Source organism: Corynebacterium crudilactis, from assembly GCF_001643015.1.
In the GTDB taxonomy this organism is placed as follows: Bacteria; Actinomycetota; Actinomycetes; order Mycobacteriales; family Mycobacteriaceae; genus Corynebacterium; species Corynebacterium crudilactis.
Window position 1 is genome coordinate 461373 of the sequence record NZ_CP015622.1, and the last position, 57671, is coordinate 519043.

Annotated in this window: 57 protein-coding genes (1 of these 57 only partly in view); 36 read left to right on the forward strand and 21 right to left on the reverse strand. The window is 51.8% G+C overall.

All coding sequences use genetic code 11. From position 1 onward, the window contains the following. Positions 1-242: 242 nt before the first annotated feature. On the reverse strand, positions 243-1328 hold the full coding sequence (locus ccrud_RS02165; RefSeq protein ID WP_066569410.1) for an HAD-IB family hydrolase: 1086 nt from the start codon (positions 1326-1328) through the stop codon (positions 243-245). 146 nt (positions 1329-1474) lie between these two features. Between ccrud_RS02165 and ccrud_RS02170 the strand changes: the two genes are divergently transcribed. From ccrud_RS02170 to ccrud_RS02185, 4 genes are all read left to right on the forward strand, one after another. Continuing rightward, positions 1475-1711 (forward strand): glutaredoxin family protein, encoded by a 237-nt coding sequence (locus ccrud_RS02170; RefSeq protein WP_066564230.1) that lies wholly within the window; start codon positions 1475-1477, stop codon positions 1709-1711. Between the two features lie 88 nt (positions 1712-1799). Continuing rightward, positions 1800-3191, forward strand: coding sequence for a glutamyl-tRNA reductase (locus ccrud_RS02175; RefSeq protein WP_245670399.1), 1392 nt, complete (start codon positions 1800-1802; stop codon positions 3189-3191). 1 nt (position 3192) lies between these two features. Next, entirely contained in the window at positions 3193-4101 is a 909-nt protein-coding gene (gene hemC / locus ccrud_RS02180) for a hydroxymethylbilane synthase (RefSeq protein WP_066564235.1), read from the forward strand. Between the two features lie 375 nt (positions 4102-4476). Continuing rightward, the gene (locus tag ccrud_RS02185) at positions 4477-4812 is read left to right on the forward strand and encodes a hypothetical protein (RefSeq protein ID WP_245670351.1); all 336 of its coding nucleotides are present in this window, start codon (positions 4477-4479) and stop codon (positions 4810-4812) included. Here the strand turns inward: ccrud_RS02185 and ccrud_RS02190 are convergent. Beyond that, positions 4809-5693: a LysR family transcriptional regulator gene (locus ccrud_RS02190; RefSeq protein WP_066564239.1), complete on the reverse strand. Its 885-nt coding sequence runs from the start codon at positions 5691-5693 to the stop codon at positions 4809-4811. The two genes, ccrud_RS02185 and ccrud_RS02190, sit on opposite strands and share 4 nt — an antisense overlap. Before the next feature lie 267 nt (positions 5694-5960). Between ccrud_RS02190 and ccrud_RS02195 the strand changes: the two genes are divergently transcribed. The 4 genes from ccrud_RS02195 to ccrud_RS02210 are packed head-to-tail and all read left to right on the forward strand — an operon-like array spanning position 5961 to position 10562. After that, positions 5961-7346, forward strand: coding sequence for an MFS transporter (locus ccrud_RS02195; RefSeq protein ID WP_066564242.1), 1386 nt, complete (start codon positions 5961-5963; stop codon positions 7344-7346). Between the two features lie 20 nt (positions 7347-7366). Beyond that, positions 7367-9235: a bifunctional sugar phosphate isomerase/epimerase/4-hydroxyphenylpyruvate dioxygenase family protein gene (locus tag ccrud_RS02200; protein ID WP_066564244.1), complete on the forward strand. Its 1869-nt coding sequence runs from the start codon at positions 7367-7369 to the stop codon at positions 9233-9235. 26 nt (positions 9236-9261) lie between these two features. Next, positions 9262-9699 (forward strand): type II 3-dehydroquinate dehydratase, encoded by a 438-nt coding sequence (gene aroQ, locus ccrud_RS02205; protein ID WP_066564246.1) that lies wholly within the window; start codon positions 9262-9264, stop codon positions 9697-9699. An 11-nt stretch (positions 9700-9710) separates the two neighbouring features. Further along, the gene (locus tag ccrud_RS02210; protein ID WP_066564249.1) at positions 9711-10562 is read left to right on the forward strand and encodes a quinate/shikimate dehydrogenase (NAD+); all 852 of its coding nucleotides are present in this window, start codon (positions 9711-9713) and stop codon (positions 10560-10562) included. Here ccrud_RS02210 and ccrud_RS02215 read toward each other — a convergent pair. The 4 genes from ccrud_RS02215 to ccrud_RS02230 form a co-directional block, all read right to left on the reverse strand. Then, positions 10559-10825, reverse strand: coding sequence for a ribosomal protein L7/L12 (locus tag ccrud_RS02215; RefSeq protein ID WP_066569413.1), 267 nt, complete (start codon positions 10823-10825; stop codon positions 10559-10561). The genes ccrud_RS02210 and ccrud_RS02215 overlap by 4 nt on opposite strands. 365 nt (positions 10826-11190) lie before the next feature. Continuing rightward, complete coding sequence (locus ccrud_RS02220) at positions 11191-12285, reverse strand: ABC transporter ATP-binding protein (RefSeq protein ID WP_066564253.1); 1095 nt, start codon at positions 12283-12285, stop codon at positions 11191-11193. After that, positions 12286-13932 (reverse strand): ABC transporter permease, encoded by a 1647-nt coding sequence (locus ccrud_RS02225; RefSeq protein ID WP_066564256.1) that lies wholly within the window; start codon positions 13930-13932, stop codon positions 12286-12288. A 4-nt stretch (positions 13933-13936) separates the two neighbouring features. Further along, positions 13937-14980 (reverse strand): ABC transporter substrate-binding protein, encoded by a 1044-nt coding sequence (locus ccrud_RS02230; RefSeq protein WP_066564258.1) that lies wholly within the window; start codon positions 14978-14980, stop codon positions 13937-13939. 842 nt (positions 14981-15822) lie between these two features. Between ccrud_RS02230 and ccrud_RS02235 the strand changes: the two genes are divergently transcribed. The 19 genes from ccrud_RS02235 (at position 15823) to ccrud_RS02325 (ending at position 37427) form a co-directional block, all read left to right on the forward strand. Further along, positions 15823-17607 (forward strand): bifunctional uroporphyrinogen-III C-methyltransferase/uroporphyrinogen-III synthase, encoded by a 1785-nt coding sequence (locus ccrud_RS02235; RefSeq protein ID WP_066564260.1) that lies wholly within the window; start codon positions 15823-15825, stop codon positions 17605-17607. Positions 17608-17632: 25 nt separating this feature from the next. After that, positions 17633-18058 (forward strand): DUF3806 domain-containing protein, encoded by a 426-nt coding sequence (locus ccrud_RS02240; RefSeq protein WP_066564262.1) that lies wholly within the window; start codon positions 17633-17635, stop codon positions 18056-18058. Positions 18059-18144: 86 nt separating this feature from the next. Next, positions 18145-19164, forward strand: a complete 1020-nt coding sequence (gene hemB / locus ccrud_RS02245; protein WP_066564265.1) for a porphobilinogen synthase — start codon at positions 18145-18147, stop codon at positions 19162-19164. Positions 19165-19196: 32 nt separating this feature from the next. Next, positions 19197-19787, forward strand: a complete 591-nt coding sequence (locus tag ccrud_RS02250; protein ID WP_245670352.1) for a hypothetical protein — start codon at positions 19197-19199, stop codon at positions 19785-19787. A 41-nt stretch (positions 19788-19828) separates the two neighbouring features. Beyond that, positions 19829-20332: a hypothetical protein gene (locus tag ccrud_RS02255; protein ID WP_245670353.1), complete on the forward strand. Its 504-nt coding sequence runs from the start codon at positions 19829-19831 to the stop codon at positions 20330-20332. A gap of 109 nt (positions 20333-20441) precedes the next feature. Next, positions 20442-23081 (forward strand): heavy metal translocating P-type ATPase, encoded by a 2640-nt coding sequence (locus tag ccrud_RS02260; protein WP_066564281.1) that lies wholly within the window; start codon positions 20442-20444, stop codon positions 23079-23081. A gap of 170 nt (positions 23082-23251) precedes the next feature. After that, positions 23252-24328: a uroporphyrinogen decarboxylase gene (gene hemE / locus ccrud_RS02265; RefSeq protein WP_066564287.1), complete on the forward strand. Its 1077-nt coding sequence runs from the start codon at positions 23252-23254 to the stop codon at positions 24326-24328. Positions 24329-24342: 14 nt separating this feature from the next. Then, a complete protein-coding gene (locus ccrud_RS02270) occupies positions 24343-25701 on the forward strand; it encodes a protoporphyrinogen oxidase (protein ID WP_066564290.1) in 1359 nt (452 codons plus the stop codon). A 98-nt stretch (positions 25702-25799) separates the two neighbouring features. Continuing rightward, positions 25800-27113: a glutamate-1-semialdehyde 2,1-aminomutase gene (gene hemL / locus ccrud_RS02275; RefSeq protein WP_066564292.1), complete on the forward strand. Its 1314-nt coding sequence runs from the start codon at positions 25800-25802 to the stop codon at positions 27111-27113. Continuing rightward, complete coding sequence (locus ccrud_RS02280) at positions 27110-27718, forward strand: histidine phosphatase family protein (RefSeq protein ID WP_066564294.1); 609 nt, start codon at positions 27110-27112, stop codon at positions 27716-27718. Before hemL ends, ccrud_RS02280 begins: the two co-directional genes overlap by 4 nt. Positions 27719-27724: 6 nt before the next feature. Further along, a complete protein-coding gene (locus ccrud_RS02285; protein ID WP_066564296.1) occupies positions 27725-28348 on the forward strand; it encodes a TlpA family protein disulfide reductase in 624 nt (207 codons plus the stop codon). Beyond that, on the forward strand, positions 28349-29155 hold the full coding sequence (locus ccrud_RS02290; RefSeq protein ID WP_066564297.1) for a cytochrome c biogenesis CcdA family protein: 807 nt from the start codon (positions 28349-28351) through the stop codon (positions 29153-29155). It abuts the gene before it with no gap. Positions 29156-29197: 42 nt separating this feature from the next. Then, the gene (locus tag ccrud_RS02295) at positions 29198-30829 is read left to right on the forward strand and encodes a cytochrome c biogenesis protein ResB (protein ID WP_066564300.1); all 1632 of its coding nucleotides are present in this window, start codon (positions 29198-29200) and stop codon (positions 30827-30829) included. Positions 30830-30920: 91 nt separating this feature from the next. Then, complete coding sequence (gene ccsB, locus ccrud_RS02300) at positions 30921-31919, forward strand: c-type cytochrome biogenesis protein CcsB (RefSeq protein WP_066569416.1); 999 nt, start codon at positions 30921-30923, stop codon at positions 31917-31919. Between the two features lie 651 nt (positions 31920-32570). Continuing rightward, positions 32571-33416 (forward strand): ABC transporter permease, encoded by an 846-nt coding sequence (locus ccrud_RS02305; RefSeq protein ID WP_066564303.1) that lies wholly within the window; start codon positions 32571-32573, stop codon positions 33414-33416. A gap of 32 nt (positions 33417-33448) precedes the next feature. After that, positions 33449-34486, forward strand: a complete 1038-nt coding sequence (locus ccrud_RS02310; protein WP_066564306.1) for an ABC transporter substrate-binding protein — start codon at positions 33449-33451, stop codon at positions 34484-34486. A 7-nt stretch (positions 34487-34493) separates the two neighbouring features. Beyond that, on the forward strand, positions 34494-35273 hold the full coding sequence (locus ccrud_RS02315; protein ID WP_066564307.1) for an ABC transporter ATP-binding protein: 780 nt from the start codon (positions 34494-34496) through the stop codon (positions 35271-35273). A 32-nt stretch (positions 35274-35305) separates the two neighbouring features. Then, positions 35306-36952 carry an aminopeptidase P family protein gene (locus ccrud_RS15500; protein WP_066564309.1) on the forward strand — a complete coding sequence of 549 codons (1647 nt, stop codon included), beginning with the start codon at positions 35306-35308 and terminating at the stop codon, positions 36950-36952. A 16-nt stretch (positions 36953-36968) separates the two neighbouring features. After that, on the forward strand, positions 36969-37427 hold the full coding sequence (locus ccrud_RS02325) for a RidA family protein (protein ID WP_066564311.1): 459 nt from the start codon (positions 36969-36971) through the stop codon (positions 37425-37427). A gap of 291 nt (positions 37428-37718) precedes the next feature. Here ccrud_RS02325 and ccrud_RS02330 read toward each other — a convergent pair whose 3' ends face one another. Together ccrud_RS02330 and ccrud_RS02335 are read right to left on the reverse strand one after the other, a co-directional pair. Continuing rightward, positions 37719-38084 (reverse strand): ArsR/SmtB family transcription factor, encoded by a 366-nt coding sequence (locus ccrud_RS02330; protein WP_066564313.1) that lies wholly within the window; start codon positions 38082-38084, stop codon positions 37719-37721. 73 nt (positions 38085-38157) lie between these two features. Then, the gene (locus ccrud_RS02335; RefSeq protein ID WP_066564315.1) at positions 38158-38457 is read right to left on the reverse strand and encodes a hypothetical protein; all 300 of its coding nucleotides are present in this window, start codon (positions 38455-38457) and stop codon (positions 38158-38160) included. A 94-nt stretch (positions 38458-38551) separates the two neighbouring features. On the opposite strand from ccrud_RS02335, the gene ccrud_RS02340 reads away from it, so the two are divergent. After that, positions 38552-38887, forward strand: a complete 336-nt coding sequence (locus ccrud_RS02340) for a DUF4229 domain-containing protein (RefSeq protein ID WP_082868777.1) — start codon at positions 38552-38554, stop codon at positions 38885-38887. Between the two features lie 75 nt (positions 38888-38962). Here the strand turns inward: ccrud_RS02340 and ccrud_RS02345 are convergent, their stop codons facing one another. Then, the gene (locus ccrud_RS02345; protein ID WP_066564319.1) at positions 38963-39457 is read right to left on the reverse strand and encodes a nuclear transport factor 2 family protein; all 495 of its coding nucleotides are present in this window, start codon (positions 39455-39457) and stop codon (positions 38963-38965) included. Positions 39458-39662: 205 nt separating this feature from the next. Continuing rightward, positions 39663-40559 carry a 1,4-dihydroxy-2-naphthoate polyprenyltransferase gene (locus ccrud_RS02350; RefSeq protein ID WP_066564323.1) on the reverse strand — a complete coding sequence of 299 codons (897 nt, stop codon included), beginning with the start codon at positions 40557-40559 and terminating at the stop codon, positions 39663-39665. A gap of 179 nt (positions 40560-40738) precedes the next feature. Here ccrud_RS02350 and ccrud_RS02355 point away from each other — a divergent pair, with 179 nt between their 5' ends. Continuing rightward, positions 40739-41605, forward strand: coding sequence for a glycosyltransferase (locus ccrud_RS02355; protein WP_066564326.1), 867 nt, complete (start codon positions 40739-40741; stop codon positions 41603-41605). Here ccrud_RS02355 and menE read toward each other — a convergent pair. The 6 genes from menE to ccrud_RS02385 all read right to left on the reverse strand — a co-directional run bounded on the left by menE (position 41602) and on the right by ccrud_RS02385 (position 47109). Continuing rightward, the gene (gene menE, locus ccrud_RS02360; RefSeq protein WP_066564329.1) at positions 41602-42732 is read right to left on the reverse strand and encodes an o-succinylbenzoate--CoA ligase; all 1131 of its coding nucleotides are present in this window, start codon (positions 42730-42732) and stop codon (positions 41602-41604) included. The two genes, ccrud_RS02355 and menE, sit on opposite strands and share 4 nt — an antisense overlap. A gap of 60 nt (positions 42733-42792) precedes the next feature. Continuing rightward, positions 42793-43206, reverse strand: coding sequence for a DoxX family protein (locus ccrud_RS02365; protein WP_066564332.1), 414 nt, complete (start codon positions 43204-43206; stop codon positions 42793-42795). An 81-nt stretch (positions 43207-43287) separates the two neighbouring features. After that, positions 43288-44853 (reverse strand): aldehyde dehydrogenase (NADP(+)), encoded by a 1566-nt coding sequence (locus tag ccrud_RS02370; RefSeq protein ID WP_066564335.1) that lies wholly within the window; start codon positions 44851-44853, stop codon positions 43288-43290. Continuing rightward, on the reverse strand, positions 44850-45800 hold the full coding sequence (locus ccrud_RS02375; RefSeq protein WP_066564336.1) for a 5-dehydro-4-deoxyglucarate dehydratase: 951 nt from the start codon (positions 45798-45800) through the stop codon (positions 44850-44852). The genes ccrud_RS02370 and ccrud_RS02375 overlap by 4 nt, the downstream gene beginning before the upstream one ends. Before the next feature lie 94 nt (positions 45801-45894). Beyond that, positions 45895-46779: a LysR family transcriptional regulator gene (locus ccrud_RS02380; protein WP_066564337.1), complete on the reverse strand. Its 885-nt coding sequence runs from the start codon at positions 46777-46779 to the stop codon at positions 45895-45897. A gap of 12 nt (positions 46780-46791) precedes the next feature. Beyond that, a complete protein-coding gene (locus ccrud_RS02385) occupies positions 46792-47109 on the reverse strand; it encodes a DUF3349 domain-containing protein (RefSeq protein WP_066564338.1) in 318 nt (105 codons plus the stop codon). A 101-nt stretch (positions 47110-47210) separates the two neighbouring features. Here ccrud_RS02385 and ccrud_RS02390 point away from each other — a divergent pair, with 101 nt between their 5' ends. Continuing rightward, positions 47211-47738, forward strand: coding sequence for a hypothetical protein (locus ccrud_RS02390; RefSeq protein WP_066564347.1), 528 nt, complete (start codon positions 47211-47213; stop codon positions 47736-47738). Positions 47739-47743: 5 nt separating this feature from the next. Here the strand turns inward: ccrud_RS02390 and ccrud_RS02395 are convergent, their stop codons facing one another. From ccrud_RS02395 to ccrud_RS02415, 5 genes are all read right to left on the reverse strand, one after another. After that, on the reverse strand, positions 47744-48160 hold the full coding sequence (locus ccrud_RS02395; RefSeq protein ID WP_066564352.1) for a thioesterase family protein: 417 nt from the start codon (positions 48158-48160) through the stop codon (positions 47744-47746). 177 nt (positions 48161-48337) lie between these two features. Continuing rightward, positions 48338-48601: a hypothetical protein gene (locus tag ccrud_RS02400; RefSeq protein ID WP_066564355.1), complete on the reverse strand. Its 264-nt coding sequence runs from the start codon at positions 48599-48601 to the stop codon at positions 48338-48340. Continuing rightward, positions 48601-49800: an inorganic phosphate transporter gene (locus ccrud_RS02405; protein ID WP_066564357.1), complete on the reverse strand. Its 1200-nt coding sequence runs from the start codon at positions 49798-49800 to the stop codon at positions 48601-48603. Before ccrud_RS02405 ends, ccrud_RS02400 begins: the two co-directional genes overlap by 1 nt. Before the next feature lie 420 nt (positions 49801-50220). Beyond that, entirely contained in the window at positions 50221-51180 is a 960-nt protein-coding gene (locus tag ccrud_RS02410; RefSeq protein ID WP_066564360.1) for a 1,4-dihydroxy-2-naphthoyl-CoA synthase, read from the reverse strand. A gap of 11 nt (positions 51181-51191) precedes the next feature. Then, positions 51192-51473, reverse strand: a complete 282-nt coding sequence (locus tag ccrud_RS02415) for a 4a-hydroxytetrahydrobiopterin dehydratase (RefSeq protein WP_066564363.1) — start codon at positions 51471-51473, stop codon at positions 51192-51194. 28 nt (positions 51474-51501) lie between these two features. Here ccrud_RS02415 and ccrud_RS02420 point away from each other — a divergent pair, with 28 nt between their 5' ends. The 6 genes from ccrud_RS02420 to cycA all read left to right on the forward strand — a co-directional run. After that, a complete protein-coding gene (locus tag ccrud_RS02420; protein ID WP_211271311.1) occupies positions 51502-52107 on the forward strand; it encodes a peptidase E in 606 nt (201 codons plus the stop codon). A gap of 11 nt (positions 52108-52118) precedes the next feature. After that, complete coding sequence (locus tag ccrud_RS02425) at positions 52119-53135, forward strand: o-succinylbenzoate synthase (RefSeq protein WP_066564368.1); 1017 nt, start codon at positions 52119-52121, stop codon at positions 53133-53135. A gap of 10 nt (positions 53136-53145) precedes the next feature. Beyond that, the gene (gene menD, locus ccrud_RS02430; RefSeq protein WP_066564373.1) at positions 53146-54780 is read left to right on the forward strand and encodes a 2-succinyl-5-enolpyruvyl-6-hydroxy-3-cyclohexene-1-carboxylic-acid synthase; all 1635 of its coding nucleotides are present in this window, start codon (positions 53146-53148) and stop codon (positions 54778-54780) included. Then, entirely contained in the window at positions 54781-55218 is a 438-nt protein-coding gene (locus ccrud_RS02435; protein ID WP_066564378.1) for a DUF3592 domain-containing protein, read from the forward strand. It begins immediately after the preceding gene. A gap of 118 nt (positions 55219-55336) precedes the next feature. Then, complete coding sequence (locus tag ccrud_RS02440; RefSeq protein WP_066564380.1) at positions 55337-56560, forward strand: glycosyltransferase family 4 protein; 1224 nt, start codon at positions 55337-55339, stop codon at positions 56558-56560. A gap of 79 nt (positions 56561-56639) precedes the next feature. Beyond that, a protein-coding gene (gene cycA, locus ccrud_RS02445; RefSeq protein WP_074025386.1) for a D-serine/D-alanine/glycine transporter crosses the window boundary here: on the forward strand, positions 56640-57671 show its 5' portion. Its footprint extends 411 nt past the window's final position; 1032 of the gene's 1443 nt are visible here — the first part of the coding sequence; its start codon is at positions 56640-56642; the stop codon falls past the right edge of the window.

A 57671-nucleotide genomic window follows, 5' to 3' on the forward strand; every position in this document is an offset into this window, starting at 1 on the left:
GGCGACCAAGCGAGGGATAAAAACCAGGGAGCTTGGTCACCTGGTCTGGTTCCTCAATCGGGCAACCAGACCAGGCGACCAAAAAGTTGCACTTAGGGGTTGGTTTTGGTCGCCTGGTTTGTTTTATGGAATTGACCTCGAAAATCAGGCCACGAACCCAGAAAAAGTGCCCTCACAGAATTGCGTTTAAGCCACTAAAGTGCCCTAAACCAGAGGAATGCTTATTCAATAAATCCAACCTCTTAAAATGGCTTCTGGAGGCTATTGCTTCTCCACCTGCGGCGTAGCCTCCAGCCAGTCACGCTAAACGCTGCAGTAATCAATGCGGGCAAACCAAATGCGCGGGTTGCTTTGCGGAAGCTTCGGAAATCCCGAACATCCCAACCGCGGCTGAGAGCTTCTTTTTGAAGTTTGGAATCGGGATTCACAGCGACAGCGGTGCCCACCATGGAAAGCATGGGGAGATCATTGATCGAATCGGAATAGGCCGTGCACCTGCTTAGATCCAACTTTTCGATGGAAGCAAGCGCTGCAACCGCATGGCGTTTGCCGGGGCCATGCAAAATATCGCCGACTAGTTTTCCAGTGAACACGTCATCCTTAGCCTCTGCGACAGTGCCAATCGCACCAGTGAAACCCAGGCGCTGAGCCAAAATTTGAGCCAATTGCACAGGTGTGGCTGATACCAGCCACACCTGATGCCCAGCCGCGATGTGCATATCGGCGAGCTGCTTAGTTCCAGGCCACATTTTATCGGTCATGCGCTTATCGACGATTTCCTCGCACAGGTCAACCAGTTCCTGAACAGATCTGCCCTTGATGAATTCCAAAGCCTGTTCGCGTCCGCGGGAAACATCTTCGGCATTTTCTGAGCCGGTGAGTTTGAACTTCAGCTGTTTCCAGGCCACTGGGAGGATTTCTTTGATGGTAAAGAACTTCTTTCGGAAAAGTCCCTGCGCAAAAACAATCAGCGAAGAACCCTGAATGAGGGTGTTATCTACATCGAAAAATGCGGCAGCCCCAACGTCCTGGGGGACATCTGGATCCGGAACACTGACATGGATTGTGCCAGCTGCTTCGATGGCTCCAGTAACAGCATCTACACCGGCGTTAAAATCATTGAGTTCCATGCCGTAAATGGCTGCAACAGCTTGTGTGGCTGCTGCTTCACCTGCTTGGCGCTGTGCTTCATCATTGATGGGGGCGGCTGCGTGGTCCTCAAAGAAGCGACGCAAATTACCGCGGGACGCGCTCCACGTAGCTAGGAAATCCTCTGGGGTGCCAATGGCTGCAAAATCCCAATTTTCGTTTAAGCCTCCGGAGCTCATGAGATAACAAAAACCTTCCTGGTCTCTGAGCGCAAAAGACGCCAAACCGATAATGGATATCCCCATTGAGTATCGTATCCATGGTAAAGCTTTCGTGGTGCACATGCTTGCGAAGGGTCTTGGAACACGAGGAAGTGAGCGCGCCCATGGGCCATTCAGTGGAGATCATTGTTCGAGATAACTGTGGATCCTGCACGCGAGTAAAAGCCCAAATTTTGCCAATTGTAGAAGCCGCGGGAATCAAACTCACCGAGCGAAACGTTGACCAAGATGCAAGCCTAAACATGGAATTCGGGGATCGGGTGCCAGTTATTTTGGTAGACGATGAAGAGTTTGCATGCTGGGAAGTGGACAACGATGACTTAGCTCATGCTTTGTTGTGATGTTTGCAAATGAAAGCTACCGTATCTTAGTTAACTAGGATTCATCCTTTTGGTGGATCAAAGGTTCCGTTGAAAGTCGGGTGGAATGGTGAGTGTACTCATCGTAGGGATGTCCCACAGGTCTGCACCTGTGGCGCTTCTTGAACGTCTGAGCATGGATGATTCAGTACGTGGTGAAACAACTCAGGCTCTCTTAGAGAGGGCATCTTTAAGCGAAGCTCTTATTGTTTCTACATGTAATCGGCTGGAGGTCTACACCGTCACCAGCAGTTTTCACACTGGCGTTAATGATGTTGTGGAAGTTCTGCACGAGATTAGCGGTGTAGATATTGAGACGCTTCGGGGATATTTGTATGTCCGATATGCAGATGCTGCCGCTGAACACATGCTGGTGGTGACATCAGGACTGGACTCCATGGTCCTTGGTGAACAGCAAATCATTGGCCAAGTCCGCACTGCTTATCAAGCAGCTAGTGAAGCCGGATCTGTTGGGCCAGCGCTGCATTCACTCACACAGACTGCTCTGCATACAGGCAAGCGAGTGCATACTGAAACTGCCATCGATGATGCAGGCTCCTCCATGGTGTCTTTCGCTGTCGATCGCGCATTGGTGCAAATGGGCATTGACCCTCAGTCCGAGGCTCCTCTGGCAGGTAAAACCGCATTGGTGTTGGGTGCTGGAGCAATGAGTTCTCTTGCTGCAACACATCTGGGTCGTGCTGGAATTTCTTCCCTCATCATGGCGAACCGCACGTTGGAACGGGCGGAAAGGCTTGCAGAGCACTCGGTGGAAGCGGGCGTTCCTGCAGAAGTTGTGGAATATGAGCAGCGCGCATCGGTATATAGCCGCGTTGAATTGGTTGTTTCTGCAACCGGTGCAGATAATTTCACCATCGAGCCTGCTGATATTCCAACCGGCGCTTGCCTGATGTTGGTGGATCTATCGATGCCACGAGATATCGATGATGCCTGCGCAGATCTCCCAGGCGTTGATCTGGTCAATATTGAGCGCCTGGACAAAGCTTCTCGCGAAGGCAGCTCTGGGATGACAGCAAGCGAAGAAGAAGCACTGATGATTGTTCGCGAAGAGTTGGATTCATTCACCTCTGAACAGCGCATTCGCGGTATCGTCCCAGCTGTTTCTGCTTTGCGAAAGCAAGCTGCCTCAGTGGGAACTGATGAACTTGATCGACTTCGCCAACGCGTTCCTGGGGTTTCAGAGACGGAATGGGCAGAGGTGACGAGAACAGTGCGACGAGTCGTCGATAAGCTGCTTCATGAACCCACTGTGCGCGTCAAAGAACTGGCGGCCCGGTCCGGCAGCATCTCTTATGATTCAGCTCTGCAAGAGCTGTTCGGTTTGGAGTACGTCGCTACAACGGCAGCACCAGCGACAACATCAGTTAATGCGTCAGAGCTTCCGGATGCGGGTATCGTCGCTTTCGTGAATGCGTCTTCTGTCACACAAACGAGGGAGTAAGATGACTTTAAAAATTGGTACCCGAGGATCAAAACTAGCAACCACCCAAGCTGGCACCATCCGAGATCAACTAAAGCATTTTGGACGTGACGCCGAACTGCATATCGTCACCACACCTGGCGATGTCAACATGTCACCAGTTGAGCGCATCGGCGTTGGAGTATTCACTCAAGCACTCCGCGATGTTTTGCACGCTGGCGAATGCGATGTGGCAGTACATTCCATGAAGGACCTGCCAACCGCCGCTGATCCACGTTTCCACCTCGTGGTTCCTCCTCGCGCTGATGCTCGCGAAGCACTCATCGCCCGCGATGGACTGACCCTAGCTGAGCTTCCTGAAGGTGCAAAGGTCGGAACTTCTGCTCCACGACGCATCTCCCAGCTCAAGGCTATCCGCCCTGACCTGGAGATTCTGCCACTGCGCGGAAATATCGATACCCGCATGGGCAAAGTGGCCTCTGGTGAACTCGACGCCGTGATGCTTGCTTACGCAGGCCTGACCCGCGTGGGAATGCAGGATCGCGCCACCGAAGTTTTCGACGCCGACATCATCATGCCAGCACCAGCTCAAGGTGCACTGGCGATCGAATGCCGCGCCGATGACGCCGAGACCATCCGCGCGCTCAATATGCTGATGCACGCCGATACTTTTGTGTCCGCAGTGGCAGAGCGCGTAGTGCTCAACCGCCTCGAAGCAGGGTGCACCGCACCAGTTGCAGCGCACGCCACTTTGGGTGGGTACTCCGGCGACATGATGGTTCTCACTGCTGGTGTTTATGCACTTGATGGCTCTGAGCGGTTGGTATATTCCGCTGAAGGCGATGGAGCTCGCCCTGAAGAACTCGGCGAATTGGTCGCGCAGCAGCTCATCGAAGCTGGCGCCGCTGAACTGTTGGGTGATCGAGGCTAATTTACTGCTTTGTCTTAAACCAGACTTAAACCAGACTGCGGTGACCAAGATTTTGCTGAAATGCGAAAATCTTGGTCACCGCAGTCTGGTTTTATTTTGGAGAGGGGCCGGACACACAGACCAAAAGCTGCTGAAAAAGTGGTGCTCTGTAGGGCGATTTAAGAACTAACAGGGGCGTTTGGGGCTCAGATCTACTGCTTTAAGAGAGAACCGCTTAAATTGGCGCATTGTGTTAGTAAAATTTTCGGCAATACTTATGCGACTCGCAGGTATTTACAGGAGTTACGTGCCACAATTGGTGGGATCAATTAATCGCCGTTTTCGGCAGGAAAGAGCTTGATTTTTGTGGCCGAGTTAAAAATCAATCATCGCAGTGTGACTGTTCATTTGTCATGGTGGGAGAAGTTGAGTGCACGACGAAGCCATCTGACGATTCCGCGTAAGGCGATTCGAAAAATCCACGTGATGGACAACGTCATTGATTCGGTTGATCGCCCCATTAGGCGAACTAGCCGTTTGCGGATCCCTGGTTTTCTTGTCGCCGGCACGCATGCGTTTATCCATGAGGCATCTCATGAAAATGAATTCAGCATGTGCCGTAAAAATGTACCGGGATTGGTTATTGAATTAGAAAATATCAGCATCAATCGGATTGTTATTTCAACACCGAATGCTCATCGATATGCTGATGAGCTCATGGTTGCGGCCTAAATTTCTCCGATAAATTTTTGGATCAAGGCTTTTACCTCGGGGGAGGGTTGGGGGTTCCAGGTGATCCAGGTTCGGACAATAAGGTCATTGCCGGAAGCATCTTCTCCTTCGAGGGGGATCCACTGCCAGCTGGGGAAGTTGGTTCTGGCGGATTCCTCGGTGGTGAGTGCGACATCAGCTTTAACAAGATCTGCGATGAGCGAGCTGTATTGGCCAAATTTGCGGAAAATCCAGGTGGCACTGACCCCTGCAGAGAGCATGGCATTTTTGAGGATTTCTTCTTGGATGCGGACTTCGCCACGTGAGTGTGCAAGCACGCGGAGATCTGCCAAATCAAACAGGGTGGCTTTGTCGCGGTCTTTCATAGCGCGGTGGCATGGGGAATCTTTTCGGACGACGATGCCCAAATCCTGTTGTTGGACAAGAGATGTGGCAAAAGACTCACTTTGGCGGCGACACAAAGCGATATCGAGCTCTCGTTGTTTGAGTAATTTGAGCTGATCATCGGTGGGGGATTCTATAAGTGAAATTCGGATATGGGAATCCAAATCAACTAATTGGCCGCGTAGCCAATCAATGGGGGTTCCGGGTGGTACTCCGATTTTTATGCTGGTAATTAAGTGCTCGCCTGATTGGATTTCATCGACCACTGATTGCATACGGCTTAAGGTGCGGAGTGCTTCCTCATGAAGGATTTCTCCAGCCTTGGTGAGTGATACACCTCGGGAATGACGTTCAAATAGTGGTGCGCCGACGGACTTTTCCAGCGCTGCGATTTGCCTGCTGAGGGCAGGTTGAGAAATGAGCATTTCTTCGGCAGCGCGGTTGATTTGTCCGTGTTGGGCAACAGCGATGAAGAATTCGAGCTGGTTGAGGTGCATATGGGGTGAAGTCTCCTTGAAGTCTTCTTGAGGTATGCGGTAAACGTATACCAAGATTAACTTTTATGCATTTGTACTATAGATCACAGATGCTTATTGTTCTCGGAAAGGGTCATATTCCCAACCCTTCTGAGAAGTTAAAAGTAGGGAAGCCGACACAATCGGCTGAATCAGAGACTTCCATTAACTTCATACAGCCCTTATTTACTCTGCTGTGCATATCAAAAGTGCCCAGCACAGTAAGAATTTTTGAGGAACAGGATTTACATGAGCGAACAACTTCAGGGTGCAACACACCCCGAATCAACTTCGGGCAAGACGCCCAAGAAAGCAGCACTATCCAGTTGGATTGGCTCTGCCCTTGAATACTATGATTTTGCCGTTTATGGCACGGCAGCTGCGTTGGTTCTCAACCACCTCTTCTTCCCAGCAGATACTTCACCAGGTATCGCAATTTTGGCTGCAATGGGCACTGTCGGTGTGGCTTATGTGGTTCGTCCACTGGGCGCGCTCATCATGGGACCACTGGGCGATCGCTACGGACGTAAATTTGTCCTCATGCTGTGCCTCTTCCTGATCGGCGCATCTACTTTCGCAGTTGGTTGTTTGCCAACATTTGAGCAGGTTGGTTACTTGGCTCCTGCACTTCTCGTGCTGTGTCGCGTGATCCAGGGTCTGTCTGCATCTGGCGAACAGTCCAGTGCAATTTCTGTTTCCTTGGAACACTCCGAGGAGCACCGTCGCGCATTTACTTCTAGCTGGACCTTGCATGGCACCCAATTTGGTACTTTGCTGGCAACTGCAGTGTTCATTCCGTTCACCATGTTCTTGAGCGAAGATGCACTGATGTCTTGGGGCTGGCGCGTTCCGTTTTGGCTTTCCGCGGTAGTGGTTCTGGTTGCTTTCCTTATTCGTCGCGGCTTGGAAGAGCCACCAGCGTTCCGTGAGAACAAGGCTGCTGTTGCAATTTCTCCTTTGACAATGACTTTGCGCTACCACAAGGCTGCTGTTGCTCGCGTGGCTGTTGCAGCGATGATCAACTCTGTGAACATTGTGTTCACCGTGTGGGCGTTGTCTTTCGCTACCAATATCGTTGGTTTGGATCGCTCAAAGGTATTGCTTGTTCCGGTTGTCGCTAACTTGGTTGCTTTGATTGCTATTCCACTGTCTGGAATTCTGGCGGACCGCATTGGCCGTCGACCTGTGTTCATCATGGGCGCAATCGGTGGCGGTTTGGCTATGAACGGCTACTTGGGTGCTATTTACGCCGGCAACTGGACCATGATCTTCTTGATGGGCATTGTGATGTCCGGTTTGTTGTACTCCATGGGTAATGCAGTGTGGCCAGCGTTCTACGCCGAGATGTTCCCAACTTCAGTTCGTGTTACCGGACTGGCGCTTGGTACTCAGATTGGTTTCGCCGTTTCTGGCGGTTTCGTTCCAGTTATCGCATCCGCACTTGCTGGTGAACAGGGCGATGAGTGGATCCGCGTATCCATCTTCGTTGGCGTTGCCTGCCTGATTGCAGCTGCTGTGGCGTTTACTGCGAAGGAAACCAAGTCGCTCACTCTTGATGAGATTGATGCGCTTCATACCGCTCGCGGTGAAGCAGCTGATCTGGCCAAGGCTGGCGTCAGCGTAGCTGCTAAGTAAAGAAAGGAATCATTGAACTAATGCGTACATCTATTGCCACAGTGTGTTTGTCTGGAACTCTTGCTGAGAAGCTTCGTGCTGCTGCAGATGCTGGTTTTGATGGTGTAGAAATCTTCGAGCAAGACTTGGTGGTTTCTCCTCATTCCGCAGAGCAGATTCGTCAACGTGCACAAGATTTAGGGCTTACCCTGGATCTGTTCCAACCGTTTCGTGATTTCGAAGGTGTGGAGGAAGAACAATTTCTAAACAACCTGCGCCGTTTAGAAGCGAAATTCCAGCTGATGAACCGACTGGGCATCGAGATGATTTTGCTGTGCTCCAATGTGGGTACGGCAACCATTAATGATGATGATCTTTTCGTAGAACAACTGCGCCGTGCTGGCGACCTCGCAGCACAGTACAACGTTAAAATTGCTTATGAAGCATTGGCGTGGGGCAAGTTCGTAAATGATTTCGAGCATGCACATGCGATTGTGGAAAAGGTAAACCACGAGGCTGTGGGCACCTGCTTGGATACTTTCCATATTCTTTCCCGTGGCTGGGCAACTGATGCTGTAGAAAATATTGCTGCGGAAAAGATCTTCTTTGTGCAGCTTGCTGATGCTCCAAAGCTGAGCATGGACATTTTGTCCTGGTCCCGTCACCACCGCGTTTTTCCTGGTGAAGGCGATTTTGATCTGGTGAAGTTCATGGTTCACCTGGCAAAGAGTGGCTATGATGGCCCGATTTCTTTGGAGATCTTCAACGATTCTTTCCGCAAGGCTGATGTAGGACGCACTGCGATTGATGGTTTGCGTTCACTGCGTTGGCTAGAGGATCAAACCTTGAATGCTCTTAGCGTGGAGGAGCGCCCAAGTGCTTTGCAGCTGCAGGCTCTGCCTGAGGTTGCAGAACCAGACGGAGTGGATTTCTTGGAGATTTCCACCGGCCGTTTAGGGGAGACCATTCGTGTGCTCCACCAATTGGGCTTCCGCCTTGGGGGACATCACTGCAGCAAGCAGGAATACCAGGTCTGGACTCAGGGCGATGTGCGCATTGTGGTGTGCGACCGCGGACCAACAGGTGCCCCAACAACCATTGCTGCCATGGGCTTTGACACCCCAGATCCGGAAGCAGCGCATGCACGTGCAGAACTACTGCGCGCGCGAACCGTAGATCGCCCGCACATCGCAGGTGAAGTTGACCTGAAGGGCGTGTACGCGCCGGACGGTGTGGAGCTGTTTTTCTCGGCCTCGAGCTCCGATGGATTCCCCGAGTGGCTGGTGGAATTCGGCGTCGAAAAGCAGGAAAAGCCGGACATTCCGAGCCTGATCACCGCCATCGACCACGTCAACCTGGCACAGCCATGGCAACATTTTGATGAAGCTGTTTTGTTCTACACCGCCCTGATGGCGTTGGAGACCGTGCGTGAGGATGAATTCCCAAGCCCAATCGGTTTGGTGCGCAACCAAGTGATGCGCTCGCCAAATGATGCGGTGCGTTTGCTGCTCAGCGTGGCTCCAGAAAACGGCGAGCAGGGGGATTTCCTCAACGCCGCGTACCCAGAGCACATTGCGCTGGCAACAGATGACATCGTGACGGTGGCTGCGCGTGCCCGCAAGCGTGGGTTGAACTTCCTGCCAGTTCCGGACAATTATTTCGATGACCTGCAAGCGCGTTTCGATCTGTCCCCAGAATTCCTGGAGACATTGAAGGAAAACAACCTGCTCTATGACCGCGATGAGCACGGTGAATTCCTCCACTTCTACACCCGCACCTTGGGCACATTGTTCTTTGAGGTTGTCGAGCGCCGCGATGGATTTGCCGGCTGGGGCGAAACCAACGCGCCGGTCCGTTTGGCTGCGCAGTATCGTGAGGTACGGGACCTCGAACGAGGAATCCCAAGCTAAATACACTCAACATTAAGGAACTTAAAATGGCTGGAAAAATTCTTCTGCTCAATGGACCGAACCTGAACATGCTCGGCAAGCGTGAGCCAGAAATTTATGGACATGACACCTTGGAAGATGTCGTCGCGCTTGCTGCTGCAGAAGCCGCGAAGCATGGCTTAGAGATCGAAGCGGTGCAGAGCAACCACGAGGGCGTGCTTATCGATGCACTCCACAACGCCCGCGGCACCCACATCGGTTGCGTGATCAACCCTGGCGGATTAACCCACACGTCCGTGGCATTGCTGGACGCTGTGAAGGCATCTGAGTTGCCTACCGTTGAGGTGCATATTTCCAACCCGCATGCTCGCGAAGAGTTCCGCCACCACTCCTACATTTCACTCGCCGCAGTGTCCGTTATCGCAGGTGCAGGCATTCAGGGCTATCGCTTTGCGGTGGATATCCTGGCTAATCTTCACAACTAGAAAGCAACAATATGAACAACAGTATTCTTTTAGGCCTCATCGGCCAGGGCCTTGATCTCTCCCGCACCCCAGCGATGCACGAAGCAGAGGGCCTCGTACAGGGACATGCAACTGTCTACAGGCGCATCGATACACTCGGCGCCCGTGCTTCCGAGCGTGAGCTCAAGACGCTTCTCGACGCCGCCATCTCGGTCGGCTTCAACGGCCTCAACATCACCCACCCGTACAAGCAGGCGGTATTACCACTTCTTGATGAAGTTTCCGAGCAAGCTACCCAATTGGGCGCTGTGAATACTGTGGTCATCGATGCAGAAGGACGCACCACCGGCCACAACACTGATGTCACTGGCTTTGGCCGCGGCATGGAAGAAGGCCTACCAAACGCTGTATTGGATTCCGTTGTTCAGGTTGGTGCAGGTGGAGTGGGAAATGCGGTCGCATATGCACTGGTCACCCACGGTGTGCAGAAACTACAGGTAGCCGATCTGGACACCTCACGTGCACAGGCTCTGGCAGATGTTATCAACAACGCTGTCGGACGCGAAGCTGTGTTCGGCGTGGACGCCCGCGGAATTGAAGATGTTATCGCTGGCGCAAACGGTGTTGTGAACGCAACCCCAATGGGCATGACCGCGCACCCAGGCACCGCCTTTGATATCAGCTGCCTCACCAAGGACCACTGGGTTGGCGATGTTGTCTACATGCCAATCGAAACCGAACTGCTCAAGGCTGCCCGCGAACTCGGTTGCGAAACCTTAGATGGAACCCGCATGGCGATTCACCAGGCAGTCGACGCTTTCCGACTGTTCACCGGCCTCGAGCCAAGCGTGGAGCGTATGCGCGAGACTTTCCTCTCCCTCTAAAGAGCTTCGACGGCTTCCTTTGCCTCTTTTAACCCTGCACCTGTGAGCTCTCGGTGGCGTTTGATCGCCGAGATCTTCTTGCCTTCTTGAAGAAGCGCAAGGACCTCCGGATGCAGGGTTGTTCTTTTCGGAATCAGCGACGCCGGAATAGAAGCTCCTCCGGCCAGCTTCGCGATAATGTCCTGTTGCTGTGCGAGCGCTTGCTCCAATGCCGCAACCCGAACCTTCAGATGGTTAATTTCTGCGCTGTTATTTCCGAACATGGCCCCCACGATAGAGGAAACCAGACTGGGCGACCAAGGACCTACTTTTTCAGCAGTGCTTTGGTCGCCTGGTCTGGCTGTAAATTTTTAAACCAGACCAGGTGACCAAAAGACAGAGTGATGTCCGAGATCTTGGTCGCCTGGTCTGGTCGAACTGAAAAATGGTTCCGAAGCCCTGAAAAAGTGACGCTCCAGAATCGTCTCTAAGCGGCTAAGAGACCACACCTCATACAAACACTTATTCGAAAATTTGACCTCTTAAAATGGCTTCCACGCTCTGGGTATTGAACTACTTCATCTGGGACCAAGAAATGTTTTTCTCGGGGAGTTTTTGGTCTGCTGTGCTAGTTTCCTGGCTTGTCGATTTAATCTGGCGACCAAGAAACAGTCCCGCGGGATCGGTCTTGGTCAAATGTGCGGTACACCAGTGGATTTTCCACGGACAGCCCGATGGTCTCGCCAATCACTGGAATGGAACAGCTGATTGAGGTGCGGAAACTATGGCCAGTGTGGGTTTTCGCAGTAATGGAATAAGAGGTCACTTGGAAAAGCACTGAGGTGATCTCCGCAAAAATATAATCCGGGTGATGCGCAGGACCGATGCTAACCGATTGCGGCGGGATTGCGATGTCTACAGATTCGCCTTCTATAACATCATCAATTGCCTGCACCGCGCCCAAATCCCACGATATCCCCAGATCTGAGCAGACCACTTTTCCGTGCTGGATCGTGCCGGTGAGGACGGTGGCATCGGCGATAAAACGGGCAACATCGGCGGTTGCAGGGGCGGAAAGTAGCTCGGTGGGGGTGGCGATCTGTTGGATGTTGCCACCACCAAGCACCACGATGCGATCCGCGATGGAAATGGCTTCGGCGCGATCGTGGGTCACATGCACAGTGGTAAGGCCTTCGCGGCGGGTCAAGGATACAAGTTCGCGTCGTAAAGCATCGCGCAGCGGCTCATCGAGGGCGGAGAGGGCTTCGTCGAGAAGCAGTACGGTGGGGTCGGCGATGATGGCGCGCGCAAGCGCCACCCGCTGACGTTGACCACCGGAAAGGCTCGCAGGTTTGCGGCTGCCGAACCCCTCAAGCCCCACTAAATCGAGCACGCGCTCAACGCGCTTGCTTATCGACGCCTTCTTCTCACCATTCCGCACGAGGGGATACCCAATATTTTTCGCCACCGACATATGTGGCCACACTGCGTGCTGCTGAAACACCATGCCCATGCGACGCTGCTCTGGTGGCACATGCGTCATGTTGTCGCCACCGATGTGCACACTGCCAGAAGTTGGCTCCACAAACCCCGCGATGGTGCGCAACATCGTGGTCTTACCCGACCCAGACGGACCGATGAGCACCACGAACTCCTCCGACTCAATCGATAAATTAATATTCTGCAATCCAAAAGAGCCGTCGCGGAAACGCACACTTAAATCACGCAATTTAATCGATGACACTTAGTTCTCCTTCTGCCCACGCACCGTGAGCGCAAGCGCCACGATGCCGATGACAGCAAACATCAACGACAACGCCGATGCCTGGTTGTAGTTTCCGGCCTGCTGCAAATTAAACACCTGTACGCCCAACGTGGTGGTGCCCGGCGCGATGAGCAAAATAGATACCGTGAGCTCGCGTACTGCAGTAACTGCCACGAGCATGGCACCTGCGAATGCTGCGGGAATCGCCATTGTTCCGGTGGTATCCATGATGGCTCTTAACCTGCCGGCGCCGCTGATGCGTGCTGCTTCTTCGATTGCTTCTGGTGCTTGGCTGAGCGGCCCGCGAACCGCTTGGACAACTAGTGCGGTAAAAGCGCACACATAAGCACCCAAAATTACCCAAGGCGTGTTGTAAATGCCCGTGTACCTGCCCAAAATGAGCCAACCAACACCGATGATCATTCCCGGAAGAGCAGTGGGGAGCAGCACCGTGAGAGTCAAAGACACATTGGAAAAATGCTGGGTGCGGGTGATTAATATGCCGATGAACCACCCCAATACGCCACAAATGAGGGCAGCTCCCAGGGACAACATGACAGAGTTGTTGAATCCTTCAATAACCCGTGGGTTGCTCAAGGCCGCTGCAAAGTTGTGGAGCGTGATGGTGTCTAGGTTGAAAGGCACACCAGGGGCGGGAAGGAGTGCACGGTAAGCCAAACCGAGTAGAGGAGCAGTCGTAATAATCAACGTGATAACCCAAGTGAACACGCTGACTGGTATCCGGGATGCGTTGAGGTCAAAGCGATGAGACTCCCCGGCATCCTGCAATTTGGAAGCGGCATAAAACGACACCAAATAGTCTGCTGTCACCGCTGCGATTCCGAGAAATAACAAAACAATGCCGATGGTAGAAACCACCTGCAGAGGATTGCTCACCGTGCCGGACTCCATGAAGCGATAAATCATGGTGGCCAAAGTTTCAAAACGCGCAGGTGATCCAAGCAACGCCGGAATACCAAAATCTGCCAGGTTTGCCACAGCGGTGAGCGTAAACGCAGAGAGCAATGCCGGTTTCAACAACGGCACAGTGATGGTGCGTAGCACCGTAAAAGTATCTGCTCCTGCGATGCGTGCTGCCTGTTCTAGATCACCAGGTAGTTGCCGAAGCGCTGCAGAAACAATGATGTACACCGTGGGATAGGAGTGCACAATCAACAAAAATGTCACACCGTCAGCGCCGTAAATATTCCATATTTCCGTGCCGAACATCCTGTTGATGCCCTGATTTTTCCCAAATAACTGCAACCATGCGATGGCCCCGATAAACGGTGGAATAAGCAACGGGGACAATAAAAACAGTCGGAGTACCGTGCGGCTGTAGACATCAGTGCGATCCAGGATCAAAGCCATCAACGTGCCAAAAACAGTGGCACCGAGTGCTGACAACAAAGTGGTGTACGTGGAATTCCACAGTGCCGTGCCCAACCCGGAATCAAGCAGCTCTGGAAGCTGATTGCCGCCCAATGCAAGACTGACCACTAAAGCCAGGGGAGTGATAAACAACCCCGCGACAATTAGCCACACGCCTAATCGCAGAAAAGACAAAGACGTCAGCGCACTTCGTGTGAAATGCTGCGCTGACGTTTTTGAGGGAGTTAAATGCATGAAATTAGTTCATTGCATTTTGGAAGAGCTCAACAGCAGTTGCCTTATCAGCGGTAACAACATCCAGGTCAGGAGTCATCAAAGCGATTTCAGACAAAGCAGGGGTGCCCTCTGGGGTTCCGACATCTTCACGCACTGGCAGGTAAGCCTGCTCTACAGCAATCTTTTGGCCTTCAACAGACAGCAAGAAATTGATATAGCGTTCAGCTGCTTCCTTCTGCTCGGAATCCGCAAATACACCAGCAGGCTCAGTGATATATGGGGAGCCCTCGGATGCATAAATGGTATCGATTGGGGAACCAGCGCTAGCCAGATCACGCACGAGATAATCCACCACCACACCAATGGGGTGGCCACCACCAGCGATTTCCTGAGAAGTTGGGCCATTGGACTGGGCGATCATTGGCTGGTTCTCACCAAGCGCATTGATCCACTCTTCACCCAGTGCAGCATCATTCTTCCACACTGAAGCATTGAAGGCTGCAGCGCCAGAAACAGCAGGATCTGGCATAACTAGCTGGCCAGCATATTTCGGATCTGTCAGTTCAGCCCAAGAAGAAGGCAGCTCAGCCTGATCCACAATCTCCGTGTTGTAAGCAATCACAGTTGGGATGATGCGGGTGCCGACATAGAAGTTATCCTCATCGACAGCTTCCTCAATCACATCGGAAGTGTCCACATCTTTCAGCTCAGCGAGATCGCCTTCTGCCGCATAATTTTCAAAAGTGGGAGCATCCGCAGCCCACAAAACATCAGCCTCAATGGAACCAGAAGCCTTCTCGGCTGCGATACGTGCAGTGAGATCGCCAGTGCCAGCGCGGTACACCTCAACCTCAATATCTGGGTTGATCTCCATAAACGCCTTGTTGATCTCATCGACCTTTTCCTCAGGCTCAGAGGTATAGACAGTGATGGTGACCTTTTCTCCGGAGGCTTCAGCACTGGTGGTTTCAGTGGTATCTTCCGCTGCTGGTTCGGAACAAGCTGCCAACAAAACTGCCGATGCGCCAAATGCGGCAACTGCCATGGCGGTGCGCTTCAAAGACATGAAGAATCAAGCCCTTCTAAAATTTAGGTGTGTTTTATAGGGAAGGAAATAATATCTTTACATGAGAAACAACATTCCGCAGGACTTATGGGATTACTTCGGGTATCTAAAGCTGGGGAGCTTGTGAGGATTCACCATTTTCTCAGCAGATCCAACCGGAAATGGTGAATCGGCACATTCTGACTTCAAGAGCAATGAGATATGCAAAAACAGTAATGCTCTGTGTGGGTCCTCAGGTGACTAAAAAGGCTCATTCCATATAAGTAGGTATCCCACTTAAACTACGCCTTAAAACGGCTTTCTTTATTGGTTGCAGTGGCATCAAAAATGTGGAAAATGAGTGAACCGCCCAACAAAGGGGTGGGTTATGTGGGTAAGGAAAAGTTTTCACTGTGCCATGTGTGGAACATCTAGGTGATTCGGTGGGGAATCTGCCTGAACTGCCCATATGGTGCATTAAAGGTATGGCCCAAGGTGATAAAAGGGGACCTAATTAATGGGTCAAAATTGCCGTTTGGTAGTAGCAGTAAATGAAGCGGTTTTCCAAAACGGGTATGACTCAATTATCGTGTATATACCACACGGTAAACACCTGTTGAGAGGGTGGTCGGTTTTTTCGCCGACGCGGTTTTGGCTGACAGTTCTAAGTGGCTCAAGCGTTCTCTCCAACCAAGGTGCAAATATTGTGCGCCGACCAGTTATGTCCTCATCCGACGCCGGTCAGTGTGCTTCATTGAAATGCTCGTGGACAATCCCGGATCGAGAAAATGATTCGGCTTTTTTCATGGGTCACTGATGGAGTACGTTGGTCGTTTTCGGGACAAGTACTAGAAAAGATATTGATGACTATCGCCCATAAGGCCGAAATGGCTGAAACTACCGGGATCGAAACCAACCAGGTTTCCGAAACCATCGGGGTTGAAACGCTCACGCACGGAAAATTACGTCCTGTTTCGTTGTATGAGGGACAAACGGAAGAGTTACTTCCAGGCAAGGTCATTTTTGTTGGGGCTGGACCCGGTAATCCTGATCTGCTTACTGTGCGTGCTCGTGAAGTTCTGGGCAACGCTGTCCGTGCTATTACGGATGAGCAGGTATTAAAAGGTGTACGCGCATTTGTAGCTACTGAAATTCCTGTGCCGGAGGATAAGCTCCAGGCTGCAGAAGATGAGTATGAGCGCATTTGCATTGAAGCGAAGGAAAACGGTGCACGCCGTAAGCCTGCTCGTCCGGCTCCTCCAACTGCTGCGGAGATTACCGAAGTATCTGAGGCAACTCCTGCGCAGATTGTTGAGCTTGTTCAAGATGCATTGTCTTATGGCGGCGATGTAATTCGTCTTGTCACTGGCAACCCGTTGAGCAGCGATAGCACGTTGGCGGAAATTTCTGCTGTGTCTGAGGCTGGCATGGAGTTCCAGGTTGTGCCGGGTATGTCTTTGCCTGCTACTGTTCCTGCTTTTGCGGGTATCGCTTTGGGTTCTACCTACACCGAGACTGATGTCAATGGTCAAAATATTGATTGGGATCAGTTGGCAACCGCACCTCAGCCTTTGGTACTGCAGGCTCGTGTACAGGATCTTTCCCGTATTGCTGAGTCATTGAAGGCTCGCAATATGCCTGCTGAAACCCCAGTGTCAGTAACTGCTAATGGTACGACTCGTTTGCAGCGCACCTATGACACCACTCTTGGTTTGTTGCATAAGCTTGACGCTGAGCTTGATGGCCCTTTGGTTGTCACTTTGGGCAAGGGGGTGGATGATCGTGCCAAGTATTCTTGGTGGGAGAACCGCTCCTTGTACGGATGGCGTGTGCTGGTGCCTCGCGCTAAGGAGCAAGCTGCTTCTATGTCTGAGCGACTTGCTGGACACGGTGCAATTCCGCAAGAGGTTCCAACGATTTCTGTTGAGCCGCCTCGTAATCCAGCGCAAATGGAACGCGCAATCAAGGGCATTGTGGAAGGCCGCTACCAGTGGGTCGTCCTCACCAGTGTCAATGCTGTGAAGGCAGTGTGGGAAAAGATCACCGAATTCGGCCTTGATTCCCGCTCCTTCGCAGGCGTCCGCATCGCCGCCGTCGGCGAAAAAACTGCCGCTGAGATCCGCGCGCTCGGCATCAAGCCGGAGCTTCTGCCTGCACGAACCAGGCAAAATGCACAAGGGCTTGTCGACGTCTTCCCCGAATATTTCGAAGAACTAGATCCTGTTGGCCGGGTACTCTTGCCGCGCGCAGACATCGCCACCGACGTGCTTGTTGATGGCCTGACCAACCTTGGTTGGGAAGTCGAAGATGTCGTGGCTTATCGCACCGTGCGTGCTGCACCACCAAGCGCAGAAATCCGCGACATGATCAAGACCGGCGGTTTTGATGCCGTGGCCTTTACCTCTTCCTCCACCGTGAAGAACCTGGTGGGCATCGCTGGTAAGCCACATCAGCGCACCATCGTCGCCTGCATTGGCCCTATGACTGCAGCTACTGCTGAAGAACTGGGACTGCGCGTGGATGTCATGCCAGAAATCGCTGAAGTTCCTGAACTAATCGATGCGCTTGCAGAACACGTGGCGGAACTGCGTGCGCAAGGCGAGCTTCCTCCTCCGCGGAAGAAACGCAGGCGTCGAAAAGCGTCTTAAAAGGTTTTTCATTAGGGTGTTATCCATGGACATCCAGCAGCTAGACGCCGAAACAACAGCATGGAAAGACAGCCTCCTGCGCACTGCACAGGAGGCTGGTTTTCATTTTGAACCACCTCAGCTCTTTGAGGATTTTGAGACCATGGTGGAGCAATATCAGCAGGCAGCAGTCACGGACCCAGATATTGATGTCACAGATATTCAACAACTGTGGGGCATCGTGGTGGGGGAGTACCTGCGCGCCAAAATAGGGATGGAATGGGTAATTATCACTGATGATTACGGCACAGACCTGGCAATTCTAGCCACCGCCCCCAATGGCAGCCACGTGTATTCCTGCCCGATCATCGTGGTGGGAAAGCGCTTTTCCCCCGAATATGAGCCCGGCCAATTGGAGTTTTTCTGCAACCAATTCCTGGTGACATCACTGGCGCAGTTGCAGAGAAGCTGAGGGAAAGTGGTCGTGTCGCCCCCTCACCCTATGATTGGACATAAGGACTAAGACATTTTTGAGCAAGCAAAGGCAAGGACTCTCTCATGAACACTTCTTCTGATTATTCTCACGCACTAATCCGCCGCCCACGTCGTTTGCGCAGCAACCCTGCGATGCGCGAGCTAGTGGCAGAAACCGCATTGCGTCCAGCAGATCTCATTTTGCCTATGTTTTTTGCAGACGGTATTACAGAGGCTCGTGAGATTTCTTCTATGCCAGGCGTCTATCAGCACACAGAGGATTCTCTTTTGCGTGCAGCACATGAGGCACTAGATGCTGGTGTGCGTTGCGTTGACCTGTTTGGCGTGCCTGTTGATGCTGATAAAGATGCCAATGGTTCTCAATCCTGGTCAGAAACTGGTGTGCTCAACCGTGCACTGGGATCATTGCGTAAGGAATTCGGCGATGATCTTCTGATTATGGCTGATACCTGCCTGGATGAATTCACCGATCATGGACACTGCGGCGTGGTCACGCAGGATCGTCATGGAAACGCCATCGTAGATAATGATGCAACCTTGCCTTTGTACCAGCAGATGGCAGTGGCTCAAGCTCGTGCGGGTGCACATCTTGTCAGCCCATCCGGCATGATGGATGGCCAAATCGCAGCTATCCGTGCCGCGTTAGATGAGGAAGGCTTCCAGGATGTCGCCATCATGGCGTACTCCGCGAAATATGCTTCCGCGTTCTTTGGGCCGTTCCGTGAAGCTGTGGGTTCCTCCCTCCAGGGCGATCGTCGTACCTATCAGCAGGATCCTGCTAACCTGCGGGAATCTCTTCTCGAGGCAGAGCTGGATATCGCAGAAGGCGCTGATTTCATCATGGTCAAGCCTGCGCTGCCATACCTTGATGTACTGACCCGCATTGCAGATGCCTCACCTGTTCCAGTTGCGGCGTACCAAGTCTCTGGTGAGTACGCGATGATCCAAGCAGCAGGACGTAACGGTTGGATTGACCTTGATGCAGTGATGATGGAATCACTGACCTCCATCAAGCGTGCCGGTGCCAACCAAATTCTCACATACTTTGCTGTTGACGCTGCCCGCGCCCTTTCTCACGCTTAAATAACACTCTGATCAGTAGGACTTCCATGAGCATGCTTCCCAATCTCGCGCCGAAAAAATCCTCGGCCCCAACCTCTTCGCAGCCATCTGCTGGCGACGTAGATAAAAAGGACAAGAAGGAGGACACCGTAAAACTCCTTCTTCAAATGTGGGCCGTCATGATTGGTTTTGAATTAATTCACCAAATCTTGAATGTGGTGATGAGCTTCATGGATCCTACTGCGCTGCGCACAGTCGCTAGAGAACAAGCCGAAGCACAGGGCATGTCCGATGAGATTGTGAATGCAACCGTCGTTGCTGCCATCTTGTTTATGGGCTTTATCAACCTGATTATCATCGCCATTTTGTCCTGGATGGTGATGATAGTGAAGAAGCGTTCCAAGCGTCTACCCACCGCATTCTTGTTGCTCACGATCTTCAGTTTCTTTTTTATCCTGAGGGTCCTCATGCTGTTTTTCGCCTCCCCTGGTGCCAACGATGTTCCAATGGCACTATTTGCTATCGACGGCTGTGTACAGATCTTGGTCGGAGTCAGCGCCGGTGTGGCTTATGCACTATCGCGCACCGATGAGCCAGTACAAATGCTGACTGAATACGCACCAGCCGATATTAAACGCAAGTAAATAACACCTGAGACGACGGAGCTAACACCACAATGCCAAGCATGTTTCCATCACCCGCAACCGGCGGAGACGATATCAACCGGCGTCCTCTCAACGAGGGGGAAACAGATGGAACGTCCATTCCCACTATTTTAAAAGTGGTATTTTGGATGCTTTTCGCCACGGCAGCTTTCATGATTTTCGCAGGTCTTGTGATGTACACGGCAGGGTACACCGGACCTGCAGATGTTGAGGAAAGCTACAAAGACGTTGTGGTAAATAATCAAAAGTTCATCGGTGCCATCAATGGTTTTGCTGGCATTGTGATCGTCGCTTTGACCTCTCAGCTCCCAAAGAGCGGAAAGAATCCGCGCCGTATTTTGCTAGCAATCATTTTGCTCGTGGTACTTACTGATCTGTTGTCATTTGCTACCCGTGCAGGTGGTTTCGCACTTGCACTGATTGCCGTGTTGTTAGCTTTGGAAGCGCTGCTTTTATTCCGTCCTGCCATTAACGATCACATAGAACGCAACCACATGGCACATGTGATGGAATCTAAAAAGTAGGTCTTTTAAGCTGTAGCTTTTTCCACTCATGTGAGCCTTATACTGTGGGGACATTGAATAAGGAATCGTTTTTTAAAACGGTCCACAGAACAACCCAAGAAGGTTTATCGTGAGCGCATCGTCGGAGTCTTCATCGGTGGACAAAGCCGTAGACACCGCTATTACTGACGCCAAAACAGCAGCGTTGCAAGCAGGCATCGGGTTGACTCGACTTATTGAGAGCGACGAAGAGGAAGATGTCAGCTCTGATATTAAAGTCTCTTTAGCCTTTGAGCTGGAAGGGCTAGATAGTGCTCCTTCATTGATAGCTTTGGAAAAAGCTTTAGAAGAGATACCTGGCGTATCAGCCGATCTTATTTACCCTTCTCAAACTGCCTGGATTACCGCCACTGACAGAGTGCATCCGGATACTCTCATTGAGACCTTTGCCGAGTTTGGCATCAGAGCACAGCTGTCCAATTCCTCATTACTGCGTAGACATCAGCAAATAAGCGCTGAAGTGAGCAGGGAAGCTCGCATCGATCGGTATAGATCACGGATGTCAGCCAAACGGATTTCTCCGCGTGTGCGTCGGCACAACCGTGAAGAAATGATTCATGCAGTGCGTGCTCGGGAAAGTGGTTGGATTAAACGCAAACACCACAGCAGCGCACAACAAGAAGATCCAATGTCCGGGGATGTGTTATTTACTGCCCGCGCATTGATCACTCCGATGCGTTTGTGGGTGTCATTGCCTTTTGCTCTCATCGTGTTGGGATTGTCTCTTTATCCAGCAGTGCAATTTGATTATTGGCAGTGGCTGTCTGCGGCGCTTTCTATTCCAGTGGTGGTGTGGGGTGCGTGGCCTTTTCACCGTGCCGCAGCCGGCGGGATTCGTCGTGGAATTTCTGCGCTTGATGCCACAAGTTCGATTGCTATTGCAGCAGCATATTTGTGGTCGATAGCCATGTTGTTATTTGAAAGCCCAGGTAATAAATCCTGGCGTTCCTATCCTTCATGGTTTGCTTTTGATCACGGCACCTTGACGCAGAATGAGATTTATTTTGATGTAGCTTGTGGCATCACGGTGTTGTTGCTGGCCGGAAGGTTGCTCACTAGACGGAGAAGCCAATCTAGTTTGCTGGCGGAGTTGGCGCGTCTGCAGATTAACCCGTTGCGCACTGTGACAGTGGTGCGCAAGCACCGGATGACGCGTGTTGTGGAGGAACTAAATATTCCAGTACAAGAAGTGCGCGTTAATGATGATGTCAAAGTGCCACCGAACACGATGATTCCTGTAGATGGCACTGTTATTGGTGGTGGTTCCAAGATTGCCGCGAGTATTATCATGGGCCAAGACCCACGTGTGGTTAAAGTAAATGACAGAGTTTTCGCCGGCAGCGTCAATATTGATGCAGAGTTAAAAGTCCGCGTGGTTAGGACTGGACACCGCACTCGCATTGCCGCTGTACACCGGTGGGTCAAGGAAGCCACGTTTCGGGAAAACCGCCACAATAGGGCAGCCATTCGTTCTGCAGGAAACTTAGTTCCGATTACTTTTTCCTTAGCAGTGGTAGATTTCTGCCTGTGGGCATTGATCTCTGGAAATATTAACGCGGCATTTACTACTGCCCTGGCAGTATTGGCGTGTGTAGCCCCAGTGGCGTTGGCGTTATCTGCTCCATTGGCCACGAGGAACTCCATCGAAGCAGCAGCTAGGCATGGAGTATTGGTGCGCTCTGGAGAGATCTTCCGCATGCTTGATGACGTGGATACGACAGTATTCAACCGTGGCGGAACCTTGACCGATGGTGAAATGACAGTAGAAACCGTCACCGCCGACAAAGGCGAAGACCCCGAATTAGTGCTGCGCGTAGCCGGCGCATTAGCAATGGAATCACAGCACGCCATTTCAAAAGCACTCGTGAAAGCCTCCCGCGAAGCAAGAGACTCAGGAGCAGGCGGCGACGATGTCCCACACTGGATTGAAGTCGGAAATGTGGAAATCACCGAGGAAGGCTCCTTCCTCGCAACAGTAGAACTGCCAATAATAAAACCAACTGGTGAGAAAGTTATGCGTTCTGTGGAAGCCACACTATGGCGCCCACGATCCATGACGGAAGTCCGGGAACACCTAAGCCCACGCTTGGTAGCAGCAGCCACCTCCGGTGGCGCACCATTAATCGTACGGTGGAAAGGCAAAGATCGTGGTGTCATCACACTCAACGATCACGTCCGCACCGATGCCTCAGATGCCATCCTGGCCATTGAGGAGCAAGGCATCGAAACCATGATGCTATCGCGAGATACCTACCCAGTGGCACGTCGATACGCAGATAGCTTAGGCATCACCCACGTCTTGGCAGGCATCGCGCCGGGCAAGAAATCCCAGGTCGTCCGCGCAGTGCACACCCGTGGTTCCACGGTGGCGATGATTGGTGATGGCTCTGTTCTAGATTGTTTGAAAGTCGCGGATGTAGGAATTTTGATGGGTGTGGATCGCCCCTCTGAACTCCGCGATGATGCCGATGACCCGGCAGCAGATGTCGTGGTGCTACGTGAAGCAGTGATGAGCGTGCCGGTGCTGTTTAGATTGGCAAGGCGTTATGCCAGGTTAGTCAACGGAAATATTGCTCTGGCCTGGATATACAACGGTGTGGCTATGGTGTTCGCCATTTCTGGTTTGTTGCACCCCATGGCCGCAACAGTGGCTATGTTGGCTTCTTCGTTGTTGATTGAATGGCGCTCGGGAAGAGCTCGACGGTTCTAAAGAGCTCTAAAAAGGGCACAAAAGACTCCAAAAACCCCGAAGAGCACGAAAGGAGTTCTAAGGATTCCTCAGAGCAGCCAGCTCTATATCAATCCTTTTATTGATTTAAATTCCTTATTTAGGTGTGGCTTCTTTTTCCAAATTGAGGCAAATGGGGCAAGATTGAGCCCATGACCACATTTAATATTCCAGCTGCACGCCGCACGCTGGTTGATGCTCCTATTCTTGATGCCGCTAATGGCAAGACTCCCACTCGGACCCCGGTGTGGTTTATGCGCCAGGCTGGTAGGTCTTTGCCTGAGTACAAAAAGGTTCGTGAAGGCATCAGCATGTTGGATTCTTGCTTCATGCCGGAGCTTCTTGCAGAGATCACTTTGCAGCCTGTGCGCCGCCATGACGTAGATGCTGCGATTTTGTTCTCTGACATTGTGGTTCCGTTGCGTGCTGCTGGTGTTGGGGTAGAAATCGTTCCAGGACGTGGACCTGTTCTAGATTCTCCTGTGCGTAGCCGCCAGGATGTGGACAACCTTCCAATTTTGGAAGGAAATGTTCCTGAAATCGAAGAGGGCATTCGTATCATTTTGGATGAGCTGTCTGATTCCCAGACTTTGATTGGTTTCGCGGGCGCTCCGTTTACTTTGGCTAGCTACTTGGTTGAGGGTGGTCCTTCGAAGAACCATGAGAAGACCAAAGCAATGATGCATGGTGAGCCACAGACATGGCACGCATTGATGGAGCGTTTGGTTCCAACGATTGTGAATTCTTTAAAGTCTCAGATCAACGCTGGTATTGATGCTATGCAGTTGTTTGATTCTTGGGCTGGTTTCCTCACTGAGCGCGATTACACCGAGTTCGTGTTGCCGTATTCCACTCAGATTTTGGATGAAATTGAGCAGTACCAGCTGCCACGTATTCACTTTGGTGTGGGTACCGGTGAGATTCTTGGTGCGATGAGTAAGGCTGGCTCTGAGATTATGGGCGTGGATTGGCGCGTTCCACTGGATAAGGCTGCGGAACGTATCGCTGCGGTATCTGGTCCGAAGGTATTGCAAGGTAACCTCGATCCTGCGTTATTGTTTGCAGGTCGTGCACCATTGACCAAGGAAATTGAGCGCATCAAGGCAGAGGCTCAAACTGCTATTGATGCAGGTCATGCCACTGGGCATATTTTCAATCTTGGACATGGAGTGCTGCCAAATACGGTGGCGGAAGATATTACTGAAGCCGTTTCCATTATCCATTCTTAAGTTAAGGAAGTTTCATGCGTTTTGCCATCATCGGTGCGGGCCTTGCAGGTCTGACTGCTGCTTATGAGATTCACAAAGCTGACCCCACTGCCCACATCGATGTTTTGGAAGCGGGCGAACGCATTGGCGGAAAGCTATTTACGGTGCCGTTTGCTTCTGGCCCAACAGATATTGGTGCGGAAGCGTTTCTCGCTGCCCGTTTTGATGCAGTGGATTTTTTCACTGAGTTGGGATTGGCGGATTCTTTAGTGAGTCCGTCCACGGAGGCGAAGTCGCAGTATTTCGCTGGTGGCCAGTTGCATGCTTTCCCAGCTGGCGGCGTGATGGGCATTCCTGCAGCAGCACCAGATGCCCCAGAATTCCCAGCAGACGCTCCTTTTGAGTGGATCCCTGGTCAAGATATTTCTGTCGGCGCGTTGGTGCGCCGTCAGTATGGCGATCAGATCGTGGATACCGTGGTGTCTTCTTTGTTGGGAGGCGTGTATTCCTCTACTGCGGATGATTTGGGTCTGCGTGCTTCGGTGCCGGCTTTGGCTGCTGCATTGGATCAGTTGGCTGAAGCTGGTGAGTCTGTGACGTTGTCTGCTGCTGTCAAGGCAGTGGAAGCACAGCGCGCAGCTACCAAGTCAAGCTCGGAAACTCGTCCTGTGTTCCAGACCTTCAAGGGTGGCTATGCGGAACTGTATGAAGCGTTGGCTGAGCAATGCGGTGCAGATATTCACCTGGATAGTTTTGTTTCTGCCATCACGAAATCTGGCGAGGGCTTTGCCATCAAGGGCGGTGGCGAAGGCATCTACGACAAGGTTATTTTGGCGGTTCCGGCACCGACCGCAGCAGTGTTGTTGCGTGATCTCACTCCAGATGCCGCACCTCATTTGCGCGCTATTAAGTTGGCGTCTTCCGCTGTTGTTGGCATGCGTTTTGATTCAGCAGAAGGTTTGCCGGACAACTCCGGTGTGCTCGTTGCTGTCAACGAGCCAGGCATCACGGCGAAGGCGTTTACCTTCTCATCCAAGAAGTGGCCGCACCTGGCGAGCCGCGGAGGTGCGCTTGTACGCGCGTCGTTCGGAAGGTTGGGCGATGAGGCGTCGTCACGCATGGACGAGGATTTGCTTGTCGACGCCGCCCTCGACGATCTGCTCACCATCACCGGTTTCGACGGTCGCGCCGCCGGACTTGGTGAAATCTTTGTGCAGCGCTGGTTCGGTGGGCTCCCTGTATATGGAGTTGATCACATTGCTACCGTCGCCGCGGCTCGTGCAGAGATCGCACGTGTGCCAGGCGTGGAAGCAATTGGCGCATGGGCCGGGGGAGTAGGCGTCCCTGCTGTTATCGCAGATGCCCAGGCAGCAGTACACAGGCTGCTGGGATAACCCTTAAGAAATACCATTGACCTTCCCAATCCAGTCTGAGAGTTTGTAAAGTTCGACTGTCAATGCGCTGGATTGGCTTCACAGATTGAATTAATACAATGACGCACATGACATCGTCCAATACGGCTCGATCCGCAGAGTGGTTTGAAAAGGCACAGAAGCTCACCCCTGGTGGTGTGAATTCCCCTGTTCGCGCTTTCGGTTCAGTGGGTGGACAAGCCCGATTCATTGAAAAGGCTCACGGTTCCACCCTGATCGATGTGGACGGAAATGAATACGTTGATTTGGTGTGCTCCTGGGGTCCTATGCTCATGGGCCATGCACACCCAGCGGTTGTAGAAGCTGTACAAAAGGCCGTTGTTGATGGCCTGTCCTTCGGTGCTCCCACCATCGGTGAGGTTGAGCTGGCACAGGATATTATCAAGCGCACCTCTGTGGAAGAGGTCCGTTTGGTGAACTCTGGAACTGAAGCCACCATGTCGGCGGTTCGTTTGGCGCGTGGATATACGCAGCGTTCCAAGATTTTGAAGTTTGAGGGTTGCTACCACGGCCATGTGGATGCGCTGCTGGCTTCTGCTGGATCCGGTGTGGCTACGTTTGCGCTGCCTGATTCCCCAGGTATTACTGGTGCGCAGACTTCTGACACCATCGTTGTGCCTTATAACGACATCGAAGCTGTACGTAATGCATTTGCGCAGTACCCAGGCCAGATTGCGTGCATCATCGCAGAAGCTGCTGGCGGAAACATGGGTACCGTTGCACCGCTAAATAATTTCAACGATAAGCTCCTGGCGATCGCCCACGCAGATGGCGCGTTGCTGATCCTCGATGAGGTCATGACTGGTTTCCGCACCTCCTACCGTGGCTGGTTCGGTGTGGACAAGGTCACCGCTGACCTGGTCACTTTCGGCAAGGTTGTATCCGGCGGTCTGCCTGCTGCTGCGTTTGGCGGCAAGGCGGAAATCATGAACATGCTGGCCCCACAGGGGCCGGTTTACCAAGCAGGCACGCTGTCCGGCAACCCGGTTGCGGTCGCAGCTGGTCGGGCATCGCTAAAGCTTGCCGACGAATCCCTCTACGACACCATCAACGCCAACGCAGATCGCCTCCATGCGTTGATCTCTGAAGCATTAAGCCACGAAGGCGTTGCACACCATATTCAGCGTGCATCCAACATGCTCTCTATTCGTTTTGCAGAGGGCGAAGGCCACAACTTCAGCGATATGAAGGCAGCAGATACCTTCCGCTTCGCGCCGTTTTTCCATGCGTTGCTAGACAACGGCATTTATGCGCCACCAAGCGTTTTTGAAACCTGGTTTGTTTCTTCCGCATTGACGGACGATGATTTTTCCAAGATCGAACAAGCACTTAAACCTGCAGCACGCGCAGCAGCAGAAGCGAAGGCATCATGACACAAACCATTGTCCACCTAGTTCGCCACGGTGAAGTCCACAATCCGGAAAAAATCCTGTACGGACGTATTCCTGGTTACCAACTCTCTTCCCGTGGACGCAGCCAGGCTGCCCGCACCGCAGCGTCTTTTGAAGGCCATGATGTCACCTATATCGCGGCCTCTCCATTGCAGCGTGTGCAGGAAACCTCGGAACCTTTTCTCAAGGTCACTGGCCTAGAGCTAATCACCGATGAGGATCTTTTAGAGGCCGGCAACCGCTTTGAAGGTCTGCGCACCAAGGGTCTGCGTTCCCAGTTGTGGAACCCGGTGCGGTGGCCATTGATGTACAACCCCACGCTGCCAAGCTGGGGCGAGCATTACACCGACATCTTGGAACGCGTGATGGCAGCAGTCGAGCGTGCACGAGTGGCTGCAGAAGGCCACGAAGCAATTTTGGTGACTCACCAGTTGCCGATTGTGTGCGTACAACGCCATGCTCGCGGACAAAGCCTGTCCCATAACCCAGCACTGCGTCAATGCGATCTCGCCTCAGTGACATCTTTGGTATTCCAAGATGACCAAATTGTGGGCGTCCACTACAACGAACCAGCTCAGGAGATTTGATCAACCGTGCGTTTGACCAAGCTAGCAGCAACAATCGGCTGCGTTACACTCAGTGGATTTGCGCTAGTGGCCTGCGGCAGCGACAGTACCGCTGGTACTGATGCTGTCGCAGTCGGAGGAACCTTCCAATTTCACTCTCCGGATGGAAAAATGGAGATCTTCTACGACGAGGCCGATCGTCAACAGCTCCCCAATATTGGTGGAGATTCCCTCATGAATGAGGGCACAGAGATTCAACTGTCCGATTTTGAGAACCAAGTTGTGGTGCTCAATGCCTGGGGTCAGTGGTGTGCACCATGTCGTTCCGAATCAGATGATCTTCAAGTAATCCATGAAGAACTCCAAGCTGCCGGTAACGGCGAGACCCCTGGCGGTACTGTGCTTGGCGTGAACGTCCGTGACTATTCACGCGAGATCGCCCAAGACTTTGTCACAGACAATGGCCTTGATTACCCAAGCATTTATGATCCTCCTTTCATGACTGCAGCACAGCTTGGTGGTGTTCCAGCATCGGTCATTCCAACCACCATCGTGCTGGATAAACAGCACCGACCAGCTGCTGTGTTCTTGCGCGAAGTTACTTCTAAAGACATTTTGGATGTCGCGTTGCCATTGGTAGATGAGGCCTAAATGTCTGAGTTTGTGGTTGCCCAAAGCATCGGCCAGCAATTTGCCGATGTCGCAGCCTCTGGTCCATTGTTCTTAGGCATTCTTGCCGCAGCTCTTGCAGGCTTGGTGTCTTTTGCCAGCCCATGCGTGGTGCCTTTGGTTCCGGGCTATATTTCCTACCTCGCCGGCGTTGTCGGTGGGGAAGTGGAGTACAGCCAACAAGGTGCCAAAGTAAAAACCAAGCGTTTTGCAGTGGGCGCTGCAGCATTGATGTTTATTTTGGGCTTTACTGTGGTGTTCGTGCTGGCTACCGTCAGCGTGTTCGGCGCCATCAGCCTGCTCACACTCAATGCAGATACGCTTATGCGCGTTGGCGGTGTGGTGACCATTCTCATGGGCATTGTGTTTATGGGATTCATCCCCGGATTACAGCGCGATACCCGCATGGCTCCTAAACGCTGGACCACTTGGTTGGGTGCACCACTTCTCGGTGGCATTTTCGCCTTGGGATGGACGCCTTGTCTAGGACCCACACTGGCTGCCATTATTTCTATTTCCGCAGGTACCGAAGGCATGACTGCTGCTCGCGGAGTGATTTTGATTATTGGTTATTGCTTAGGTTTGGGCCTGCCCTTTTTGTTGATTGCGCTTGGGTCAAGCAAAGCCCTAACCGGCGCGGACTGGTTGCGTAAGCATTCGCGGAAGCTACAAATCATCGGCGGTGTGCTTTTGATCTTGGTCGGAGTAGCGTTGCTCTCTGGCTCTTGGGCGATTTTTATCAACTGGGTGCGCCAATGGACCGTGGAATACGGCGCAACACTGCTTTAGACAATTTTTTAGAATTTACGTAGGAAGAGAATCGGCACGACAATGCTCAAAACCGTCAAGCTGTACGCAAAGAAAGCGTGGCACTGGCTCACCAGTATGCGCACAGCACTGGCCTTGCTGTTTTTGTTGGCGATCGCAGCGATTCCAGGCGCGTTGCTGCCGCAGCGTTCCCTCAATGAGTCCAACGTTATTGAATACATTGAAAACAATGGCAAATTAGCGGAATTCTACGACAAGATTCAGCTGTTTGATGTCTTCTCCTCCACGTGGTTCACCGCCATTTATATGCTGCTGCTGATCTCTTTGGTTGGCTGTATTTTGCCTCGTACCTTGGAGCACTACAAAGCAATGCGCGCACCTGTGGTGCGGGCGCCGAGGAACTTGGCACGCCTGAGCCACAACGGCGAGGGGATCGTCGAAAAGCGTGAAGAAGAAGTAGAAAAAGACGTCCGGAAACTCCTCAAAGGCTGGAAAATCACGGAGTATTCCGCGAAGGAAGACCGTGCAGGCGTACGGTCATTTTCGGCGGAAAAAGGCTACATCCGCGAGTTTTTCAACCTGGTGTTTCACCTCGGTATCGTGGGCATGATTGTCACGGCTGGACTTGGTCGACTGTTTTATTATGAAGGCCACGTCATCGTGGTGACTGACGGCGAACAAAATGAACAGAACTCTGTTTTTTGTAATACCGCCACAGCCAACTATGACTCTTTCCGCGCCGGCGCCAACTTTGATGGCACAGGCTTGACCACCTTCTGCTTCGAAGCGCATGATTTTTCCGCGGACTATTTGCCTAATGGTCAGGCAGAAATGTTCCGCTCTAATATTTCCTATGCTATGGGCGAGGATATTCAAAACGACCCAGAAACTTGGGAAGACTACGAACTCCGCGTGAACCACCCGCTGCGTATTGAAGGCGACCGCGTCTACCTGCAGGGCCACGGCTTTGCTCCAACCTTTACGGTGAATTGGCCCAATGGTGAATCCCGTACCCAGACCGTGCAGTGGCGCCCTGATGATCCGACCTTCTTCCTATCCTCCGGTGTGGTGCGTTTTGATCCACCAGCAGGCATGTATCCGGATCTGTTTGAGCGTCGCCAAAACCAGCTCGCAATTCAGGGGCTTTTCGCACCAACTGCGCAGTGGGAGGGCGAGAACGGTGAGCTTCTCACCTCTGCTTATCCAGCGATGCGCGACCCAGCAGTAGCTATTGATATCTACCGCGGCGACAACGGTTTGGATACCGGCATCGGCCAGTCCCTGTTCAGCTTGGACTCCTCCTTGATGCACAGTGGCGTGCTGCAAAAGATTGAGCGCGTGAACCTGGAAATCGGAGATACCGTGACCCTCGATGATGGCACCACCGTCACCTTCGATGGTGCATCCGAATTTGCCAACTACCAGATCAGCCGCGATCCAACTCAGAACTGGGTGCTGGTCACCACCGTCATCTCCCTGGTCTCCTTAGTTGGCTCCCTGATGATTCGACGCCGCCGCATTTGGGTGCGCCTCTACCCACAGGATGATGGCACCACCCGAATTGAAACCGGTGGTCTGGCACGCACCGACCGCGCTGGCTGGGGCGGCGAATACGAGAAATTCCACCGCCAGCTGCTGGGGCTGAAGGAGGAAGATGAAGACGAAGAATATTTCGATGATGACGATCGAGACTAAACCCGCAGTTTAAAAGGCTCCTTATCCCCACAAGGAGCCTGATATCCCCACAATTGAGCACTTCTAAAGAATAAGGTTGGATAAATCCATGATGCCCGTCAACCAAACGTATGCGCAGTTTTCAGACACTGCCTTCGTATCGGCATATATTATCTACGTTCTGGCACTGATCCTGTCGCTTGTCTACTACGTAAAACAACAAGGCATTATCGACGCCCGCCGCGAGCATGCCCGCGTTAACGAGCTCGTCGGTGCTGGAGGTAGCACTGAGCTGCCCTCAGATTTTGCTGATGGTGTGCTTCCGGATGACACCTTAATCCAGCGTGAAAGCTCCGCCCGCAAACTCGCCAACATGACTCAATCCCTCATGTGGCTTGGCGTTACCGTGCACCTGGTTTCTGTGGTGATGCGTGCGCTCTCTGCCAGCCGTTTCCCATTTGGCAACCTTTATGAATACATCTTGATGGTCTCCCTCTTCGCGATAATCGGTGCAGTGCTCATCCTGCAGCGACCACAGTTCCGCGTCATATGGCCATGGATTCTTACCCCAATGCTTGCGCTGCTGTTCTACGGTGGCACTGAACTTTATTCTGATTCCGCACCTGTTGTTCCTGCACTGCAGTCTTTCTGGTTCCCAATCCACGTCTCTTCAGTATCGATCGGCGCATCCATCGGTATGGTCTCCGGTATTGCATCCCTGCTGTACTTGCTGCGCATGTGGCATCCAAAGGGTAAAGAAAAGGGCTTCTTCGGTGCAGTGGCAAAACCACTCCCATCCGGAAAAACCCTGGATAACCTTGCCTACAAGACCGCAATCTGGACCGTGCCACTCTTTGGTTTGGGCATTATCTTGGGCGCAATTTGGGCCGAAGCAGCATGGGGTCGTTTCTGGGGTTGGGACCCTAAAGAAACCGTTTCTTTCATCACCTGGGTTCTCTACGCTGGTTACCTCCACGCACGTGCGACCGCTGGTTGGCGCAATACCAACGCAGCCTGGATTAACATCTTGGCGCTGATCACCATGATCTTTAACCTCTTCTTCATCAACATGGTGGTCTCTGGTCTGCACTCTTATGCGGGACTGAACTAACAGCTGGTTATGGGATTTTAGTGTGTGATTACTACCAGCTTTGGTTTGTGATTTCCCCCTAATTTCCCCTATCTCCGAGGACTCCATCGACTATTCGCTTTGCGAGGTCGGAGTCCTGAGAGAGATAGTCTGCACTCTTATGCGGGACTGAACTAACGGCGATTTAAGCGCTCAGATTCCTTGAATGAGTGTTTGTCTGGGGGACAAGCACTCAGTGCCTGAGAATCGATTTTGAGAGGGCACTTTTTAGGCCCTGTTTTAGTACCGCCAAACGACAGTGCCCACGGAGCAAGATTTCTTGTTCCGTGGGCACTGTCGTTTGGTTTTCCGTGCTTGAAACCGGTCACATATGCCCACGAAGCTTGTTTTGAGGGCCCGTGGGCACTGTCGTTTGGTTTTGGTAGAGGGCGGCCCTTGGACTGCTTGTAGCAGCATAAAACTGTGCATGTGTGGGGGAAAGATTCCAACTTTTCATGCCCAAAATCTAGCGGCAATACCTAAGTGGTCCTAAAAATTAGAGTCATGCACATTGGGTATTAAGGAATGCGGAAAAGGTGTTGGACGTGCATTAAAGATGCTCTGTAACGTGATCCATATCGCAATCAGAAAGCCCTTTTAATCACATCACTTTCCATCGAGGAGATCTGCATCATGACCACATCGGAACTTCGGCCTCCTGCTGAACTCAGAGGACAAACGAGTACTGGATCCACACCTATGCCTAAGAAACCACTCATCCCACGAAATACGCTCGTAACAGCTATCAAAGCAGTAATTGGTATTGCAGGACTTTTTGTCATTTGGGAACTCATTGTCCTGATTACCAATCCGCCGCGCTTCCTCTTGGTTGGCCCAAGCGCTGCTTTTGCGGAACTTTTCAACCGTCCAGGATATTTTGCCTCTAATGCATGGGTGACTCTGCAGGAAGCACTCGCCGGATTTGTTCTGGGCACAGCACTTGGTGTGCTTTGCGGAGCTGCTCTTCATTATTTCCCAGCGGTACGTACTTTCCTGTATCCAGCACTTGTGGCAATCGATACGATTCCAAAGGTAGCGCTGGCTCCACTGTTTATTGTGTGGTTCGGATTCGGTTTCGAATCCAAGGTTTTCGTTGCCATGGCAATTGCCTTCTTCCCGCTGGTTATCAATACTTTTGACGGACTGTCCTCAGTTCCGCATGAGCTGAAAGAACTCGCTCGCATTAACCGGGCGAACACCTGGCAGCGACTCACCAAAATTGAGTTCATTTACGCTGTGCCATCCATTTTCTCTGGCATGAAGATCTCCATTTCACTCGCAGTCGGCGGTGCTGTGGTCGGTGAGTTTATTTCAGGCTCTAAGGGCCTTGGATATGTCATTCTGCTGGCTAATAGCCAGGTTGATCTGGCAAGCATGTTCGCAGCCTTCATCGTGCTGGCGTCTATTTCTCTCACACTGTTTTACGCAGTTGATCTCGCGGCTAAGCGACTTGTGCCGTGGAAAACCTACGCAAAATAATCCACCATTTTCACAAGTCACAAGGACAAGTAATGAACAAGAAAAAGATTGCCGCGATGACAGCAGCGCTCGCCATCGCGATCCCACTGGTTAGTTCCTGTTCTTCCGCTTCCAATGGAGACTCCGTCGACATCATGATGGACGTGGGATATCTCCCCAAGCATGCGCCATTTTTTGCAGCCGTAGCAGAGGGGTTCTTCGAAGAAGAAGGACTGGATGTATCACTTATGCCCGGCTCCGGATCTAACAATACCGTGACATCTGTCGAAACCGGTCGAGTTTTTGCGGGCTTTGCAGACTTCGGTGTCACCGTGATGAACCAGGGTAGGGGAGCGCAGGTTCGTCAAGTAAATCTTCTACAAGCACGTTCTTCTTATGCAGCTGTTGCAGATAAAGAAAGCGGCATTGAAAGTTGGGATGATCTCAAGGGTAAAACTGTTGCCACTGAAGGCGCTGGAGCAATGGTCTCCATGTGGCCATATGCACTGAATCAACTGGGATATGCCGAAGGGGATATCAACGTTGTGCATGCTTCGAGTGAATCAAAAATTCCGGGTCTGCTGGCACATCAATGGGATGCAAACCTCGCTCTCGCAGTTTCTGATGCTCCCGCATTGGCGGCATTAGGAATTGAACCAGTGGTGTTGAACTGGGCAGATATTGGAATCTCCCTTTATGGCAACGGCATGGTGGTGTCTAACGAGACCATTGAAAAAGAACCGGAGAAGCTCGAGAAATTCAATCGTGCTTTACAAAAGGGTTTCCTCTGGGCATGTGAAAACCCAGAGAAAACGTATAAAGACTTCAACGCAGAAGTCCAGGGCTATGAAGAATCAACCATCCTCCTTGCCTTGGAGGAACAGTGCGCTTTGAATTGGCAAAGCGACACTACAACCGATCCTTTCGGCACCATGAGCGATGAAGGTGTACAGGAAATGATCGATGTTGCTCAGGAATACCTCGGCATGGATCCTTCAGTATCGATTACCCCGGATCAGGTTTATACCAATGAGTTCATCACCCCCATCAATAAAGGCACTGTGATCGCAGCGCCATCTCAGAAGAAGTAGGTAAATCATGTCTAATACCAGTGCAATTTCAGTAAAAAATGTCGGAGTTACTTTTCACTCTCGAGATGGGGCCGAAAACAAGGTTCTCGAAGGTGTGGATTTTGATGTACAGCCCGGAGAATTTGTGTCCATCGTTGGACAGTCTGGAAGTGGCAAAACTACACTGCTCAAGACAATTTCCGGACTTCAGCAAGCAACTCATGGTGAAGTCCTCGTCAACGGAAAGCCCATTGCGGAGCAGGTGGAAGATATCGCCATGGTGTTTCAAGCGCCAGTGCTGTTGCCGTGGAGAAACAATCTCAACAATGTGCTGTTGCCACTAGAATTTCGTGGAACCCGCTCGAAAGAATCATTAGATCGTGCATATCAGCTGCTTGAGATGGCTGGACTTAAAGGAAAAGAAACCCGTTATTCCTATGAGCTCAGTGGCGGTATGCAGCAGCGTGTCGCGATTTGCCGCGCCCTTGTTTCTAACCCGCAGTTGCTTCTGATGGATGAGCCATTTGGCGCACTGGATGCGATGACCCGTGACTCCATGAACTTTGAAATACAAAAGATCTGGATGCGTGAAAAGTGCAGCGTGCTTTTTGTTACCCACAGTATTTCTGAGGCGGTATGGCTTGGCGATCGCGTCATCATCGTTGGCGATCGCCCAGGCCACATCGTGGCAGATATCAAGATTGATATTCCACGCCCGCGAGCCAAGGAACACCGCTTCTCGGAAGTTTTCTCTGACTATGTTGCAGAGATCGAATCTTTCATTGGCGTCACCGCAGGTATCAGCTAACCATAATCACAAATTTTGAAAGGTATTTCTCCATGCATTTAACTTCCAGCCCAGCTCGTTTGCAAGAACTTTTTAACCTTGATGCGCAAAAGAGTCTCCTCTTTTCTGCCATCCGTCTTGATTCTCACCCGCTCGTGGCACCAATTATCGCAACCGTTAAAGACCAAGATCCGATCCTGCTGGTGCGTCAGCAAGAACAGGGCAACATCTTCTCCAGCGGTGTGCCACGCAATAAGATCCGTTTCTACGCACCGTGGGTAACCATCGATGACGCCCCTTTGGAAGGCGTCGAAGCCGCCAGTTCTGTGCAAGAACTAATTAAAGAGCTTGCCGACGAAAACCCCGTCTGTTTCGCACCCGATATCGCATATGCACACTATTTGGCGGCGCAAGACCAGGTTCAGGTTTCTGTGGAATCAGCAGCCCCACATGCGATCGATGTGGTGAAACTGGATCAGGGAATCGTCGAAAAGCGATTTTCGGACTGGCGTCGTGCCGGCGTGGAAGAAGCCAAGAAGCTTATCCGGGGTATCGCGCATTTGGAGGGACTGGAAAAAGAGCTTGACCAGGTAGGCAACGACAGCAGATTTGAGCTTCTTCAAGATATTGCTTCTCGGCATGCGCTGTCTGCAATCTATGTTGCATCGCCACCGAATTTCTCTGAAATTACAGGAATTGCAGCTACTGAAGGTGCGTCTGTGTTGTGGGATGCCGCAACGCAAACAGCATTCCTTTTCCTGCCTCAGGGAACCCCAGCTCCTGAAGGAACAGAAGCTGTAGATTCCTTCGCGTCCATCTCTGAAGCTGTCAGGGAACTTATCGGAGAAGATAAAACAGTCGGTGTGGAAGAAGAATATCTCGGCACTGCGGTGGCCTTGAGCCTGACAGAAGGCGAGATTGTTCCTCTTCAAACTGAGCTCAGCAATTGGCGCGATGTGCGAGATTCTGAAGATCTCCCTTTTCAAATTATTGCCTCACGCACCAGCGTTACCATCATGGAAAACACCCTGGAGTGGACCAATAACCGTTTAGAGCGTGGAGAAGAGTTCACTGAGCTTGATATCTACGCCCGCTACTTGGAAGAATTGGAAGATTACGCCCTGCAGTTCACTTTTGATGTAGAGCCATATTTCACCAACCTGCATTCCTCCAACCGCATGCTATTTCCTGGACCACCGGTAGATTTCCCCATCAACTCAGAAACCCGATGCATCCAACTTGATGCCGGAGTGGCAGTGAAAAAGAATGGCGTAGTGCTGGGCACCTCAGATATGGCGCGCTCTTTGCCACGTACTGCCGCTGGACGTGAAGCCTATGAGTATTTCTTCCAAGTAGTTCGCGAAGGCATCATTTCACAACTTCGACCAGGAACTATTTGTGCAGATGTACATGAAGCAACGCTGGATTATCTAGCACCACAATTGCCGCGCATGATTGATATCGGAATGCTGAATGCCGATGTAGATTTCAACACCATCTACCGAAAGCGCAATGTTGGACACCTCATGGGTAAACAAGAATCATTCGCCAACGAACTTCGTCCGGGCTACGATCACGTTCTCCGCCATGGTTCTTATGGCGCTGCGGAAATTCCATGGCGTTACAACGGCGTCGCGATTGGCACAGAAGACTTGTGGTACATCGGCGAAGACAAAACTTACATCTTGAGCCAGCGCTAAAGGGGAATCCGGAATTATGACTGATATTTCAGCGAATCTAAAAAGCTTAGGAATTGAGCTTCCTGATCTTCCTGCACCGCAGTACTCTTATGTTCCTTTTCACCGCCAAGGCAATACGTTATATGTTTCGGGGCAGATTTCTCGGACAGCTGCAGGCGATATTGTGACAGGACGCGTCGGTGCAGATGCATCTGTGGAAGAAGGCATTCATGCAGCAGAAGTAGCCACGATCAATTTGCTGGCCAGAATTGAGCAAGCCATTGGGCTGGAGAATGTTGCAAGTATTCTCAAATTGAATGTGTGGGTGAACAGCGCAGCTGATTTTGTGGAACAACCACGTGTTGCGGATGGTGCCTCTCGACTTTTGGAGAAGGTGCTCGGTGAAGCTGGAAAACATGCTCGAACGGCACTGCCTACGCACACTCTTCCCCAAGGGGCGTTGGTGGAGTTAGATGCGGTTGTGGCCATTTCCTAAAGCTAAGGCCGCTGTGTCTGTTTCTAGCTCCACATTTTTAGAATAAGTGTTTGCATAAACGATGCTCTGCAGGGCGCTTAAATGCGATTTTGGGAGGTCCCTTTTTCTGGGGCGCGGGTGAGGTTTTTAGTCAACAGGTCAGAGATGGCAGGATCTTAGAAAATTAAGAAATTCTGTCATTCCTGCCTGGTATCGACCGCTATAAACCGGTCAGGCGCGCCAAGACTTGTTTAAAAGCCCGGAATCTTGACACGTGGGACCGGTCTGGTGGGTGGCAGTCCCTGGTACGGATCAAATACTCTTTTTGTGGGAATCTGACTGGGTGAAAATTGCAGCTACAGTGTCTGCATGTACAGGGTGGATGCTGAAATACGCCCATTTCCCACATTGTTCGCGAGTGATCAATTTTGCCGCGATGAGCTTTTTCATATGGTGGGTTACCGTGGGGGCGGAAATGTCTAAAGCGTGTGCCAGTGCATTTGCGCTTACTCGCGAGGTTTTTGTGGTGAAGACGAGGTATAAAATTTCTAAACGTGTGGCATCGCCGAGGGCTTTGTAAAAGCCACTGGCCTCTTTTGCTGTATCCGTGATCGTGCTGGGTACAGATTTTAGAGGCGCAAAGCGCTGATCGGCGCTTGGGGTGAGGGCGAAGGTCATTCACTCAATATATAGGTATGCCAAGCCTAAGTAAATCGTTTGGGGGTGTGCGCACATCACACCCCATATACATTTACGCCTCTGTGGCTTCCTCAGTACCTTCTTCTGGTTCTTGTGGCTTTGCGTAACGCTCACGTGCACGTTTGAGGCGTTCTTCCTCTTCTAATTGTGCAGCTTCTTCTGCGCGGCGGCGTTTGAAGCGATTTTTCTCAATATTCCACAAGAATTCTTCATCATCGTCGGGCCCTTTAACTGCACGACGTGCTTGACCCTTATTGAGTCCTGCATTGCTCTTCCATGTGGATGGCTTGAAGGCCTTCCACAGCAAGACAATTGCGACGATAACCAAAATAATCAGCAAAAGCCTACCCACTTGAATCTCTCCTCTAATCTTTGCTTCGACCTCCCACAATACGGAACTTCTCAGCATTCTTGGGTATCAGTGGGTATTGAGTAGGGTGGAAAGGGTGAGTGAGTCCAATACCCCAAATGCACAGCATCCCCAAGCACCAGAATTGAACTTGGAATTACAAAAAGCTGCCCGGAAAAATGTACTGATTTATGGCCTGGCTCGGCTGGCGCTTTTTGTTGTGCTGACACTTGTTATTCATGGTCTGGCTCAATTGATTAATGCGCCAGTTCCAGTGGTGATGTCTGCAATGTTGGCGTTGATCGTAGCATTCCCACTGTCCATGCTGGTGTTTAATAAGCAGCGTGTGAATGCAACCTGGGCTGTGGCCCAATGGGATGCTCAGCGTAAAGCCCATAAGGAATGGGTGCGGAGCGAGTTGGCGGACCGCTAGGTTTGCTTTCTTAACGCTGAAATAGGGTGGTCGATTACCTGCTATAAGAGGTAGTAGACCGCCCTATTTTTTGTTTTAATCGAGAACGCCTGCTTCTTGAAGCATTGCGGGGATGCCATTGACTTCATGTAATCCGCCGACTACCCAGGCGTCGTTCCAGCGTCGTTCTACGATTCGCCAGCCATGATCGGTGCGACGAAGTTGGTCGGTATATCCGCCATGGACTTGGGAGAGTCGTGGTTCGCCGTCCCGTCCGCGCAATCCGGTGGGGTGGATTGTCTTAGAGTCCACTACAGCGGTATTGCCATCGGGGCCGAAGACGATCTTGAGATTGCCGCACATGTGGAAGATGAACTCAAAGGTCTTTCCTGTAATGAAGTCACCCTGTTTGGCATCTTTCCACAAGTCTCGATCGCCACCGGAATCAGTCCAGTCGAATACGGTATCTTCAAGGAAAACTTCGTCCATGGCATCGATGTCATGGCTATCGGCTGCATGAATGTAGCGAGCGAACAAGTCGTAGATTTCTAGTCGATCGGCGACTTCTTCAGGGGTGAAACGTTGGTACATGGCAGTTCCCTTTTGCATGTTTGTGGTTAGACGGCGTCCGGCCATTTGAGCGCAGCTGTTAAATTCGCCAGAGGCTCTCAAAGTGTTGAAGGTAACGGCAGGTAAATGTTTATGACCGTGATCACTATGATTGTTAATAGGTGGACGCCTGTCAGGTAAAAATGCAAATAGTGTCGACACTAGGAGGGGTGCGTCGAGAAGCGTTTTAGCTAAACGCCAGCGCCAAGCCGGTGAGCACAGCCCAGAGTGCCATGGCGCGTCCCGTGGCGCCGATAACCGGAATCAGATCCTTGCCGGTCGCCTTGTTGCGAATAGGTTTTGCAGCCATGAGGGCCAAAGGCAGCACGATGAGCGCCACAAGCACAGGCCACGCAGCAAAAGCTAGAACAATGGACATGATGAAAGGTGTGGAGACAAGGGCGAGGAACAGCGTGCGTGCGCCATTATCGCCCAGGCGAACAGCAAGCGTAATTTTTCCAGCTTCGCGGTCGGTGGGGATATCGCGAATATTGTTGGCCAAGTTCACACCTGCCGACATGGAGCCCACGCCGACTGCAGCGGCAAGGCCTACCCAGCTGATGAAGCCAGTTTGAGTGAATTGGGTGCCCATGACTGCAACCAGGCCGAAGAAGATAAATACTGCGATTTCGCCCAGTCCGCGGTATCCATAAGGATTTTTTCCACCGGTATAAAACCATGCGCCAAGAACACAGATGATGCCGATCAGAATGAGCCACCATGCACTGAGCACGCTCAGAGCAGTGCCAGCGATTCCGGCCACGCCGAAGGCGATAAATGCCGCAGCTTTTACTTTTTTCGGAGCAACAAGGCCAGAGCCAGTGAGTCGAAGGGGACCCGTACGATCCTCGTCGGTGCCACGGATTCCATCAGAGTAATCATTGGCAAAATTCACGCCGATGATTAGAGCCCACGCAACAACAAGTGCCAGCAGGGCTTTCCACCAGATGAAACCATCATGGAAAGCGGCGACACCAGAACCTGCAATGACCGGGGCAAAAGCATTCGCCCAGGTGTGTGGGCGGGCGCCTTGAAACCAATCGGACAAAGTTGCAGAAGCCGGATGAGGTTCGGTGTGAGACATGCTCTCTATCTTTCCCCATGCGGTACTCGATAGTGCAATTACAATAAGCGAAGAAGGACTGAGCGGCTTTGTTCCAGCTTTGCTGCGGCTCTGCGTCTAGCTTCAACATCTTGCTTAAACGCTATTGTGAAATAAGCTAAGAAATTCCAAAGTCGATCGAGGAGGAGTCGCAGTAGTTTATGTGGGTTGGTTATGCGGTTCGACAGATCGCCAGCATTTTTCTTACTCTTTTGCGCATGCTGCCATTGGCTGTGCGAAATCGAGTTGCCAGGTCTCGGATACCTGAGACCGGCGATGTGGTGATTTCTTTGACCACCCATGGAAAAAGAATAAACCATGTCCATTTCACCATCGAATCAATTGCGCGTGGGCATCTTAAGGCACCCATTGTGTTGTGGTTGGATAAGCCAGATTTTGATGCACCATGGCCGGCAACCTTAAAGCGCTTGGTTAATAGAGGTTTGCAAGTGCGTTGCAGCGATGGTTTTTATGGCCCGCACACTAAATATTGGAACCAATTCCGCTTGCTTCAGGGCACTGGTGCGCGTGTGGCCACCGTGGATGATGACATGATTTACCCGGAATGGTTCCTCCAGCGCCTGCTGTTTATTGGTGATTTACGCATGGACGCGGTGGTCGCTTATCGCGCGCACCGCATTGAGCTTCGCGACGGCCAGATGCTGCCATATGTGAAATGGAGTGCAGCAGATACCTCTAAAGCGTCCTTCCTGCACTTTGCCACAGGTGTCTCGGGAGTGCTGTATCCCGTGACTTTTATTGATTATGTTATCCAACAAGGCGATGTTTTCTTAGAAACATGTAAGCGCGCCGATGATGTGTGGCTTCATGCCTGCGCACTGCGTTCTGATCACCCTATTCGCCAGGTATATGCGCAGCCGCGCCACTTTGCCGTGGTCCCTACCACCCAGGTGGGCGCCCTTGTTGTGGGCAATACCCTGATGGGTGGCAATGATGAACAAATTGCCAAAGTTTATACCGATGAAGACGTGGCAAAACTTGTGGCAGCAAGCCATAACGAAGATTAAAACAGTTTTTGGATAGCGCGCCTATCCGCTTTTCCAGGACCAATGCTGGGTAGTGAATCCAAGTGCTTCAACCGCTTGGGAAGCTGCCAACGGGGCAGCTCATCTAATCCTTCAATTACTTCAGAAGGACTGATCGACCCGGAATAGGCGGCAACAATTGCTTGGCCCAATCGGGGATCAGGAATACCGACCACACACGCTGCGGTGACACCTTTAATGTCTGCGATGGCACGCTCTAATACTTCAGGATGAAGCTTGAGTCCACCAGAATCGATGATGGCATCAACTCGTCCAGTTACGGTGAGAATATCGTTGTGGAGCTGACCCGCATCGGATGTGGTGAACCAGCCTTCGTGGGCAAAATCGGGGTGCTCAGGAGCGTTTCTATAACCTTGAGCAATCATTGGTCCACCCAATTCAATGCGTTCATCAGTAATGCGGACTTTCGCGCCGGGGAGAGGTTTGCCGTTGTAGACACAGCCTCCCGAAGTTTCTGAGGAACCATACGTGGTGACAATGTTGATGTTGAGGTTTTTTGCTGCCTCGAGGGCCTGTTTGGATAAGGCTGCGCCACCGACGAGGATGGCGTCGAAAAGCGTTAAGGCTTCAATGCCTGGCAAGGTATCCATGGCTTTGAGCAGCTGCATCGGAGTGAGGGAGGTGTAGACGCGGTCGCCGGTGGTTTTTAGCTCGGCGGAGGCGTGTGCAAAGTCTTCGATATTAAAGCCATTGCGGAGATCGATGGCCAGGGGTTCCACTCCGGCGATGAGACTGCGGATGAGTACTTGCATGCCAGCAATATGGTGGGCGGGCATGGCAAGCAACCATTGGCCCTCGCCGCCGAGGAAACGATGGGTGGCATCGGCAGAGCTTACTAAGTTGAGGGGTGTGAGCTGCGCGCCCTTGGGTGTGCCAGTAGAACCAGAGGTGGCCATCACCAGGGCGATCGAAGGATCGATAGGACGGCCAATGCTTTGGGAATCACGCAATAATTGTGCGCGTTCTTTATCTTGTGCAGGAATGGGGAGAAGTGTTTTCTTCCCGGAGATAGCATCCTCGAGGTCGTTTAGAATCGCAGTGGGATTAGCTAGATCGACGGGCAATGCTTCGAGGACACGGGTATTCATATTCCGAGATTCTAGTGTCGTGAGTCGCGGAAACTAAGTTAAGACTTGGATTTTTGGGAATCAGTTTTGGGCTGTGCGTTTTGCTAAAAGTGCATCCACGCTCCAAGCGCCTGCACCTGCGGCGATAAGGAGCAATGCGCCAGCGCCGATTGCGCCAGTGAGTTCCCAGCCGTTGTTGGTGACAAAGATGCCGGAAGAAATATGTGCAAATAGTGTTGCAAGAAGCATATCTAGTGCAACAATTGCGGCTGCGATGCGAGTGAATGCGCCAAGGATAATGGCGATACCGCCGATGATTTCCACGAGGGCTGCTAGTGGTGCTGCGATACCTGCGGCTGGGATGCCTAGGGAGTCGAAGAAACCGGTAACGCCTTCGAGGCCTGTGATAGCGAATTTATCCCATCCGTGTGCGATGAGAATAACGCCCAAAATGATACGTGCGAGGAGGAATGCAATTTCCTTGGTAGTTGACATGGAAACTAAAGCTAGAGCTATTTAGTTTCCATGTCAACTATTGGGGTTTGGTTTGAACTTCCTGACAAATATAAAGATGGGCTAGTAGCTATCTATTTCCCGAGGTACAGACCACTTATTGGCCTCAGAAATCGGGCTTGGGAGCAGCTCTTCCGGTAGCGACTGATAGGAAACTGGTCGCATAAATCTCTCGATTGCCAGAGTGCCAACGCTCGTAGACTGAGCATTTGACGTCGCAGGAAAAGGTCCGCCATGAACCATTGCGTGCCCGACTTCCACTCCCGTTGGCCAACCGCCAAAGAGCACGCGGCCGGCAAGATCTTCTAATAGAGGAAGTAGGGCAGATACATCCTTGATATCTTTCTGCGTAGCCTGGATCGTGGCAGTAAGCTGTCCCTCCAGTGCTTCGGCCGCATCATGGAGTTGGGTCGGGGAGTCGTATCGCACAATCAGCGATGCCGCACCAAAGATTTCCTCCTGCAATATCGCATTGTTCAGTAGCACCTGAATATCACTTTCAAATACCACTGGTCCCGGCGCATTTGCCCCCGGCCCAGCGGTACCTTGCGCCAATACCTCCACGCTCGGTTGACTATGAAGTGTGTCCACTCCACGTTGCCACGCCTCCGCAATCCCTTTTGTCAGCATGGTTTGGCCAGAAGATTGCGTGAATTTGGTAGCAATAAGCTCCACAAATGCGTCGCCGGCGAGACCTCGAGGCACAAAAACTAGGCCCGGTTTTGTGCACAGCTGCCCGGAACTGCCGGTAATGGAGAGCACAAATGCATCAGCCAAAGCTTCGGAGGCATCTGGGCCTTCCAACGCGCCAGGGAAAACGAACACGGGATTGGTCGCGCTCATCTCCGCAAACACGGGAATCGGAACCGCGCGCTGAGAAGCAGTCTGAGATAACGCCAAACCACCCTGCCGTGAGCCGGTAAAACCGATGGCGGATATGGCCGGATCGGCGGCCAATTCTTGGCCAATTTCCACTCCACGCCCGTAAATAAGGTTAAACACACCAGCATCAAGGCTATGCTTTTCGACGGCCCCTTGCACTGCTTTTCCGACTAGCTCGGCAGTACCTGGATGTGCATTATGCGCTTTGAATACTACTGGGCAGCCCGCCGCTAAAGCCGCTGCAGTATCACCACCAGCCGTGGAGAATGCCAGGGGGAAATTACTTGCACCAAATACCGCCACCGGCCCCAGTGGAATGTGACGTTGCCGAAGATCTACCCGCGGTCCTCGTTCAATGCGCACCCGATGATAAGCGCCGGTGCGAATGGTCTCGGCAAAAAGTCGCAATTGATTGCTTGTGCGAGCTATTTCGCCTGTTAAACGTGCAGTTCCCAATCCAGTTTCTAAGCTTGCGCGTTGAATAATCTCTTCTGCGGAAGCGTCGATATTATCTGCAATTGACGTGAGGAAATCGGCGCGCTCCTCCGGTGTAGTGAGGCGATAACTGCGAAAAGCACGTTTGGCAGCTGTTATTGCCTGCTTTAATTGTGCGCTGTTTGCCAAAGAATAGGCGGGCTCTAGACGGTCGTTGGTGCGTGGATCAAATCCGGTGATTTCACCATTTGTGCCAGGAGTCCAGTCACCATTAATCAGGGAACAACCGTGCAGGGTCGTCGTGGCGATCATGCTTTCACCTCAACTGGAAGCCTGTAGGAACCGGCGCCGGACGTTGCGAGCAGATCAGTGAGATCAGCAATGTCTTGTTCTGCGAGGTTTCGTAGCGGAGGTCGAACTCCGCCGATATCGCGGCCTACAGCCTTGAGTCCACCCTTGACTATGGAGACTCCAAATCCTTGGCCACGATCGCGGATATCTAGGTAAGGAAGCACGAAATCATTGAGTTTCTGTTTTACCGCAGCACCATCCTGGGCGCGGACATCTGCGTAGAAGCCCAATGCGAAATCAGGAATGAAGTTAAACATCGCAGAGGAATAAGTACTCATGCCCATCTGAAGCAACGGTAGTGCGAAGGTTTCTGCGGTTGGAAGCCCGCCCAGGTAGAAGAGTCGATCGCCGCACAAAGTGGTGACTTTGGCAACGTGCTCGATATCGCCAGTGCCATCTTTGAAACCAATGAAATTAGGGTAGTTCTCAGATAGACGGGCAATAACTTCCGGTGAGTAAATTGCATTTGCGCGGTTATAAACAATCACGCCAATGGAAGTAGCTTCACATACTGCAGCAGCATGATTGTACAAACCTTCTTGATCGCATTCTGTGAGGTAAGGCGGCAGGAGTAGGATGCCCTCGGCTCCTGCTGCTTCTGCACCCTGTGCGTTCAAAACTGCTGATTTGGTAGATCCTGTGGCAGAACCTAGCACTGGAACCGAAGAGTGTGCTGCTTGAACTGCAAGCTGGGTGACGCGGTAGTTTTCCTCAACGGTAAGGCTGAACCCTTCGCCTGTTCCGCCAGCTGCGAATAGTCCTGCAACTGGGTAGCTGGACTGCCATTCGATGTGCTCGGTGTAGGCGGCTTCATCTATTTCGAGATCCTCGCGGAAAGCGGTGGCAGGGAAAGAGAGCAGTCCGTCTTTGAGGTGATCGGCAAGATCTTGAGGTGCAAAGCGTGCCATGAGAAGGCTCCTTAGGTTGTGTTTGATACGACACTTTGGAGTCTAAGATGCGCTATTGATACCTGTCCATGATTAGTTTGGCATGTTGAAATGCCTAAAAGGTATCATCGATATTTTTGATGAATTTCCGCACGGCAGGGTTGTCATTAGTGATGGAATATATCGCCTGCAGTTCCGCTAAACCAGGAGGTAGATCATAGAAACTTCGAAATTCGACACCACTGTAATTGAGCTTTTTCGCAGACTCTGGAACCAGAGCAACTCCCAGACCAGAGGCCACCAAACTCACCATCGTGGTGATCTGGCTCAGCGTATGTTGCACCTGGCCGTCATGGATCGTGAAATTTCTGATGACAATGTCATAGAGATATTTCGCCTTAGTGGGAGAATGCTGGAGAAACGGAACTCCCGTTAGATGTTTGCGCAGCAGTGGACGATCCTGATCAAGCAACGGATGCCCCTGTGGGGCGGCAAGCACTAAAGAATCTGCCTGCAGTCGTCGCGTCTTCAAACCTTCAACAGGCGAACTCAATCGACCAATACCCAGATCCAACATGCCCGATTCAAGAGCTGCAATCTGTTCAGTAGAGACCATTTCAAAAAGATCGACACCCACCCCAGGCATCTTCTCATGCAACTGATTCAGGGTTGGTCCCAAAATGGAAAAACCTGCGGCTGCGGTATACCCGATATTGAGCTGACCCCACATTCCAGTACTGGCTAAGCGTGCGCGCTCTGTAGCTTTTTCTGTGGAATTGAGAATCAGGCGAGCATCTTTTAGAAATGCCAAACCAGCAGTAGTGAGCTCTACTTTGCGGTTATCGCGATCCAAAAGCGTGGCGCCAACAATTTTCTCTAACTTTTGAATTTGTCGACTCAACGGCGGCTGAGTCATGGATAATTCTGCAGCCGCCTTGCCGAAATGGAGATGATTCGCAACGGCTACAAAACACCGCAACTGTTCTAGGGTGAACAACAAAACTCCAATGACTTAATTGCGGGTAGGGAAGCCCTCTGCGTGTAGCTTCTTTTCAATACGATTAATGTCTTCAGCTTCAGGGGATTGGCTGTGGACATGAGTGATTAGCTTGCCAATTTTTTCCCGCGTAATGGGCTTATCATGAAGGCCGTTATTTACACCCTCTGCGATAAGTAACTCAGCCAACTCATTGAGATCTTCTTCAGTAAGTTCGCGTTCTAGAACATAGAACAGGGCAAAAGTATCGTGCCGAGGAACTCCAGAAGGGTAACCCTGACGGAGCCAATTGAGTGCTCGCTGCGCAAAATTTGGGCTGTCGTTGTTGCTCATGGCTTTAAGCTTAGGTTGCTAAACAATGAATTTCATCGGTTTTGTAGACGGATCAACCAGATCAGCGAAATCTTCCCAGCGCTCAAGCTATCATCAAAAGTATGCGATCTGATCGATATCACCTGCTGCCAGATATTTTGCTAATCCTTGCCGGAGTCGCAGGGTGGTTCCTTTTTTCTTATATGGCTGCAGAGGATCTCTTTGCCAGTGCTGAACAACACCTGTCGTCTCCGATCTGGTTTTTTGTTTTTCTATTCTTGATCTGTGGAGTTTCTATCGGGGTCTTTTCCTTGATTTTCTCAGTTTTCTTTGACGCCGGAAAATGGTGGGTTCAGGTGTTGCTGATCCTGGCCGGAGTTGGACTGTGTGGATTAGCACAATGGTGGTTTTGGCTGGACGCGGGCCAACCGATTATTTTCCACCCGGGATACCTGCTCTGGATCGTGGCTTTAGGAGCTGGATTTTCCGGTGTGTTCTCACTGGTATGGGGGATTTTCCGGCGTGCACCGATCACTAGACCGCGACCTGCACAACGTTTCCGCATGTGCGGAGCGTGGTTGCGCAAGTTCTGGTTTATCCCGACACTAATCGTCTTGGCCGTGGTGATCTGGGTGGCAGTAGCATCCTGAACGCCTTAGTTGTGTGGCGCCTCAGGCAGGCGGGAGACAAACTTTTCGCGGTTGACCACTCCACGCTGATGAGTTCCAGTACTGATGGTGGAAAATTCATCAGTTGCAGTGATCTTAAAGGTGACGGCGCGACGGTTGATCTCCGTGACCTCTACATCGAGGGTGACAGTAGATCCTGGCACGGTAGGGGCATCGTGAGAAAAGTTGACATGCGTTCCTAGAGAGATCTCTTCTTCTTCCAAATGGGGGCGCAGCAGCTCCATGCAGGCCCACTCGATGATGCCCACCATGTAGCCGGTGGCTAGTACCGAGGGCATGGTTTGAAACTCGGAAGCTTCGGGAAGCAGATGGGGCACGGTGCGGTTGTCTGGCACTGTGTAGGTCATCTGGTGGGTTAAGCCTGTAGTCAGTGTGTCTTTCATGATTGATATCTCCCTTTAAGTAGTTGCTTTTATAAGACCATTGACGGAGTGGTTTTGGGGAGAGTATTTTTCATACTCCTACTGAATCCCTAAGAAAAGTTGTCTATATTCCCTGAAAATCATAAAAACCAGGCTTCCTGGAATGGAAACCTGGTTATGTAAGTGTATCTTGCAGATCTAGCCTTCAGTGCTGAAGATATCAAGACCCGCATATTGGTAAATCGTGGATTTAGTGACCCAGAGGATGCCAACGAAGACGGCTACGATGATGATGCCGAAGCAGATTGTTGCAGCGATTTTGCCAACAGTGTTTGCGCCTTCAGCAGAAGGGCTGTGTGCGAAGCGGATGCCCAGTGCAAAGAGTGCAGGCAATCCAGCGCCGAGCAAAATGCCAACGAGGGTGACGTCGACGAGGCTGCCGAAAAGTGTTGCGAAGTTCATTATTTGGTTACCTCATTTGCATCGTTAGTCTCAACACCGTTTGAGTCTTCATCCCAATCAGCATTGACGTTGCTTGGATCAACTGGCGCACGGCGAGAGCGTGCAAAGATATAGCCGGAAAGGCCGAGCAGAATAGCAAAAGCGACAAGAACACCGATGAGGTCTGAGCTGAAAAGACCTACGCCGTGGGCAACCCACCAGCAGAAAACACCAACGAGGGCAGAAGCTGGAAGAGTGATGAGCCATGCCATCGCCATGCGACCTGCGACTGACCAGCGCACAGAAGCGCCCTTACGTCCAATACCGGTACCCATGATGGAGCCGGTAGCTACGTGAGTTGTAGACAGTGCCATACCGAAGTGGGAAGAAGTCAAGATGATGGCTGCAGAAGAGGTTTCAGCTGCCATGCCCTGTGGTGAATCAATCTCCACCAAGCCTTTTCCGAGGGTACGGATAACGCGCCAGCCACCCATGTAGGTACCAACTGCAATGGCTAGAGCACAGGTTGCTTTAACCCAGAATGGGATATCTGCTTCGGCTCCGATATGTCCTGTGGCTACCAGAGAGAGGAAGATAACGCCCATGGTCTTTTGGGCATCGTTGGTGCCGTGAGCCAGGGAAACTAGGGAGGCAGAACCGATTTGGCCCCAGCGGAAGTAGCGGTTCTTTTCCTTATCGCCAACGGCTTTGGTGATGCTGTACACCGCGAATGTGCCGATGGCTGCCACGAGTCCAGCCACAACTGGTGCTGCCAGCGCTGGGAGGATCATCTTGGCAAGGACACCTTCCCAGACCACTCCGCTGAAACCGAGGGAAGCAATTGCGGCACCGATGAGGCCACCGAATAGTGCGTGGGAGGAGCTGGACGGAATGCCCAGCAGCCAGGTGAGAAGGTTCCACACGATTGCGCCGATGAGGCCGGCGAAGACTACGAGCAGAAGTTGGTGGGAATCCCAAGCATTGCTTAGATCGAATTGGTCTAAGTCGACGATGCCCTTTGCCACGGTTGCCGCAACTTCAACGGAAAGGAATGCACCTACCAGGTTGAGGACTGCGGATAGAGCTACTGCAATTTTTGGTTTGAGGGCTCCTGTTGCGATGGATGTAGCCATCGCATTTCCTGTGTCGTGGAATCCATTTGTGAAATCGAAGGCAAGCGCCGTCAAGATAACAATCAATAAAATAATCAGCTCGGTCACGATTGGGAAGTATGCCCTAAAAAGTTATAAAACCAAACGCCGATTTGGGATTTTCTTTGGGTAATTCACCAGGATCAAGTTTGCTAACCCCAAAAATAGGGTGGTTGATTGTACTGGGTGTGTCACTATGGTTGGTTTTCACCAACTAGCAACGTGCGGTTTTGTTGAGGTTTTGTGGGCAAATGCGTGAAAACGTACTGGAAAGTACAGACATTAAATATTGGAATCAACAAGATGAACTCTTGGTGAATTATTTAAAATTCAGGTAATTAAAATGAGTATTGCTTCTAAAAGGTTCCCGAGATGAAGAAAAGAATATGAGTTCAATGACAAAGATTACCTCCCTCAAAAACCACAAGCCTTGCGCCCTCTCATCACAAGGGCGCAAGGCAAGCTAGCTATTTGAGTGCAGCGAATTACTTAGTAGTAATACGGGAACTCATTCCAATTTGGTTCGCGCTTTTCCAAGAAGGCTTCTTTACCTTCGACTGCTTCATCTGTCATATAAGCAAGGCGAGTGGCTTCGCCCGCGAAGACTTGCTGTCCCATGAGTCCGTCATCGGTGAGGTTGAAAGCAAATTTCAGCATGCGCTGCGCAGTAGGAGACTTGGTGTTGATCTCTCGCGCAGCTTGGATTGCTTCATTTTCTAAATCAGCATGATCCGCCACGATGTTTACAGCGCCCATTTGCTGCATGCGTTCTGCATCATAGGTGCGTCCGAGGAAGAAGATCTCACGAGCATTTTTCTGACCCACCATTTTGGCTAGGTAAGCAGAGCCGTAACCAGCATCGAAGGATCCGACATCAGCATCAGTTTGTTTGAAGCGAGCTTCCTGGCGAGATGCGATAGTGAGGTCGCAGACGACATGGAGGGAGTGTCCGCCACCGGCAGCCCAACCATTGACCACTGCGATGACAATTTTTGGCATGGTGCGGATTAAGCGCTGCACTTCCAAAATGTGCAGACGTCCGCCTTCAACCTTGGTGCGTGCTGCATCGACAGTAGAGACATCTGCAGTGGCATCATCATGGGCATGTTCGGTGGCGTATTGGTAACCGGAACGACCACGGATGCGTTGATCGCCACCTGAACAAAATGCCCAGCCGCCATCTTTTTCGCTAGGTCCGTTGCCGGTGAGCAAAATGGTGCCCACATCGGGGGTGCGGCGTGCATGATCTAGTGCTTGATAAAGCTCATCGACAGTGTGTGGTCGGAAAGCATTGCGTACTTCTGGGCGATCGAAGGCGATGCGCACGGTGCCATCTGCACGAGTGGTGCCCACATGGCGGTGATAGGTGATATCGGTGAAGTCTTCAAAACCTGGAACTGTTGCCCATTGCCTGGAATCAAAAGGATTGTCGGTGCTGTAGTTACTCATAATCTTCAACCTTAAGCCTCTGCTTTAATCTGTAGCGCGTCAGCGTGTGCATCAATGATCCGAGCTAGGGAGATATCACGTTCGGTGACATGCCCAACATCGTGGCTTGTCAGGGTGATTTCCACGAAGCTATAACTCAGCAGGAGATCGGGGTGGTGGTTAGCTTCTTCGGCAGAAGCTGCGATGCGGTTGATGAATTTCACACCGGTGGCAAAATCGCCGGTGGCAAAATGTGCATTGAGTTGATCGTTGGCGAAGGTCCAACGTGGGGAGACGTCGAAAAGCGAATTCATGGCACCATCTTGCCTTAAACTGGCGCTTATGCGCTTACTCCTGACGTCCTTTGGCCATGCACATATTCGGGATTTTGTGCAGGGCACTATTGCTTATATTCCCGATGCAACCAGGCTTTTTGCTCAAAATCCTGAGTTTATTCCTTTTGCGGAAACGGAAAGAAATATGTTGAAGGAACATGGTTTGAGCATCCGGGATTTTCCGATTAGCAATGCCACTCCAGAAGAAGCTGATCAAGTATTCAGCGAGGTCGATGCGGTGTATATCGCGGGCGGAGAAACTTTTGATCTGCTGTGGCTGCTGCGCTCCACTGGGATCGATGAGGTGTTAATTAAGCATGTACGTGCTGGTCTGCCTTATATCGGCACGAGTGCAGGAGCAGTAGTTGCAGGCCCGTCCATCGAACCGGTCAGTCTATTGGACAGCCCGGATGTGGCCCCTGAATTAAGTGATTACACCGGTTTAGGTTTGTGTGACCATGTTGTGGTTCCTCATGTGGGCAGTAATATTCCGCAATTTCCCATTGACGTTTTCGCAGAGACCGTGCGTACCTATGGCACGGATTTTCCATTAGTCCTTCTCAAAGATGGTCAAGCACTCCTGATCGATGACCACGGCACCCACCTTATTTAGGATTAAGTCCCATGAGCATCCCAACAGTAGATGAAATCCTGGAACGCGCCCACGTGGTGTCGTTGCCCATGCGCGTGAAATTCCGCGGCGTCACCACGCGGGAGGCATTGCTTATCGACGGCCCCTCAGGCTGGGGAGAATTCGCACCCTTTTTAGAATACGAGCCGAAAGAAGCAGCCAGCTGGCTCACATCTGGCATCGAAGCCGCGTGGGAAGGTTTCCCCGCAGCACTGCGCGAGCGCGTGGAGGTCAACGCCACCATCCCGGCAGTACCAGCAGGACAAGTCGCAGAAATTCTGGAGCGTTTCCCCGGCTGCCGCACCATCAAAGTCAAAGTTGCGGAACCTGGACAAAGCCTTGCTGATGATCTCGCGCGTGTGCAAGCTGTCCGCGAAGCTCGCCCCGGCGCGATTATTCGTGTTGATGCCAATTGTGGGTGGAGTGTTGCAGAAGCCGTGGAGGCCGCACAGGTGCTTGCGCCGCTGGATTATGTGGAGCAGCCGTGTAAAACGGTGGAAGAGTTGGCGGAAGTACGGATGAATTTGCAGCGCCGGGGGCTTTTTGTGCGTGTTGCTGCTGATGAATCAATCCGGAAATCTGATGATCCTTATCGGGTGGCGCAGCTGCGTGCGGCTGATGTTGCTGTGGTGAAAGTTGCTCCGTTGGGTGGCGTGAAAAGGGTGCTTGAGGTGGCGAAACATTTGCGTTCTCAGGCGATGGATATCACTGTGGCGAGTGCCTTGGACACGGTTGTGGGCATGAATGCCGGGTTGGCTGCGGTGGCTGCGTTGCCGAAATTGGATGATGATGATTTATTGGATGTGCCGCCTGCTGCTGCGGGGCTTGCGACTTCTCAGTTGTTTGTGGAAGATGTGGCAATACCGCATGCAATTGTTGATGGTTTCATGGAAACGCGTGTGATTGCTCCGGAAATTGAACGATTAGAAACGCTTGCTGCCAGCGTGGATAGGCGTGATTGGTGGTTTAAGCGAGTGCGTGAATCGTATCGTTACTTGGAGACAATCTAGACTGTTGGGCATGTCCCGCACGTCTGCTCAAGAACTTTCCCGCGCTGTTATCGATTCGCTCTCACCACACATCACTGATGTGGTGTTATGCCCAGGATCGCGAAATTCACCGTTGTCTCTCGAGGTGCTGGCGCGTGCGGATGTGCGCGTCCATGTGCGTATCGATGAGCGCAGCGCCGCATTCTTGGCGCTGTCCCTAGCGCGCACCCAGGCCCGTCCGGTGGCTGTGGTGATGACTTCTGGAACTGCTGTGGCGAATTGCTTGCCTGCGGTGACAGAAGCTGCGCATGCTCATATTCCTCTGATCGTGGTCTCTGCGGATCGTCCTGCTCATTTGGTGGGTACTGGATCAAGCCAGACCATCAACCAGACCAATATTTTTGGTGAGTTGGCTCCTACCGTGGGGATTGCGGACGCAGAACAGGTAGCTCAGCTTGTGCAAAGCCTGGGGGAGGGTGCCTCCCAAGCGCCGCGTCACTTCAATATTGCGCTGGATATGCCGTTGGTGGCACCGGAGCTTCCTGAAGCACCGAATGGAGAGGCCACACCTAAGAAATGGACGCACCGCTGGCTAAACCACGGTGAGATCACCGTTGACTTGAACGAAAACACCTTGGTCATTGCTGGTGATGAAGCATGGGAAGTAGAAGGCTTGGAAGAAGTTCCCACCATCGCTGAACCCACTGCACCGAAGCCATATAATCCAGTGCACCCACTAGCTGCAGAAATTTTGCTCAAGGAGCAGGTGTCTGCCGAAGGCTATGTGGTCAATACCCGTCCAGATCATGTGATCGTGGTGGGACACCCAACCCTGCACCGTGCGGTGCTCAAGTTGCTGACGGATCCAGAGATTAAACTCTCTGTGCTCTCCCGCACCGATATCATCACGGATCCAGGCCGTCATGCAGATCAGGTGGGAAGCACCGTCAAAATCACTGGCACCCCGCAGAAACAGTGGCTTAAGATTTGTTCCGCAGCCTCCGAACTTGCCGCTGATGGCGTGCGTGATGTTTTGGAACAAGAAGATTTCGGCTTCACCGGCTTGCATGTTGCTGCAGCTGTCGCAGATACCCTGGGCACCGGCGATACCTTATTCGCCGCCGCATCCAACGCGATTCGTGATCTCTCCGTTGTAGGCATGCCTTTCGACGGCGTAGATACCTACTCTCCACGAGGCACTGCTGGCATTGATGGATCGCTCTCCCAAGCAATCGGAACCGCACTTGCCGTACAGGCACGCCACCCGGATGAAATCCGCGCGCCCCGCACTGTTGCGCTCTTAGGAGATCTTGCCTTCCTCCACGATGTGGGCGGACTGCTCATTGGCCCTCATGAACCACGACCAGAAAACCTCACCATCGTGGTGTCAAACGATAACGGTGGCGGCATCTTCGAATTACTAGAAACCGGCGCCGATGGTCTCCGCGCTAACTTCGAACGCGCCTTCGGCACCCCACATGATGCCTCCATCGCAGATCTCTGCGCAGGCTACGGTATCGAGCACCGCGAAGTAGACAACCTCCAAGATCTCATCTTGGCATTGGTGGACACCACTGAAGTATCCGGATTCTGCGTTATCGAAGCCACCACAGTTCGAGACACCCGTCGCGCACAACAGCAAGCACTCACCGCAAAGGTGCGCTAAATGGATTTACTTCAAGTGCGTCGACGTGCACGGCAATTGCTCATCGGCATCTATATTGCGGCCATGCTCGGAGCTTGCTCCATGGTGATCGGCCCATTCCTCAATGACCTCACGATTGAACACAACCCAGGGCGCGCACTTGCACAAGTAACCAACGTGGGAAGTTTCCGAACCACCGTGGATTTCCAGGATGAAAACGGCATTTATCATTCACCAGCCACCGGACTAATTTATCCCACTGGCCTGGGCGAAGGGCAGCGAGTATGGGTCAACTACGCTAAATCTGATCCCGATCTAGTCAAAGTTGAAGGCCGCAAGTGGACCCTCGCCATTATCCCAGCGCTCAGCGTTGGCGCTGTCGCTACGGGCGTAGGCGCAGTATTATGGTTTGGCATTGGACGGATTAGAAATAAATCAGATCAGTCCCAAGGTTTGTGATCTCACTGGTTCATTCACCCAAATGTAACCAAAAAGATTCAGTTACATCCGTAAAGTTCTTGATAAAGCCATGTGTGGTTAACTGCAATGTAGTCATGATGTGGAGATAATAAAGCCCATGCGGGTAGCAATTGTTGCAGAGTCGTTCCTTCCAAACGTTAACGGAGTCACCAACTCGGTACTCCGTGTACTAGAGCATTTGAAAGCCAACGGACACGAGGCGCTTGTCATCGCGCCGGGGGCTCGGGATTTTGAAGAAGAAATCAGCGATTACCTCGGATTCGAAATCGTTCGAGTACCCACCGTGCGGGTGCCATTGATTGATTCTCTACCAATTGGTGTGCCACTGCCCTCTGTCACCACTGTATTGCGGGAATACAACCCAGATATCATCCACTTAGCATCGCCGTTTGTGCTGGGTGGCGCTGCAGCCTTTGCTGCTCGCCAGCTGCGTATTCCAGCTATTGCTATCTACCAAACTGATGTTGCAGGTTTCTCCCAGCGCTACCATTTGGCACCCTTGGCAACTGCCAGCTGGGAATGGATCAAAACTGTGCACAACATGTGCCAGCGCACCCTTGCTCCATCATCAATGAGTATCGATGAGCTTCGGGACCACGGAATTAATGATATTTTCCACTGGGCTCGTGGCGTAGATTCTCAGCGTTTCCACCCTTCTAAGCGTTCTGAAGCCCTGCGTCACAGCTGGGATCGAACAGGTAAAAAGAAGGTTGTTGGATTCGTCGGACGCTTGGCTTCAGAAAAGGGCGTAGAACGCCTTGTCGGTTTGTCTGGTCACAAGGACATCCAATTGGTCATCGTTGGTGATGGTCCAGAAGCAAAGTACTTGAAAGAAATGATGCCGGATGCTGTGTTCACTGGTGCACTCGGTGGCGAAGAACTGGCACACACCTATGCTTCCCTAGATCTGTTTGTGCACCCAGGAGAGTTTGAAACTTTCTGCCAGGCAATCCAAGAAGCCCAAGCTTCTGGAGTGCCCACCATCGGCCCGCGCGCAGGCGGCCCCATTGACTTGATCGACGAAGGAGTCAACGGCCTGCTGCTAGATGTTGTGGATTTCAAAGAAACCCTTCCTGCAGCTGCAGAATGGATCTTGGATGAATCCCGCCACAGCACGATGTGCACAGCTGCGTGGGAAGGCGTGAAAGACAAGACCTGGGAAGCGCTGTGTACTCAGCTGCTCCAGCACTACACAGATGTGATCTCGCTATCGCAGCGTATTCCGCTGACATTTTTTGGCCCTAGCGCAGAGGCTGCAAAGCTTCCGTTGTGGGCTGCTCGTGCCTTGGGAGTGCGCACCCGCTTTAGCGTTGAGGCTTAGTGCTCAACTGTTAATACATGGGAGTAGGATTAGCGCCCATTAACGCTTAAAGTCCTTAAAATTCTCAAGGAGCACGACCATTTCTGATTCAGCAGCCCAGGCCACCCAAAAGGTGGAACAGCCTCATTTGAAGCGTGGCCTGAGCAATCGCCACCTTCAGCTCATCGCCATCGGCGGAGCTATCGGCACAGGTTTGTTCATGGGCTCAGGAAAAACCATTTCCGTGGCTGGCCCTTCTGTAATTTTGGTATACGCCATCATTGGTTTCATGCTCTTCTTCGTCATGCGAGCCATGGGAGAGCTGCTGCTAGCCAACCTGAATTACAAATCTTTGCGCGATGCAGTCTCTGATATTTTAGGCCCAGCTGCAGGATTTATCACTGGCTGGACGTATTGGTTCTGTTGGATCGCCACCGGCATGGCAGACATTGTGGCGATCACTGGTTACACCCAATATTGGTGGCCACAGATTCCATTGTGGCTCCCCGGAGTACTCACCATCTTGGTGATGTTTGCCTTAAACCTTGCTGCTGTTCGCCTTTTCGGCGAAATGGAATTTTGGTTCGCCATCATCAAAATTGTGGCTATCGTGGCATTGATCGGCGTCGGATTCTTTATGGTGGTTACTGCTTTTGAATCTCCAAGCGGAAGCACTGCCAAATTTAGTAATTTGATTGAACACGGTGGGTTTTTCCCCAATGGCATCACAGGATTCTTAGCTGGCTTCCAAATTGCTATTTTCGCTTTTGTCGGAATTGAACTAGCAGGAACTGCCGCAGCTGAGACAGAAAATCCCACTAAGACTTTGCCTCGCGCAATCAATTCCATTCCGATTCGCATCGTGGTGTTTTATGTCTTGGCTTTGGCTGTCATTATGATGGTCACGCCGTGGAATCAAGTCAGTGAAGATAACAGCCCATTTGTGCAGATGTTTGCATTGGCAGGCATCCCTGCCGCAGCGGGCATGATCAATTTCGTGGTGATCACCTCTGCAGCATCCTCTGCCAACAGTGGTATTTTCTCCACTTCCCGCATGCTTTATGGTCTGTCTTTGGAGGGTGCTGCACCTAAACGCTGGAGTTTGCTCTCGAAGAATCTGGTGCCAGCCCGT

Bases quoted from the DNA above. Each gene is read 5' to 3' on its own strand.
- ccrud_RS02165 (WP_066569410.1), bottom strand. From the start codon at position 1,328: ATGAGCTCCGGAGGCTTAAACGAAAATTGGGATTTTGCAGCCATTGGC.
- ccrud_RS02170 (WP_066564230.1), top strand. From the start codon at position 1,475: ATGGGCCATTCAGTGGAGATCATTGTTCGAGATAACTGTGGATCCTGC.
- hemC (WP_066564235.1), top strand. From the start codon at position 3,193: ATGACTTTAAAAATTGGTACCCGAGGATCAAAACTAGCAACCACCCAA.
- ccrud_RS02190 (WP_066564239.1), bottom strand. From the start codon at position 5,693: ATGCACCTCAACCAGCTCGAATTCTTCATCGCTGTTGCCCAACACGGA.
- ccrud_RS02195 (WP_066564242.1), top strand. From the start codon at position 5,961: ATGAGCGAACAACTTCAGGGTGCAACACACCCCGAATCAACTTCGGGC.
- ccrud_RS02200 (WP_066564244.1), top strand. From the start codon at position 7,367: ATGCGTACATCTATTGCCACAGTGTGTTTGTCTGGAACTCTTGCTGAG.
- aroQ (WP_066564246.1), top strand. From the start codon at position 9,262: ATGGCTGGAAAAATTCTTCTGCTCAATGGACCGAACCTGAACATGCTC.
- ccrud_RS02210 (WP_066564249.1), top strand. From the start codon at position 9,711: ATGAACAACAGTATTCTTTTAGGCCTCATCGGCCAGGGCCTTGATCTC.
- ccrud_RS02215 (WP_066569413.1), bottom strand. From the start codon at position 10,825: ATGTTCGGAAATAACAGCGCAGAAATTAACCATCTGAAGGTTCGGGTT.
- ccrud_RS02225 (WP_066564256.1), bottom strand. From the start codon at position 13,932: ATGCATTTAACTCCCTCAAAAACGTCAGCGCAGCATTTCACACGAAGT.
- ccrud_RS02230 (WP_066564258.1), bottom strand. From the start codon at position 14,980: ATGTCTTTGAAGCGCACCGCCATGGCAGTTGCCGCATTTGGCGCATCG.
- ccrud_RS02235 (WP_066564260.1), top strand. From the start codon at position 15,823: ATGACTATCGCCCATAAGGCCGAAATGGCTGAAACTACCGGGATCGAA.
- ccrud_RS02240 (WP_066564262.1), top strand. From the start codon at position 17,633: ATGGACATCCAGCAGCTAGACGCCGAAACAACAGCATGGAAAGACAGC.
- hemB (WP_066564265.1), top strand. From the start codon at position 18,145: ATGAACACTTCTTCTGATTATTCTCACGCACTAATCCGCCGCCCACGT.
- ccrud_RS02250 (WP_245670352.1), top strand. From the start codon at position 19,197: ATGCTTCCCAATCTCGCGCCGAAAAAATCCTCGGCCCCAACCTCTTCG.
- ccrud_RS02255 (WP_245670353.1), top strand. From the start codon at position 19,829: ATGTTTCCATCACCCGCAACCGGCGGAGACGATATCAACCGGCGTCCT.
- hemE (WP_066564287.1), top strand. From the start codon at position 23,252: ATGACCACATTTAATATTCCAGCTGCACGCCGCACGCTGGTTGATGCT.
- ccrud_RS02270 (WP_066564290.1), top strand. From the start codon at position 24,343: ATGCGTTTTGCCATCATCGGTGCGGGCCTTGCAGGTCTGACTGCTGCT.
- hemL (WP_066564292.1), top strand. From the start codon at position 25,800: ATGACGCACATGACATCGTCCAATACGGCTCGATCCGCAGAGTGGTTT.
- ccrud_RS02280 (WP_066564294.1), top strand. From the start codon at position 27,110: ATGACACAAACCATTGTCCACCTAGTTCGCCACGGTGAAGTCCACAAT.
- ccrud_RS02290 (WP_066564297.1), top strand. From the start codon at position 28,349: ATGTCTGAGTTTGTGGTTGCCCAAAGCATCGGCCAGCAATTTGCCGAT.
- ccrud_RS02295 (WP_066564300.1), top strand. From the start codon at position 29,198: ATGCTCAAAACCGTCAAGCTGTACGCAAAGAAAGCGTGGCACTGGCTC.
- ccsB (WP_066569416.1), top strand. From the start codon at position 30,921: ATGCCCGTCAACCAAACGTATGCGCAGTTTTCAGACACTGCCTTCGTA.
- ccrud_RS02305 (WP_066564303.1), top strand. From the start codon at position 32,571: ATGACCACATCGGAACTTCGGCCTCCTGCTGAACTCAGAGGACAAACG.
- ccrud_RS02310 (WP_066564306.1), top strand. From the start codon at position 33,449: ATGAACAAGAAAAAGATTGCCGCGATGACAGCAGCGCTCGCCATCGCG.
- ccrud_RS02315 (WP_066564307.1), top strand. From the start codon at position 34,494: ATGTCTAATACCAGTGCAATTTCAGTAAAAAATGTCGGAGTTACTTTT.
- ccrud_RS15500 (WP_066564309.1), top strand. From the start codon at position 35,306: ATGCATTTAACTTCCAGCCCAGCTCGTTTGCAAGAACTTTTTAACCTT.
- ccrud_RS02325 (WP_066564311.1), top strand. From the start codon at position 36,969: ATGACTGATATTTCAGCGAATCTAAAAAGCTTAGGAATTGAGCTTCCT.
- ccrud_RS02330 (WP_066564313.1), bottom strand. From the start codon at position 38,084: ATGACCTTCGCCCTCACCCCAAGCGCCGATCAGCGCTTTGCGCCTCTA.
- ccrud_RS02345 (WP_066564319.1), bottom strand. From the start codon at position 39,457: ATGTACCAACGTTTCACCCCTGAAGAAGTCGCCGATCGACTAGAAATC.
- ccrud_RS02350 (WP_066564323.1), bottom strand. From the start codon at position 40,559: ATGTCTCACACCGAACCTCATCCGGCTTCTGCAACTTTGTCCGATTGG.
- ccrud_RS02355 (WP_066564326.1), top strand. From the start codon at position 40,739: ATGTGGGTTGGTTATGCGGTTCGACAGATCGCCAGCATTTTTCTTACT.
- menE (WP_066564329.1), bottom strand. From the start codon at position 42,732: ATGAATACCCGTGTCCTCGAAGCATTGCCCGTCGATCTAGCTAATCCC.
- ccrud_RS02365 (WP_066564332.1), bottom strand. From the start codon at position 43,206: ATGTCAACTACCAAGGAAATTGCATTCCTCCTCGCACGTATCATTTTG.
- ccrud_RS02370 (WP_066564335.1), bottom strand. From the start codon at position 44,853: ATGATCGCCACGACGACCCTGCACGGTTGTTCCCTGATTAATGGTGAC.
- ccrud_RS02375 (WP_066564336.1), bottom strand. From the start codon at position 45,800: ATGGCACGCTTTGCACCTCAAGATCTTGCCGATCACCTCAAAGACGGA.
- ccrud_RS02385 (WP_066564338.1), bottom strand. From the start codon at position 47,109: ATGAGCAACAACGACAGCCCAAATTTTGCGCAGCGAGCACTCAATTGG.
- ccrud_RS02390 (WP_066564347.1), top strand. From the start codon at position 47,211: ATGCGATCTGATCGATATCACCTGCTGCCAGATATTTTGCTAATCCTT.
- ccrud_RS02395 (WP_066564352.1), bottom strand. From the start codon at position 48,160: ATGAAAGACACACTGACTACAGGCTTAACCCACCAGATGACCTACACA.
- ccrud_RS02400 (WP_066564355.1), bottom strand. From the start codon at position 48,601: ATGAACTTCGCAACACTTTTCGGCAGCCTCGTCGACGTCACCCTCGTT.
- ccrud_RS02410 (WP_066564360.1), bottom strand. From the start codon at position 51,180: ATGAGTAACTACAGCACCGACAATCCTTTTGATTCCAGGCAATGGGCA.
- ccrud_RS02415 (WP_066564363.1), bottom strand. From the start codon at position 51,473: ATGAATTCGCTTTTCGACGTCTCCCCACGTTGGACCTTCGCCAACGAT.
- ccrud_RS02420 (WP_211271311.1), top strand. From the start codon at position 51,502: ATGCGCTTACTCCTGACGTCCTTTGGCCATGCACATATTCGGGATTTT.
- ccrud_RS02425 (WP_066564368.1), top strand. From the start codon at position 52,119: ATGAGCATCCCAACAGTAGATGAAATCCTGGAACGCGCCCACGTGGTG.
- menD (WP_066564373.1), top strand. From the start codon at position 53,146: ATGTCCCGCACGTCTGCTCAAGAACTTTCCCGCGCTGTTATCGATTCG.
- ccrud_RS02435 (WP_066564378.1), top strand. From the start codon at position 54,781: ATGGATTTACTTCAAGTGCGTCGACGTGCACGGCAATTGCTCATCGGC.
- ccrud_RS02440 (WP_066564380.1), top strand. From the start codon at position 55,337: ATGCGGGTAGCAATTGTTGCAGAGTCGTTCCTTCCAAACGTTAACGGA.